This is a genomic window from Stenotrophomonas sp. STK17_22 (assembly GCF_051983905.1).
GTDB lineage: Bacteria > Pseudomonadota > Gammaproteobacteria > Xanthomonadales > Xanthomonadaceae > Stenotrophomonas > Stenotrophomonas maltophilia_A.
In genome coordinates this window covers 285,130-340,025 of the sequence record NZ_CP197010.1, presented here as the reverse complement: position 1 = coordinate 340,025, position 54,896 = coordinate 285,130, and the positions used below count along the sequence as shown (strand labels likewise).

57 protein-coding genes and 1 tRNA gene (2 of these 58 only partly in view) are annotated in these 54,896 nt (G+C 67.0%); 27 read left to right on the top strand and 31 right to left on the bottom strand.

Features of this window, described 5'->3' with window-relative positions; all coding sequences use genetic code 11:
* Positions 1-1,570 carry the 3' portion of a S9 family peptidase gene (locus tag ACSYS9_RS01510; protein WP_071229375.1) on the top strand. 833 nt of this gene lie to the left of the window's left edge, so only the last 1,570 of its 2,403 coding nucleotides appear in the window; its start codon lies off the left edge, out of view; the stop codon is at positions 1,568-1,570.
* 91 nt (positions 1,571-1,661) lie between these two features.
* Positions 1,662-2,021 (top strand): DUF1428 domain-containing protein, encoded by a 360-nt coding sequence (locus ACSYS9_RS01505; RefSeq protein WP_032130337.1) that lies wholly within the window; start codon positions 1,662-1,664, stop codon positions 2,019-2,021.
* A 15-nt stretch (positions 2,022-2,036) separates the two neighbouring features.
* On the opposite strand, the gene ACSYS9_RS01500 is transcribed toward ACSYS9_RS01505, so the two are convergent.
* Positions 2,037-2,732, bottom strand: a complete 696-nt coding sequence (locus ACSYS9_RS01500) for a hypothetical protein (RefSeq protein ID WP_071229376.1) — start codon at positions 2,730-2,732, stop codon at positions 2,037-2,039.
* 107 nt (positions 2,733-2,839) lie between these two features.
* On the bottom strand, positions 2,840-3,733 hold the full coding sequence (locus ACSYS9_RS01495) for a histone (protein WP_071229377.1): 894 nt from the start codon (positions 3,731-3,733) through the stop codon (positions 2,840-2,842).
* A 491-nt stretch (positions 3,734-4,224) separates the two neighbouring features.
* On the opposite strand from ACSYS9_RS01495, the gene ACSYS9_RS01490 reads away from it, so the two are divergent.
* The 9 genes from ACSYS9_RS01490 (at position 4,225) to ACSYS9_RS01450 (ending at position 12,139) form a co-directional block, all read left to right on the top strand.
* Positions 4,225-5,658, top strand: coding sequence for a Do family serine endopeptidase (locus ACSYS9_RS01490; RefSeq protein WP_049421476.1), 1,434 nt, complete (start codon positions 4,225-4,227; stop codon positions 5,656-5,658).
* A 101-nt stretch (positions 5,659-5,759) separates the two neighbouring features.
* Positions 5,760-6,125: a hypothetical protein gene (locus tag ACSYS9_RS01485; RefSeq protein WP_032128158.1), complete on the top strand. Its 366-nt coding sequence runs from the start codon at positions 5,760-5,762 to the stop codon at positions 6,123-6,125.
* Positions 6,126-6,133: 8 nt separating this feature from the next.
* Positions 6,134-6,604, top strand: coding sequence for a phage holin family protein (locus ACSYS9_RS01480; RefSeq protein WP_071229378.1), 471 nt, complete (start codon positions 6,134-6,136; stop codon positions 6,602-6,604).
* Positions 6,601-7,068, top strand: a complete 468-nt coding sequence (locus tag ACSYS9_RS01475) for a protein sip-5 (RefSeq protein ID WP_071229379.1) — start codon at positions 6,601-6,603, stop codon at positions 7,066-7,068. Before ACSYS9_RS01480 ends, ACSYS9_RS01475 begins: the two co-directional genes overlap by 4 nt.
* Before the next feature lie 67 nt (positions 7,069-7,135).
* Positions 7,136-8,245, top strand: coding sequence for an AI-2E family transporter (locus tag ACSYS9_RS01470; protein WP_071229380.1), 1,110 nt, complete (start codon positions 7,136-7,138; stop codon positions 8,243-8,245).
* A 31-nt stretch (positions 8,246-8,276) separates the two neighbouring features.
* On the top strand, positions 8,277-8,996 hold the full coding sequence (locus tag ACSYS9_RS01465) for an HAD family hydrolase (protein ID WP_032128162.1): 720 nt from the start codon (positions 8,277-8,279) through the stop codon (positions 8,994-8,996).
* Between the two features lie 3 nt (positions 8,997-8,999).
* A complete protein-coding gene (locus ACSYS9_RS01460; protein WP_049398105.1) occupies positions 9,000-10,367 on the top strand; it encodes a leucyl aminopeptidase family protein in 1,368 nt (455 codons plus the stop codon).
* Positions 10,368-10,502: 135 nt separating this feature from the next.
* On the top strand, positions 10,503-11,606 hold the full coding sequence (locus ACSYS9_RS01455) for a catalase family peroxidase (RefSeq protein WP_071229381.1): 1,104 nt from the start codon (positions 10,503-10,505) through the stop codon (positions 11,604-11,606).
* Positions 11,603-12,139 carry a cytochrome b gene (locus ACSYS9_RS01450; RefSeq protein ID WP_012509795.1) on the top strand — a complete coding sequence of 179 codons (537 nt, stop codon included), beginning with the start codon at positions 11,603-11,605 and terminating at the stop codon, positions 12,137-12,139. The genes ACSYS9_RS01455 and ACSYS9_RS01450 overlap by 4 nt, the downstream gene beginning before the upstream one ends.
* A 627-nt stretch (positions 12,140-12,766) precedes the next feature.
* Here the strand turns inward: ACSYS9_RS01450 and ACSYS9_RS01445 are convergent.
* Genes ACSYS9_RS01445 through ACSYS9_RS01430 form a run of 4 tightly spaced genes read right to left on the bottom strand, consistent with a single transcriptional unit; the run spans position 12,767 to position 16,256 of the window.
* Entirely contained in the window at positions 12,767-13,369 is a 603-nt protein-coding gene (locus tag ACSYS9_RS01445; RefSeq protein ID WP_071229382.1) for a response regulator transcription factor, read from the bottom strand.
* Positions 13,366-14,580 carry a sensor histidine kinase gene (locus ACSYS9_RS01440; protein ID WP_071229383.1) on the bottom strand — a complete coding sequence of 405 codons (1,215 nt, stop codon included), beginning with the start codon at positions 14,578-14,580 and terminating at the stop codon, positions 13,366-13,368. Before ACSYS9_RS01440 ends, ACSYS9_RS01445 begins: the two co-directional genes overlap by 4 nt.
* A 6-nt stretch (positions 14,581-14,586) precedes the next feature.
* The gene (locus tag ACSYS9_RS01435; RefSeq protein WP_071229384.1) at positions 14,587-15,363 is read right to left on the bottom strand and encodes an ABC transporter permease; all 777 of its coding nucleotides are present in this window, start codon (positions 15,361-15,363) and stop codon (positions 14,587-14,589) included.
* Positions 15,360-16,256, bottom strand: a complete 897-nt coding sequence (locus tag ACSYS9_RS01430) for an ABC transporter ATP-binding protein (protein WP_071229385.1) — start codon at positions 16,254-16,256, stop codon at positions 15,360-15,362. The genes ACSYS9_RS01435 and ACSYS9_RS01430 overlap by 4 nt, the downstream gene beginning before the upstream one ends.
* Before the next feature lie 202 nt (positions 16,257-16,458).
* On the opposite strand from ACSYS9_RS01430, the gene ACSYS9_RS01425 reads away from it, so the two are divergent.
* The 4 genes from ACSYS9_RS01425 (at position 16,459) to ACSYS9_RS01410 (ending at position 21,012) form a co-directional block, all read left to right on the top strand.
* Positions 16,459-17,712 (top strand): efflux RND transporter periplasmic adaptor subunit, encoded by a 1,254-nt coding sequence (locus ACSYS9_RS01425; protein ID WP_071229386.1) that lies wholly within the window; start codon positions 16,459-16,461, stop codon positions 17,710-17,712.
* Between the two features lie 102 nt (positions 17,713-17,814).
* The gene (locus ACSYS9_RS01420) at positions 17,815-18,504 is read left to right on the top strand and encodes an ABC transporter ATP-binding protein (protein WP_071229387.1); all 690 of its coding nucleotides are present in this window, start codon (positions 17,815-17,817) and stop codon (positions 18,502-18,504) included.
* A gap of 14 nt (positions 18,505-18,518) precedes the next feature.
* Positions 18,519-19,676, top strand: a complete 1,158-nt coding sequence (locus ACSYS9_RS01415; RefSeq protein ID WP_071229388.1) for an ABC transporter permease — start codon at positions 18,519-18,521, stop codon at positions 19,674-19,676.
* A gap of 13 nt (positions 19,677-19,689) precedes the next feature.
* Positions 19,690-21,012, top strand: coding sequence for an ABC transporter permease (locus ACSYS9_RS01410; protein ID WP_071229389.1), 1,323 nt, complete (start codon positions 19,690-19,692; stop codon positions 21,010-21,012).
* Positions 21,013-21,086: 74 nt separating this feature from the next.
* On the opposite strand, the gene ACSYS9_RS01405 is transcribed toward ACSYS9_RS01410, so the two are convergent.
* Entirely contained in the window at positions 21,087-21,386 is a 300-nt protein-coding gene (locus tag ACSYS9_RS01405; protein WP_071229390.1) for a YrhB domain-containing protein, read from the bottom strand.
* Between the two features lie 358 nt (positions 21,387-21,744).
* On the opposite strand from ACSYS9_RS01405, the gene ACSYS9_RS01400 reads away from it, so the two are divergent.
* Positions 21,745-24,570 carry a TonB-dependent receptor gene (locus tag ACSYS9_RS01400; RefSeq protein ID WP_071229391.1) on the top strand — a complete coding sequence of 942 codons (2,826 nt, stop codon included), beginning with the start codon at positions 21,745-21,747 and terminating at the stop codon, positions 24,568-24,570.
* 117 nt (positions 24,571-24,687) lie between these two features.
* Here the strand turns inward: ACSYS9_RS01400 and rarD are convergent, their stop codons facing one another.
* Both rarD and yedA read right to left on the bottom strand, forming a co-directional pair.
* Positions 24,688-25,584: an EamA family transporter RarD gene (gene rarD / locus ACSYS9_RS01395; RefSeq protein WP_032128173.1), complete on the bottom strand. Its 897-nt coding sequence runs from the start codon at positions 25,582-25,584 to the stop codon at positions 24,688-24,690.
* Entirely contained in the window at positions 25,581-26,486 is a 906-nt protein-coding gene (yedA, locus tag ACSYS9_RS01390; RefSeq protein ID WP_032128174.1) for a drug/metabolite exporter YedA, read from the bottom strand. The genes rarD and yedA overlap by 4 nt, the downstream gene beginning before the upstream one ends.
* Positions 26,487-26,709: 223 nt before the next feature.
* On the opposite strand from yedA, the gene ACSYS9_RS01385 reads away from it, so the two are divergent.
* Both ACSYS9_RS01385 and ACSYS9_RS01380 read left to right on the top strand, forming a co-directional pair.
* On the top strand, positions 26,710-28,044 hold the full coding sequence (locus ACSYS9_RS01385; RefSeq protein WP_071229392.1) for an MFS transporter: 1,335 nt from the start codon (positions 26,710-26,712) through the stop codon (positions 28,042-28,044).
* A 67-nt stretch (positions 28,045-28,111) separates the two neighbouring features.
* The gene (locus ACSYS9_RS01380) at positions 28,112-28,411 is read left to right on the top strand and encodes a hypothetical protein (RefSeq protein ID WP_071229393.1); all 300 of its coding nucleotides are present in this window, start codon (positions 28,112-28,114) and stop codon (positions 28,409-28,411) included.
* Positions 28,412-28,523: 112 nt separating this feature from the next.
* Here the strand turns inward: ACSYS9_RS01380 and ACSYS9_RS01375 are convergent, their stop codons facing one another.
* The 4 genes from ACSYS9_RS01375 to ACSYS9_RS01360 form a co-directional block, all read right to left on the bottom strand.
* Positions 28,524-30,176 carry a M28 family metallopeptidase gene (locus tag ACSYS9_RS01375; protein WP_071229394.1) on the bottom strand — a complete coding sequence of 551 codons (1,653 nt, stop codon included), beginning with the start codon at positions 30,174-30,176 and terminating at the stop codon, positions 28,524-28,526.
* A 105-nt stretch (positions 30,177-30,281) separates the two neighbouring features.
* Positions 30,282-31,214: an MBL fold metallo-hydrolase gene (locus tag ACSYS9_RS01370; RefSeq protein ID WP_071229395.1), complete on the bottom strand. Its 933-nt coding sequence runs from the start codon at positions 31,212-31,214 to the stop codon at positions 30,282-30,284.
* 156 nt (positions 31,215-31,370) lie between these two features.
* Positions 31,371-31,673 (bottom strand): hypothetical protein, encoded by a 303-nt coding sequence (locus ACSYS9_RS01365; RefSeq protein WP_065724234.1) that lies wholly within the window; start codon positions 31,671-31,673, stop codon positions 31,371-31,373.
* Positions 31,674-31,840: 167 nt separating this feature from the next.
* Positions 31,841-33,133 carry a tryptophan--tRNA ligase gene (locus ACSYS9_RS01360; RefSeq protein WP_071229396.1) on the bottom strand — a complete coding sequence of 431 codons (1,293 nt, stop codon included), beginning with the start codon at positions 33,131-33,133 and terminating at the stop codon, positions 31,841-31,843.
* 108 nt (positions 33,134-33,241) lie between these two features.
* On the opposite strand from ACSYS9_RS01360, the gene ACSYS9_RS01355 reads away from it, so the two are divergent.
* Positions 33,242-34,042 carry a hypothetical protein gene (locus tag ACSYS9_RS01355; RefSeq protein ID WP_071229397.1) on the top strand — a complete coding sequence of 267 codons (801 nt, stop codon included), beginning with the start codon at positions 33,242-33,244 and terminating at the stop codon, positions 34,040-34,042.
* 73 nt (positions 34,043-34,115) lie between these two features.
* Here ACSYS9_RS01355 and ACSYS9_RS01350 read toward each other — a convergent pair whose 3' ends face one another.
* From ACSYS9_RS01350 to rocF, 3 genes are all read right to left on the bottom strand, one after another.
* Entirely contained in the window at positions 34,116-34,337 is a 222-nt protein-coding gene (locus ACSYS9_RS01350; protein ID WP_004153772.1) for a CsbD family protein, read from the bottom strand.
* Between the two features lie 203 nt (positions 34,338-34,540).
* Positions 34,541-34,678: an entericidin A/B family lipoprotein gene (locus ACSYS9_RS01345; RefSeq protein WP_014035659.1), complete on the bottom strand. Its 138-nt coding sequence runs from the start codon at positions 34,676-34,678 to the stop codon at positions 34,541-34,543.
* A 162-nt stretch (positions 34,679-34,840) separates the two neighbouring features.
* Complete coding sequence (rocF, locus tag ACSYS9_RS01340) at positions 34,841-35,761, bottom strand: arginase (RefSeq protein ID WP_004153767.1); 921 nt, start codon at positions 35,759-35,761, stop codon at positions 34,841-34,843.
* A gap of 130 nt (positions 35,762-35,891) precedes the next feature.
* Here rocF and ACSYS9_RS01335 point away from each other — a divergent pair, with 130 nt between their 5' ends.
* Positions 35,892-36,239 (top strand): hypothetical protein, encoded by a 348-nt coding sequence (locus ACSYS9_RS01335; protein WP_071229398.1) that lies wholly within the window; start codon positions 35,892-35,894, stop codon positions 36,237-36,239.
* A gap of 24 nt (positions 36,240-36,263) precedes the next feature.
* On the opposite strand, the gene ACSYS9_RS01330 is transcribed toward ACSYS9_RS01335, so the two are convergent.
* Positions 36,264-37,034, bottom strand: coding sequence for a DUF3011 domain-containing protein (locus tag ACSYS9_RS01330; RefSeq protein WP_071229399.1), 771 nt, complete (start codon positions 37,032-37,034; stop codon positions 36,264-36,266).
* Between the two features lie 594 nt (positions 37,035-37,628).
* Here ACSYS9_RS01330 and ACSYS9_RS01325 point away from each other — a divergent pair.
* From ACSYS9_RS01325 to ACSYS9_RS01315, 3 genes are all read left to right on the top strand, one after another.
* On the top strand, positions 37,629-38,033 hold the full coding sequence (locus tag ACSYS9_RS01325; protein ID WP_071229400.1) for a hypothetical protein: 405 nt from the start codon (positions 37,629-37,631) through the stop codon (positions 38,031-38,033).
* Between the two features lie 228 nt (positions 38,034-38,261).
* A complete protein-coding gene (locus tag ACSYS9_RS01320; RefSeq protein ID WP_143048254.1) occupies positions 38,262-38,864 on the top strand; it encodes a hypothetical protein in 603 nt (200 codons plus the stop codon).
* A 54-nt stretch (positions 38,865-38,918) separates the two neighbouring features.
* Positions 38,919-39,704, top strand: coding sequence for a hypothetical protein (locus ACSYS9_RS01315; protein WP_143048255.1), 786 nt, complete (start codon positions 38,919-38,921; stop codon positions 39,702-39,704).
* Positions 39,705-39,815: 111 nt separating this feature from the next.
* Here ACSYS9_RS01315 and ACSYS9_RS01310 read toward each other — a convergent pair.
* The 4 genes from ACSYS9_RS01310 to birA form a co-directional block, all read right to left on the bottom strand.
* Positions 39,816-39,891, bottom strand: a tRNA-Thr gene (locus ACSYS9_RS01310).
* Between the two features lie 40 nt (positions 39,892-39,931).
* A complete protein-coding gene (locus ACSYS9_RS01305; RefSeq protein ID WP_071229401.1) occupies positions 39,932-40,777 on the bottom strand; it encodes an SPOR domain-containing protein in 846 nt (281 codons plus the stop codon).
* A 9-nt stretch (positions 40,778-40,786) separates the two neighbouring features.
* Positions 40,787-41,518, bottom strand: coding sequence for a type III pantothenate kinase (locus tag ACSYS9_RS01300; protein ID WP_071229402.1), 732 nt, complete (start codon positions 41,516-41,518; stop codon positions 40,787-40,789).
* Positions 41,515-42,483, bottom strand: a complete 969-nt coding sequence (birA, locus tag ACSYS9_RS01295; RefSeq protein WP_071229414.1) for a bifunctional biotin--[acetyl-CoA-carboxylase] ligase/biotin operon repressor BirA — start codon at positions 42,481-42,483, stop codon at positions 41,515-41,517. Before birA ends, ACSYS9_RS01300 begins: the two co-directional genes overlap by 4 nt.
* A 144-nt stretch (positions 42,484-42,627) precedes the next feature.
* Between birA and ACSYS9_RS01290 the strand changes: the two genes are divergently transcribed.
* Together ACSYS9_RS01290 and ACSYS9_RS01285 are read left to right on the top strand one after the other, a co-directional pair.
* Complete coding sequence (locus ACSYS9_RS01290; protein ID WP_010486993.1) at positions 42,628-42,906, top strand: hypothetical protein; 279 nt, start codon at positions 42,628-42,630, stop codon at positions 42,904-42,906.
* A gap of 8 nt (positions 42,907-42,914) precedes the next feature.
* Entirely contained in the window at positions 42,915-43,664 is a 750-nt protein-coding gene (locus ACSYS9_RS01285; RefSeq protein WP_071229403.1) for a zinc-dependent peptidase, read from the top strand.
* A gap of 127 nt (positions 43,665-43,791) precedes the next feature.
* Here the strand turns inward: ACSYS9_RS01285 and ACSYS9_RS01280 are convergent, their stop codons facing one another.
* The 6 genes from ACSYS9_RS01280 to ACSYS9_RS01255 form a co-directional block, all read right to left on the bottom strand.
* The gene (locus ACSYS9_RS01280) at positions 43,792-45,216 is read right to left on the bottom strand and encodes an ATP-binding protein (RefSeq protein ID WP_071229404.1); all 1,425 of its coding nucleotides are present in this window, start codon (positions 45,214-45,216) and stop codon (positions 43,792-43,794) included.
* A gap of 25 nt (positions 45,217-45,241) precedes the next feature.
* Positions 45,242-45,925 carry a response regulator transcription factor gene (locus tag ACSYS9_RS01275; protein WP_004136763.1) on the bottom strand — a complete coding sequence of 228 codons (684 nt, stop codon included), beginning with the start codon at positions 45,923-45,925 and terminating at the stop codon, positions 45,242-45,244.
* 73 nt (positions 45,926-45,998) lie between these two features.
* Positions 45,999-46,373: a hypothetical protein gene (locus ACSYS9_RS01270; protein WP_071229405.1), complete on the bottom strand. Its 375-nt coding sequence runs from the start codon at positions 46,371-46,373 to the stop codon at positions 45,999-46,001.
* 212 nt (positions 46,374-46,585) lie between these two features.
* A complete protein-coding gene (gene dusA, locus ACSYS9_RS01265; protein ID WP_071229406.1) occupies positions 46,586-47,617 on the bottom strand; it encodes a tRNA dihydrouridine(20/20a) synthase DusA in 1,032 nt (343 codons plus the stop codon).
* A 206-nt stretch (positions 47,618-47,823) separates the two neighbouring features.
* Complete coding sequence (locus ACSYS9_RS01260; protein WP_071229407.1) at positions 47,824-48,474, bottom strand: DUF6338 family protein; 651 nt, start codon at positions 48,472-48,474, stop codon at positions 47,824-47,826.
* 144 nt (positions 48,475-48,618) lie between these two features.
* Complete coding sequence (locus tag ACSYS9_RS01255; RefSeq protein ID WP_071229408.1) at positions 48,619-50,082, bottom strand: SulP family inorganic anion transporter; 1,464 nt, start codon at positions 50,080-50,082, stop codon at positions 48,619-48,621.
* Between the two features lie 242 nt (positions 50,083-50,324).
* On the opposite strand from ACSYS9_RS01255, the gene ACSYS9_RS01250 reads away from it, so the two are divergent.
* Both ACSYS9_RS01250 and ACSYS9_RS01245 read left to right on the top strand, forming a co-directional pair.
* The gene (locus ACSYS9_RS01250; protein ID WP_032128195.1) at positions 50,325-51,281 is read left to right on the top strand and encodes a cation diffusion facilitator family transporter; all 957 of its coding nucleotides are present in this window, start codon (positions 50,325-50,327) and stop codon (positions 51,279-51,281) included.
* Positions 51,282-51,392: 111 nt separating this feature from the next.
* The gene (locus tag ACSYS9_RS01245) at positions 51,393-51,818 is read left to right on the top strand and encodes an organic hydroperoxide resistance protein (RefSeq protein ID WP_071229409.1); all 426 of its coding nucleotides are present in this window, start codon (positions 51,393-51,395) and stop codon (positions 51,816-51,818) included.
* A gap of 143 nt (positions 51,819-51,961) precedes the next feature.
* Here the strand turns inward: ACSYS9_RS01245 and mmsB are convergent, their stop codons facing one another.
* The 4 genes in view from mmsB to ACSYS9_RS01225 are tightly spaced (each overlapping or abutting the next) and all read right to left on the bottom strand, a layout consistent with a single transcriptional unit that may run on beyond the window.
* On the bottom strand, positions 51,962-52,852 hold the full coding sequence (mmsB, locus tag ACSYS9_RS01240) for a 3-hydroxyisobutyrate dehydrogenase (RefSeq protein WP_071229410.1): 891 nt from the start codon (positions 52,850-52,852) through the stop codon (positions 51,962-51,964).
* Positions 52,849-54,024, bottom strand: a complete 1,176-nt coding sequence (locus ACSYS9_RS01235; protein WP_071229411.1) for an enoyl-CoA hydratase/isomerase family protein — start codon at positions 54,022-54,024, stop codon at positions 52,849-52,851. The genes mmsB and ACSYS9_RS01235 overlap by 4 nt, the downstream gene beginning before the upstream one ends.
* The gene (locus tag ACSYS9_RS01230) at positions 54,021-54,818 is read right to left on the bottom strand and encodes an enoyl-CoA hydratase (RefSeq protein ID WP_049421467.1); all 798 of its coding nucleotides are present in this window, start codon (positions 54,816-54,818) and stop codon (positions 54,021-54,023) included. The genes ACSYS9_RS01235 and ACSYS9_RS01230 overlap by 4 nt, the downstream gene beginning before the upstream one ends.
* On the bottom strand, positions 54,815-54,896 hold the 3' end of the coding sequence (locus ACSYS9_RS01225) for an acyl-CoA dehydrogenase family protein (protein ID WP_071229412.1). The gene runs 1,085 nt beyond the window's last position; only the last 82 of its 1,167 coding nucleotides appear in the window; its start codon lies off the right edge, out of view; the stop codon is at positions 54,815-54,817. The genes ACSYS9_RS01230 and ACSYS9_RS01225 overlap by 4 nt, the downstream gene beginning before the upstream one ends.

The following is a 54,896-nucleotide window of genomic DNA, read 5'->3' as shown; positions in this document are numbered from 1 at the left end:
CCGCAATGGCCAGCAGCATGACATCGCCTTGCCGGAAGGCTGGAACACCCTCAGCGAAGCCGGCGTACTCGGCTGGGACGGCGACCGGTTGTATGCCGTGATCGCGCACTTCGGCGCACCGCGCAGGCTGCGTCTGCTGGAGATCGATGCCAACAACGGTGCGTTGCGCACGGTTCTGGAAGAAGCCAGCGACACCCGCCTGCAGCTCAACGTGTATTCCTACAACCGGCCAGCGGTGGCCATCCTGCCCGGCCAGGACACGGCGGTGTGGTTCTCGCAGCGCGATGGCTGGGGCCATCTATACCGGGTCCGCCTGTCCGACGGCAAGGTGCTGCGCCAGCTCACCCGCGGCCAATGGGCGGTGCGCGACCTGCTGGGCGTGGACGCTGCGGGTGGCTGGGCATACTTCAGCGCCGGCGGCGTCGACGGTGGCGACCCCTACGTACGCGGCCTGTACCGTGTATCGCTGCAGGGGGGACCGGTCCAGCGCCTGGCCGCCGATGGCAACGACCATCTGGCCGATGCTGGCACCGGCGCGTTGTTCGGCGGGCGCGCCCCCCAGGCGCTGTCGCCTGGCGGTGGCTATCTGGTGGATACCGTTTCCCGTCTCGACCAGCCACCACGCACCGTGCTGCGGGCCAGCGATGACGGCCGTGAAGTGATGGTGCTGGAAACAGCCGATAACAGCGCGATCGTTGCTGCCGGCTGGCGCCCCCCACGGCGCGAGCGGCTGCTGGCCGCCGATGGGCGAACGCCGATCTTCGCCACCGTCTACCTGCCCCGCGACTATCGCGATGACGGCCGCTTTCCGGTGATCGACGCGATGTACGGTGGCTCCTTCGTCAGCAATGCGCCGGTGACCTACGCCGAGGCGGTGTCCGCCTTGAATCCGGTGTCACGCGCCAGCCTGACCGAACTGGGCTTCGTGGTGGTCAGCATCGACGCGCGCGGCACCGGTGGCCGCGACAAGGCGTTCCATGACAGCAGCTTCCTGCACGGGGCAGATGTGCAGCTGGATGACCATGTGGCTGCGCTGCGCCAGCTGGGCGAACGCTACCGGGGCATCGACCTGCAGCGGGTCGGCATCTACGGGCATTCGTTCGGTGGTTACAGTGCAGCGCGCGCCCTGCTGCGCTATCCGGCGTTCTACAAGGTGGGCGTGGCCTCGGCCGGCAGCCACAATTTCCAGGGCATGTACGGCGGTGCATTGCACGGCATGGACCGGCTGTTCGGTGGCGTGCTGCCGCCAACACCCCTGGCCGATGGCGTGCCGGCGCCCTTTGCCGGACTCGACAATGCAGCGTTGGCCGGCAACCTGCGTGGGCATCTGATGCTGGTCTATGGCGAACTGGACGAGAACGCGCCGCCGGCGCTGACCCTGCAACTGGCCGCCGCCCTGAACAAGGCCCAGCGCAGCTACGACCTGCTGTACCTGGCCCGGCAGGACCACGAACTGTTCCGCAACGACGCCACCTACACGCACCGCATGTGGGACTACTTCGTGCGCCACCTGGCCGGCCAGCAGCCACCGGAGACGGTGCTGGCGCCGCTGCCCGGTGGGCCGGGCTGAACAGGCGCACACAGGATGTCGATCCACGGCGCCCTGGTTCGTCGGGTACTTGAAGGCCGTGCATGCGGCACGGTCCATCCGGAGGCAGGCAATGAGCTACATCGATGGTTTCGTCCTGGCGGTGCCCACCGCCAACAAAGAGAAGTTCCTCGCCCATGCACGCACAGGGGATCCCGTTTTCATCGAGTACGGCGCGCTGCGCGTGGTCGAGTGCTGGGGTGACGACGTACCGCACGGCAAAACCACCGACTTCTTCGGCGCGGTGAAAGCCACGCCGGATGAGACGGTCGTGTTTTCCTGGATCGAATGGCCAGACAAGCCGACCCGCGACGCCGGCATGAAGAAGATGATGGAAGACCCGCGGTTTGATCCGGCGACGAATCCGATGCCGTTCGACGGCGCGCGGATGATCTACGGTGGGTTCGTGCCGCTCTACGAGCTGACGCGCTGAACCGGGCGGACGTGCTCAGCGCGCGTCCGTCTCATCGCTGGCGGAGGCATGGCCGGCGCCCAGTGCGGCGCCGGCGCCGAGGCCCATGCCGCCCATTCCGGCCCCCATTCCGCCACCGCCGCCGCCACCGCCACCACCCGCACGACCGCCCTTGGCATCGCCATCGTTGCGGCCCTTGCCACCGCCACTGGCAGCGGGCCGGGTCGGGCCCTGCGGTGGAATCTGCAGGTCGGTCGGGATGGGGGCCAGATCCAGCGCTTCGCGCACGAAGTCGCGCAGCGAGACCACCAGTTCGTGGAGGTGCACCGGCCGCCCCTGTGCCAGTTCGTTGGCCGCACGCGCGGCCAGCCGCACCTGCTCGTCGGTGCCCAGCAACAGGATGTCCGACAGTGCCGCTTCAACCGCATCGCGGATGCGGCGCGCGCGATCCGAGCGGGGTTCGGCGATGCCTTCGGCATTTTCGCGCTGGCGCAGGTCGCGGCGATGGCTGGGATCCACACCCAGTTCGCCAGTGAACGACCCGCCCAGGGTCTTGTAGGCCGCCATCAGCGTGCGCAGCCGTTCGTTGATCTGCCGGTTCTCGCGCTCGCGGCGCTGTTGCAGGGTCTGCATCACCAGCAGGCGGATGCCCACGCCCAGCAGGGTGATCAGGACCAGGCCGGCCAACGTGGACAGCACGCCCTGCCAGGAACTGAAGTCGATACCACGCATGCCCGGGGCTCCTGCAGGAAGAACCTGCATCTTGCCCCAGACCGTGCCCCAGAAACGCGAAAGGCCCCACCACCCGTTGGGTGGCAGGGCCTTCGGTCACGGCGCGATTACTTGCGCTTGGCGACCTTGCGCACGGCCTTCTTGGCCGGAGCCTTCTTGGCGGCGACCTTCTTCAGCGGCGCAGCCTTCTTGGCGACCGTCTTGCGGGTGGCGGCAACCTTCTTGCCCACCGCCTTCTTGGCAACGGCGGTCTTCTTGCCGACAACCTTCTTGGCAGCAGCGGTCTTCTTGCCGACGGCCTTCTTGGAGACAGCAGCCTTCTTGCCGACAACCTTCTTGGCGGCCGCGGTCTTCCTGGTGGCGACCTTCTTGGTAGCGGCAACCTTCTTGCCGACAACCTTCTTGGCAGCCACGGCCTTCTTGCCAGCGACCTTCTTGGCGGCGACGGTCTTCTTGGCCACGGCCTTCTTGGCGGTGGCGACCTTCTTGCCGACAACCTTCTTGGCGGCCGCGGTCTTCTTGGCAACGGTCTTCTTCGCGACGGCGGCCTTCTTGGTGGCAGCCTTCTTCACGGTAGCGACCTTCTTGCCAGCAGCCTTGGTGGCAGCCTTGGTGGTCTTCTTGGCAGCGGCGGCCTTCTTGGTCACGGCCTTGCCTGCAGCCGCCTTCTTCTTGGCCACTTCCTTCTTCAGGGCAGCGGCTTCGGCCTTGGCGTTCTTCTTGGCGGCTTCCAGCTTCTTCTTGGCGTTGGCAACAGTCTTGCCGACCGACTTGGCAGCCTTCTCGGCCTTCTTGGCAACGGTCTTCTCGACCTTCGCCACGGCCTTCTTGGCCTTGGCAACGCGGGTGCCGGCAGCCTTGGTGGCGCGCTTGACGGTCTTCTTGACCGACTTCACTGCGTCTTCGGCAGCGTGGGCGATGGTCTCGCCAACGTTGGTGGCGGTTTCTTTGACGTTCTCGACGGCGTCGGTCACGACCGACACACCATTACCGTTGCTCATGTTGCCCTCCTGCGGGCCTTAAGTATCAAAACGGGGCGATGCTATACCGACATTGACGATCGTGGAACGGGGCATGCGCCCGCAATCGCATCTGCTGCGACGGTAATGGTGTAGCCCAGCACCCTCTCGAGCACAGTGGGTTGACAGGAAACCCCTTTTTTTCAGTGCTGCGCCGCACGGTGCGGGTAGCGGCAGGTGCTGCCTGCGCGCACCTGCCAGAGTGCTGCGAAAGGCATGCGATATGGCGCATCGCGGCACCAGGATGCGCAGAACTGCGCAAGTATCGGCCTGTATCCACACGCGCTTCGGCAGACGTCGGCACATTGCGAAGCACGCCCGACGTTGTCGCCACCGCCCCACAGATGGCGACGCCGACCCGCGTTCCGGGCGCCCGGTTTTCATGGCGCATTTATCCAGATCGCGACACACTCATTCAGCTTGTTTTACCGTAGGGCCGAACCGCCCCCACCCACGCCAGCGAACCGACTCCCATGCGACCGCTTCCCACCCTGCTCACGCTCGCAATCGCCGCCGCCTTCGGTGGCTTCGTTGCCACCGGCATCAATGCCCACCTGGACAACCGCGCCGACGCCGCGCCGCTGCCTGCGGTACTGCCGACCACGGCGGCATTGCCGGCCTCGGTGGCCGGACAGGCGGTGCCGTCGCTGGCACCGATGCTGGAGAAGGCGATGCCGGCCGTGGTCAGCGTCAACACCAAGCAGGTGGTGCGCGTGCGCAACCCCTTCTTCAACGACCCGTTCTTCCGCCGCCTGTTCCCGGACATCCCGCAGGAACGCATCAACGAATCGCTGGGCTCGGGCGTGATCATCGACGCCAAGGAGGGCCTGGTGCTGACCAACCACCACGTCATCGACAACGCCGATGACGTGCAGGTGACACTGGCCGACGGGCGCACGGTCAAGGCCGAGTTCCTCGGTTCGGACCGCGATACCGACATCGCGCTGATCCGCATCCCGGCGCAGAACCTGACCGACATCAAGCTCGGCAACAGCGACCAGCTTCGGGTCGGTGACTTCGTGGTGGCCATCGGCAACCCGTTCGGCTTCAGCCAGACGGTCACCTCCGGCATCGTCTCGGCGGTGGGCCGCAGCGGCATCCGCGGGCTGGGCTACCAGAACTTCATCCAGACCGATGCGTCGATCAACCCGGGCAACTCCGGTGGCGCGCTGGTCGACCTGCAGGGCCAGCTGGTCGGCATCAATACCGCCAGCTTCAACCCGCAGGGCAGCATGGCCGGCAACATCGGCCTGGGCCTGGCGATCCCCTCCAACCTGGCGCGCAGCGTGGTCGACCAGCTGGTAAAGCACGGCGTAGTGGTGCGCGGCACGCTGGGCGTGGAGAGCCAGAACCTGACCGCGCAGATCGCGCAGGGGTTGGGCCTGGGCGAAACGCGGGGTGCGCTGATCACCCGCGTGCTGGCCGGTTCGGCCGCTGCGACCGCCGGCCTGAAGCCGGGCGACGTGGTGGTCTCGGCCAACGGCCAGCGCGTGGACAGCGCAGAAGCCCTGCACAACGTGGAAGGCCTGGCGGCGGTCGGCAGCACGCTGACGCTGGACGTGCGCCGCGAGGGCAAGCCGCTGCAGATCAAGGCAACCTTGAAGGAACAGGCGCGCGCGGTCACCGGCGAGAGCCTGGACCCGCGCCTGACCGGGGCCACCTTCGTCGACCTGCCCGAGTCGCTGCGCCAGTCCGGTGTCGGTGGCGTGCTGGTCAGCGAGGTCAAGCGCGGCAGCCGCGCGGCCACCAACGGCCTGCAGCAGGGCGACATCATCACCGATGCCACCGTGGGCGAATTCGCCGACCTGGCCAGCTGGCGCGCCAACTTCCAGCAGCGCCCGCCGACCCTGGTGATACGCGTGCTGCGCAACAATGGCCAGCAGCAGGGCCAGCTCGTGATGCGCTGATCGCCCTGCCGTAACACCCCCTATACCCCGGCAATGCTATTGCTGTCAGTCCAGGTCGGCACCGCCGACTCCCGTTCCCCCATCGCAACAGGAGTGATTCGATGAGCCCCACCAATACCGAGAACCTGAAGGAACACCTGGGTGAAGCCGGTTCCCATCTGAAGCAGGCCGCGTCGGCCGCCGGCGGTGCAATCAAGGGTGCAACCGGCGCAGCCGGCGACGAACTGCGCATCGGCAAGGCCAACGTCAAGGCTGAACTGTCCGACAGCGCGCTGTCCGGCCTGGCCGCCGCCGAGTTTGGTGGTGCAGCCGCCAAGGAACAGGTCGACGCGCTGATGGACAAGGGCAAGGACCTGATCGACAGCGCCGCTGAGCTGATCCGTGAACGTCCGCTGGCCTCGTTCGGTGTCGCCTTCGCTGCCGGCTGGATCATCGCCAAGCTGGCCCGCGGCAGTAGCGACAAGTAAGCCGCGGCGTGAGCGAAGACAACGCGCAAGCGCCTGATCCGGCGGCTACCCCGCCGCTGGATGAGAGCATCCGCCAGGTCGGCGCGGCCGGTCGTGCCGCTACCGATTCTGCCAAGCACACGCTGCGCTCGCTGCGCCGGTTGGCCTCGGCCGACTTCGCGCTGGCGCGTAGTGCATTCGGTCGCGCGCTGGCCTGGGCCGGCGTGGCGATCGTGTTCGGTGCCTCGGCCTGGCTGCTGATGGCCGCCACCCTCATCGCCCTGCTGCAGAGCTGGGGCCTGAGCTGGCTGCAGGCGCTGCTGATCACCTCGCTGCTGAGCCTGGCCGTCACCGGTTATGCGATCTGGCGGGTGTCCTACTTCTTCCACCACACCGGCATGCACGCTACCCGGCGCCAGCTGTCACGCCTGGGCCTGTTCGACGAACCCAGCGAAGACGATCCCGATGCCGAAGTGCAGCTGCCCGAGGGCAAGCCATGAAGTTCGGCGCGCTGCAACGGCGTGTGAAACGCTGCGAACAAGTGGTGACCGTGCGCCTGGGCGAAACCCAGGACCACTGGTCCACGCTCAGCGACGTCTGGCGAAAGGGCTGGTCGCCGCTGCGCATCGTGGTGGTCGGCCTGGCCGGTGGCTTCATCGCCGGCAAGCTGGAAGTGCCGGGCAAGGTCAACGGTGCCCGCTGGCTGCAAATGGTGGGTTCGGTCTCGAACCTGTTCGCCAGTGCACAGGCGGCGTTCGCCACGGCGATGGCGGCGCAGGCCGCAGCCACTGCCGACGACGCGGCTGAGGAAGCCGACGAAGCCAGCGAACAGGCACAGGCGGCGGCCTCCGCTGCCGAGCCACGGCCGGCACCGGCTCCACGTTCCGTGCCGGAGCCAGAACCGGAACCGGACCTGCGCGGACCGCGTCCGGCCGAAGCGGCTACCGAGCTGTCCGAACGTTGATCCATGGAATCCGCCGCGCCGATCGCGGCCGGCGGATAATGCGCTCCCCTTCCCGGTTGGTGCGTCGATGAGCGAGTCCCTCCTGTCCCCGTCACCGGCCGGCCCCGAACAGCCCGACGCCCCGTTGCCGCCACCGTCGCGTCCGCGCGGACCGATGTCGCTGGTGGTGCTGGCGACCCTGGCGGTGGGCTACACGCTGTGGGCGGCACAGGACATCATCCTGCCGGTGCTGCTGGCGATGTTCTTCGCACTGGTCGGCAATCCGATCCTGCGCCTGCTGCAGAAGCTGTGGATTCCGCGTGCGCTGGCCGCTCTGCTGATCCTCGGCGCGGGCCTGGGCGTGACCGGTTCGCTGGCGGTGCAGTTGATCGGCCCGGCAATGGAATGGGCACAGGAAGCACCGCAGCAGCTGCGCAAGATCGCCCGCCAGGTGCAGGACCTGACCAAGCCGGTGCAGCAGGCCAACCAGGCTGCGGAGAACTTCGCCCGTGTTGCCGGTGGCGACAGCAACCGCAAGGTGCAGGTGATCCGCGCCCAGCTCGATGACCCGTACCGCATGTTGACCCGTGCGCCGCGGCTGGCCGCCTCGGTGCTGGCGGTGGTGCTGCTGACCCTGTTCTTCATGATCTACGGGCAGAGCCTGCAACGCGCGGCGATCGCCCTGTTCCCGAACCGTCAGCAGCAGCGCTTCACCAGTGACATCCTGCGTTCGATCGAGCGCGAGGTGTCGCGCTATGTGCTGACCATCAGCGTGATCAACACCCTGGTCGGGCTGGTGTTCGCCGGCGTACTGATGCTGCTCGGCATCGGCCTGCAGGAAGCGTTGCTGTGGGGCACGGTGGCCGCACTGCTGAATTTCGCTCCGTATGTGGGTCCGTTGATCGGCGTGGCGCTGATGCTGCTGATGGGCTTCGTGGAATTCCGCGACCCGCTGCAGGCCCTGCTGCCAGCCGCCGCCTACCTGGGCCTGCACACCCTGGAAGGGCAGATGGTGACCCCGATCGTGCTGGGCCGTCGCATGAAACTGTCGCCACTGGTGCTGATCCTGGCGCTGATGGTGTTCGGCTGGGCCTGGGGCATGATCGGCCTGCTGCTGGCGGTGCCGCTGCTGGTCTGCATCAAGCTGGTGCTGGCGCGGCTGGACGGGATGCAGGGCTGGGCGCGTCTGCTGGAATGAAAGCCCGCGCGGGCAGGGGTAGAATGGCGGGGTGAATTTCCCCGTCCAAGCCATCACCCTCGACCTTGACGACACGCTGTGGCCGTTCGCTCCGATCGGCGCCCGCATCGACCTGGTCCTGCACGAGTGGATGCGTGAACACAGCCCCGCCACGGCCGAGATGTATCCGGTGGCGGCGATGCGCGAACTGCGCGAGCGCCTGTACCACGCCCATCCGCACCTCCATCACGACCTGAGCGCACTGCGCCGGCTGACCCTGCACGAAGCGCTGCACACCAGTGGTGCCAGCCTGGATCTGCTGGAGCCGGCGTATGACGTGTTCTTCGCCGCGCGCAACCAGGTCGAGTGCTACCCCGATGCGATCGACGCACTGGCGCGGATTGCCGCGCGGGTGCCGGTGGCGGCGCTGAGCAACGGCAATGCCGATCTGGAGCGGATCGGCCTGGCCCATCATTTCGCCTTCCAGCTGGGCGCGCGCGAACACGGCGCGGCCAAGCCGGAGGCGAGCATCTTCCACGCCGCCTGCGCCCGCCTGGGTGTTGCGCCGGCGCAGGTACTGCACGTCGGCGACCACGCCGAAATGGACGTGGCCGGGGCGATCGCCGCCGGCCTTCGCGGCTGCTGGATCAACCGCGAAGCAGCCACCTGGACCCATCCGCAGCTGCAGCCGGACCTGCAGTTCGACACCCTCACCGGCCTGGCCGACTGGTTGGATGCCAACCTCGACGCTGCCGCACCCCGGAGTACCTGACGCATGAGCGAGATCACTGGTTTCACTGCCGACACCGCCGCAGCACTGCCGCTGTACGTGCTGGACCGCGAGCAGTTCGCGTCCTGGAAGGACGGCCAGCCAGCCGCCACCCAGGCATGGCTGGCGTCGCAGGGCTTCACCGCCGGTGCCTTCACCACGGCGTTGCTGCCCGGCGCCGATGGCCTGGCCGGTGCGGTGATCGGCGTGGGTGATCGTGGCGATGCCTACAGCTACTCGCATGCCCCGCATGCCCTGCCGGAAGGCAGCGTGTGGCAGCTGGCCAGCGAACTGCCGGCCGCCGAACTGGCGCTGCTGCAGCTGGGCTGGGGCCTGGGCAGCTACCGCTTCGATCGCTACCGCAAGCGCCACCGTGCACCGGCACGCCTGGTGGCTGAGCCGACCGGCGAAGTGGCCGACCTGATCGCCGCCAGCCTGCGCGTGCGCGACTGGGTCAACACCCCGACCGAAGACATGGGTCCGCAGCAGCTGGAAGACGCCGCGCGCGCGCTGGCCGATGCGCACGGTGCGCAGGTCGAGGCGATCACCGGCGATGAACTGCTGAAGCAGAACTTCCCGGCCATCCATGCCGTCGGCCGCGCCTCGCACCGCGCACCGCGCCTGGTCGTGCTGCGCTGGGGCAAGGACACCGATCCGGCACTGGTGCTGGTCGGCAAGGGCGTGTGCTTCGATACCGGCGGCCTGGACATCAAACCGGCCGACGGCATGCGCAACATGAAGAAGGACATGGGCGGTGCCGCGCATGCACTGGCCCTGGCCGGCCTGGTGATGGCGCGCGGCCTGCCGGTGCGCCTGACCCTGCTGGTGCCGGCGGTGGAAAACGCGATCGGCCCCGATGCCTTCCGCCCGGGCGAAGTGATCGCCACCCGCAAGGGCCTGAGCGTGGAGATCGACAACACCGACGCCGAAGGCCGCGTGATCCTGTGCGATGCGCTGACCTTCGCCAGCGAGCAGAAACCGGACCTGGTGCTGGACTTCGCCACCCTTACCGGCGCTGCGCGCATCGCGCTGGGCCCGGACCTGCCGGCGCTCTTCAGCAACGACGACAGCGTGGCCCAGCAGTGGCTGCAGGCCGGCGACGCGACCCGCGACCCGGTCTGGCGCATGCCGCTGTGGCGCCCCTACCTGCGTTACCTGAGCAGCGGCATCGCCGACCTGGCCAACGCCGGTTCGCGCATGGCCGGCTCGGTCACCGCCGCGCTGTACCTGGAACGCTTCCTGGAAGACGGCCAGCGCTGGGCACATCTGGACGTGTATGCCTGGAACGACGGCGAACGCCCGGGCCGGCCGGCTGGCGGCGAAGCGCTGGCGCTGCGCTCGGCGTGGGCGATGCTGAAGCAGCGCTACAGCTGATCGGGTGGGTGCCGACCTTGGTCGGCACGCCGTCCCCGGCAAACTTGACGAAAAATTGAATACCGGGCCTGGAAGGGTTCTGCGAGGATGTGTGGGTCGACCACCCACACGCTCCGTGAAGGCAGGACTCCGACCATGTCGCTCTTCCGCTACACCCGCGCCGGCCAGACAGCGGGCGCGCCGCGCAAGCATTCCCCACTGCTCTGGATCGCACTGATCGCACTCATTCTGGGTGCGGTGGCGCTGGCCTTCGCCTGGTTGGCCGGCTGGATTGGCGGCCGCCTGACCGCGCAGCGCTTCACCGACACCATCGAGGCCACCGGCCCGGCCCATCCGGGCTTCCGCCGTGCGCACAGCAAGGGCGTGTGTGTAAGCGGTTGGTTCGAACCCAGTGCGCAGGCCCCCACCCTGTCCAGCGCCCGCGTGTTCTCGCAGCGCCGCGTGCCGGTGATGGGTCGCCTGTCGATCGGCGGCGGCGACCCGTACGGCGCCGACAACACCGCGCGCGTACGCAGCCTCGCGGTGCAGATGGTCAGCGATGATGGCCAGGAATGGCGCATGGCGATGAACAGCTTCCCGTTCTTCGCCGTGCCCAACGCCGAGGCGTTCTACGCGCAGACGCGCGCCTCCATCCCGGACCCGGCCACCGGCAAGCCCGACCCGCAGAAAATGGCCGCGGTGCTGGCGAAATACCCCAGTGCACAAGCGTTCCAGCAGTGGGCCAAGACCGCGCCGTGGACCAGCAGCTGGGCTGACACCACCTTCAACAGCGTCAACAGCTTCTGGTTCACCAACGCGCAGGGCCAGAAACGCGCGGTGCGCTGGCGCTGGCAGCCGCAGGCGCCGGTGGTCGAGATGGATGCGGAAACGCGCAAGAACGCCAGCGTCGATTTCCTCAGCCAGGAACTGCAGCAGCGCCTGGCCAGCGGCCCGGTGCGCTGGAACCTGGTCGTGACCACCGCCGAGCCCGGCGATGCCATCGATGATCCGTCGGTACCGTGGCCCGAATCGCGTGATCAGGTGGTGGCCGGCGTGCTCAGCCTGGACCGCCTGCAGTCGCAGGAAGAAGGCGCCTGCGGCCAGATCAACTTCGATCCGCTGATCCTGCCCAGTGGCGTGCGTGGCAGTGACGATCCGATCCTGGCCGCCCGCTCGGCGGTGTATTCGCAGTCCTTCAACCGCCGCGAACGCGAGCGCGCCACCGGCAACGTCGAGCAACCGAAGGAGGCCGCAAGATGAGCACCGGCAACGGCCACTTCAACCTGCTCGCGCGCGTGCTGCACTGGTCCATGGCACTGATGATCATCGCCATGCTGTTCATCGGCGTGACTATGGTCGCTTCGTTGCATCTGCGGCCGATGCTGATCGATCTGCATCGCCCGTTGGGCATCGCCATCGGCGTACTGGTGCTGCTGCGCCTGTACAACCGGCTGCGCCATCGCCCGCCACCGCTGCCGGCGGATCTGCCGGTATGGCAGGTGATGGCGGCCAAAGCCTCGCACTGGATGCTGTATGCACTGATGCTGGCAATGCCACTGATCGGCTGGGCGATGCTGTCGGCCGGCGGTTACCCGATCGTGCTGTGGGGCGGCCTGCACCTGCCGCCGATCGTGCCGCATACCCCGGCGCTGTATGCCGCGTTGCGCAATGCGCACAGCCTGCTGGCGTATGTGTTGTTCGCCACGGTGCTGATGCATGTGGGTGCGGCGCTGTTCCACCTGTGGGTGCGGCGTGATGGGGTGTTCCAGGCGATGGCGCGCGGGAAGGATTGAAAGGGTTCGCCGGGTGTTCCCGGCGGATCGTTTCCGCGACCGCGGAGGGTGTCGCTTTTCTTTTCACGCGAAAAGAAAAGTAACCAAAAGAAACGCGCCGCCAGAGCGCGAGCCGGTGCTGCGCACCGGTGCCCTGTGCTTCTCGGTGAATCAGGGGACGGCGCCGAACTCGCTGCGCTCAAACACCGGCGCCTCTTCGCCCCTGATTCCCCTGCGATGCTCGGCTCGCTCAAGGCGGACCCAAGGTCAAATGCCACAGCTGCACCCAGTAGATCCACGCCATGCGTGGATGCTCTAGCTGTTGATCTTGCCCTTCAAGTCCGCCTTGAGCGAGCCGAGCACCGCAGGTCCGGCGAGGGCGAAGAGGTGCGGGTGTCTGAGCGCAGCGAGTTCCCGCACCGTCCCTCGACGGACCGAGGAGCGCAGGGCACCGGCGTGCGAAGCGCGCCGGCTCGCGGCCGGCGGAGCGTTTCTTTGGTTCCTTTCTTGATGGCGCACATCCATGTGCGCCACCCTGCGGGCCGGCTACGCCGTTCCACGCTGCTCCTGCAGCGTGGTGCACGAGCAAAGAAAGTGACACCCACCCGCGGTCGCGGAAACGATATCATTGGGAACAGCAGGCCGCCCCTACAACCACCCCTTCTGCCGCGCCAGCCGATACGCCTCGATCCGATTGGCCACGCCCAGCTTGCCGATGCACTCGGACAGGTAGTTGCGCACCGTACCGTGCGACAACCCCAGCTGCTCGGCGATCTCACTGGCGGTGCGGCCCTCGCCCGCCAGCCGCAGCACGCGGCGTTCGCGGTCGGTCAGCGGGTCGGCCTGCGACCACGCATCCAGTGCCAGCTGCGGGTCGATCGCGCGGATGCCCTGCTTCACCTTGCGCAGGGTATCGGCCAGGTTCTCGGCCGGTGCGTCCTTCAGCAGGTAGCCCAGCACGCCCGCCTCCAGCGCACGGCGCAGGAAGCCGGCACGGGCGAAGGTGGTCACGATCACCACCTTGATCGGCAGCTCCTGGCGGGCGATGCGCTGCGCCAGTTCCAGACCGGACAAGCCGGGCATCTCGATGTCGGTCACGAGGATGTCCGGCTGCAGCTGCTGCAACATCCGCCAGGCGGCCTCGCCATCGGCAGCACTGCCCAGCACTTCGATGTCCGGCTCCAGGCCCAGCAGCGCCGACAGTGCGCCGCGCACCATGGCCTGGTCTTCGGCCAGCAGGATGCGGATCATGCGGCACCGTCCTGCGCCAACGACGTGGGCGACAGCGGCGTGGTCGCGGCCATCAACGGCACGCGTACCGTCAGCACGGTGCCCGCCCCGCGCGGCGACTGCAGCGTCAACTGGCCACCCAGTGCTGCGGCCCGCTCACGCATGCCACTCAACCCATTGCCCTCGGCCTGCACGCCGCCACGGCCGTCATCGCGTATCTGCATCGCCAACTGTCGTTCCTCAAGCATGAAATCCACCTGCACCCGGGTCGCCTGCGCATGGCGCACGATGTTGGTCGCCGCCTCGCGCAGCACCAACGCCAGCCCGCGCTCCACCTCCACCGGCATCGCAGGTGGCGTCGTGTACTGCAGATGCACCTGCTGGCATTCCAGCAGCAGGCGCGCCGATGCCAGCTCGCCAGCAAGGTCGCTGGCGCGGATGCCGGTCACTGCACTGCGCACCTGTGCCAGCGCTTCGCGTGCAATGTCCTCGGCCTCGCCGATCTCCTGCCGTGCACGCGCGTCATCGCGATCGTAGAGCTTGCGTGCCAGCTCCAGCTTCAGCGTGATCAGCGACAGCGTGTGCCCCAGCAGGTCGTGCAGGTCGCGGCCGATACGCTCGCGCTCGGCGGTGGTGGCCAGTCGCCGCACCTCGTCCTGGGACAGCTGCAGGGCAACGTCGCGCTGCTGGCTCAGGGCCTCCACGTTCACCACCAGCCCGACGATGAACGACACCGCCGGCATCCACACCATGGCCTGCCACGGATAGCCGAAGTACAGCGCGGTGCCGCAGAACAGCAGGTTCAGCGCGGTCAGCTGCAGCAGGTACGCCCACCAGCTGCTGCGCCCGCTCATGCGGATCATCACGCAGCCGAACACGAAGTAGCTCAGTCCCGAGGGGTACCAGGGCAGCAGTACCAGGGCCAGCACGATCATGCCCAGCGCATAGCGCCACCCATGGTGCCGTGGCGACAGCATCACCCTGGCATAGAGCAGCAGGAACAACGGATAGCTGAGCAGGGTCAGCAGCAGCCAGCGCAGCGTGAAGCCATTGCCCAGCACCGGGGTGAGGAAGATCCATACCGACCACAGCAGGTGGATCGCTCCGCTCCAGGGCGACTTGCCACGTCGCAGCAGTTCGGCCACGGCCGAATCCGGCGCAGGGCGCAGCAGGGACGCAAGCCAGCTCGACGACACGAGAGAATCCAGGCGGGGACGATCGCTGCCGATCATGCCAGTTCAGCCGATCCGGCGCAGGCGGCGGCGCGCCAGCAGCAGCGCGACCACGGTGACCGCCAGCAGCACCAGCAGGTGGCCGGCCACGCTGCCCACTGCCGGCAGCCCGACCACCGGCAGCGCCAGCTGCGCCAGATGCCAGGTCGGCCACAGTGGGGCCATCGTCGAGAACAGCGTGGGCAGCGCCGACAGCGGCAGCCACAGGCCCGACAGCAGGGCCAGCGGCAGGTAGACCAGGTTGACCATCGCCGGTGCCGCGCTGGCACTGACATGGCTGCCGATCAGCAGGCCAATCGCCCCCAGCGGCAGCGCCGCCAGGCCCGCCACCGCCAGCAGCTGCACCATCTGCAACGCCTGCAGCTGCACGCCACCGAGCACGCGCGCGACGCCGATCAGCAGCAACGCCACCAGCAGCGCGAACATCACCGCCATCGCCAGCCGTGCCAGCAGCGGTGCCGCCGCCGGCATCGGCAGCGCGCGCTTGAGAGTCAGCAGGCCGCCTTCACGATCCAGCGCCAACTGCACGCCGAAGCCGAACAGGGCCGGGGCCATCGCGCCGAACACGCAGTAGGTGGCCAACAGGTACAACGGCGCATGACCGCGCCCCAGCAGCACGCCGAACAGCAGATAGAACAGCACCGGGAACAGCAGCGAGGGCACCGCGAACGCCGGCGTGCGCCAGGCCCGGCGCAGTTCGGCCTGCAGCTCGGCGCGGTAGGGGCGCAGTACGCGGCGCCATGAGGCTGCTGGCGCGCTGGCGGTACGGATCAGGGTGTTCATGCGGCCTCCCGGGTCAGATCGAGGAAGGCGTCGGCCAGCGCCGCGCCCTGTACTTCCAGTTCGCGCAGCTGCGCATCGGCGGCCAGCAGGCGCGCCACCACAGGCTCGGCCGGGCTCGCCAGCAGCTGCAGGTGCTCGGCGTCGCGCTGCACCTCCTGCACGCCCGGCCACTGCTGCACGTCCGCAATGGGCAACCCGCTGCGGCAGCGGATGCGGCGCGGCCGATCGGCCAGGCGCAGCTCGCTCAGCGGCGCGTCGGCCAGCACCCGGCCCTGCTCCAGCACCACCACCTGCAGCGCCAGCGCTTCGGCTTCCTCCAGGTAATGGGTGGTCAGCAGCACACCACAGCCTTCGGCCACCAGCTGCCGGATCGCCTGCCACATCGCCTGCCGCGCCTGGATGTCCAGGCCGGTGGTGGGCTCGTCCAGGAACAGCACTCGCGGGCGGCCACACAGCGCGATGGCGAACTGCACGGCGCGCTGCTGGCCACCTGACAGCTGGCCGTAGCGGCGGCGCGCGAGCGCCTGCAGGCCAGCACGCTGCAGCACCTCCTGCAACGGCATCGGGTCGGGATAGCAGGCGCTGGCCTGCGCCACCAGTTCGTCCACCTGCAGCATCGGCGGCAGGCTGGTGCTCTGCAGCATCACGCCCAGGCCGATACGGCTGGCGCGCTGCTGCGGGTCAGCGCCAAGCAGCTCGACCTGTCCGGCGTCGGCGCGGCGCAGGCCCAACAACACGCTGATCGCGGTACTCTTGCCGGCACCGTTGCGGCCCAGCAGCGCCAGCACTTGGCCAGCGCGTACCTGCAGGTCGATGCCATGCAGGGCGGTACGGTCGCGGTAACGCACCTGTACCTGCTGCAGGCGGGCCAGCGACGGGGCGATCGGATCCATGGGCGGTACCGGTAGCGGGGACGTTGCCATCCTGTGCCGCCGTGGTCACATTTCGCAGTTGCCGCCGTCAGTGTCATCGGGTGACAGCTGTCACTGCCGTCATCGCTGTGCCTGCCTTCATGCTGTGCCGCACGCTCCACCGCCGGAACCGCCGCCGTCCGCTCTTCCGGCCACACCCGCCCGAACGTCTGTGATGGAACGAATGAACGCTTCTGCCGAGCTGTTGAAGGAACTCCGTATCGACCGCAAGTCCCCGCCGCCCGCCTCCGGAGGGAGTGGCAGTGGTGGTGGCCGCCGCTGGCTGTGGATCGCGATCATCGTGGTCGTGCTGCTGGTCGCCGCCGTCGTCGCCTTCCTGTTCGGGCGTGCGCCGGTGGTGGAGGTGGAAACCGCACCCGCCGTGGCCATCCAGCAGGGCAGCGCCAGCAGTTCGGTGCTCGATGCCAGCGGCTACGTGGTCGCCCGGCGCATGGCCACGGTCTCGGCCAAGATCACCGGCAAGGTGCGCGAGGTGATGATCGAGGAAGGCATGCGCGTGGAGCAGGGCCAGATCATGGCCACGCTGGACCCGATCGATGCCGACGCGCAGCGTAGCCTGTATGCCTCGCAGCTGCAGGCCGCACGCAGCCAGGTGGCCGGTCTGGAGGCACAGCAGAAGCAGGCCGCCGCCGAAGCCAGCCGCCTGCAGGCACTGGTCGGCCAGCAGCTGGTGTCGCGCTCGCAGTACGACCAGGCGGTGGCCCAGCGCGACAGCCTGCGGGCACAGCTGGACACCGCACAGCGCAACGTCAAGGTGGCCAACGACCAGCTGGCCATCGCCGACCTGGGCGTGGACAACAACATCGTGCGCGCGCCGTTCTCCGGCGTGGTCACCGCCAAGGCTGCGCAGCCCGGCGAAATCGTTTCGCCGCTGTCGGCCGGCGGCGGCTTCACCCGCACCGGCATCGGCACCATCGTCGACATGGACTCGCTGGAGATCGAAGTCGAGGTCGGCGAAGCCTTCATCGGCCGCGTGCAGCCGAAGATGCCGGTGGAAGCCACGCTCAATGCCTACCCGGAATGGAAGATTCCCGGCGAGGTCATCGCCATCATCCCCACCGCCGACCGCGGCAAGGCCACGGTGAAGGTGCGCGTGGCGCTGAAGGTGAAGGACCCGCGCATCGTGCCGGAGATGGGCGTGCGGGTCAGCTTCCTGGAGCAGGCGCAGCCGCAGGCGGCCGCCAAGCCGCAGGGCGTGCGCGTGCCGGCGGGCGCCGTGGTGCAGCGCGAGAGCGTCTCGGTGGCCTTCGTGCTGGGTGATGAGAACCGCGTACAGCAGCGCACGGTCGAGGCCGGCCAGGCGATGGGCAAAGACCGCCAGATCCTCAAGGGCGTGAGCGCGGGTGAATCGGTGGTGGTCAACCCGCCGGACACCCTGCGCGACGGCGCCAAGGTGCAACAGAAACAAGCGCAGTAACGGCCTGGCGCCTGCGGGCGCCGCCGGCAACACCGCTCGACGCATGCCTGCGGCCACCGCCGTGGTGCTTCCCCGTTTCCCGCCTTCCGTGGAGAACCACCCATGTCGACCCTGGTTTCATTGCGCAACATCACCAAGACCTACCAGCGCGGCCCCGAAAAGGTGCAGGTGCTGCACGGCATCGACCTGGACATCGCCAGCGGCGACTTCGTCGCACTGATGGGTCCGTCCGGCTCAGGCAAGACCACCCTGCTCAACCTGATCGGCGGCCTGGACAACCCCAGCGGCGGCGAGATCAGCATCGAAGGCGAGCGCATCGACCAGATGAGCGGCGGCCAGCTGTCGACCTGGCGCAGCCACCACGTCGGCTTCGTGTTCCAGTTCTACAACCTGATGCCGATGCTGACCGCGCAGAAGAACGTGGAGCTGCCGCTGCTGCTGACCCATCTCAATGCCGCGCAGCGCCGCCGCAATGCCGAGATCGCGCTGACCCTGGTCGGCCTGGCCGACCGCCGCAACCACCGACCGAATGAGCTGTCCGGCGGCCAGCAGCAGCGCGTGGCGATCGCGCGGGCGATCGTCTCCGACCCGACCTTCCTGATCTGCGACGAGCCCACCGGCGACCTCGACCGCCAGTCCGCCGAGGAGATCCTCGGCCTGCTGCAGCAGCTCAACCGCGAGCATGGCAAGACCATCATCATGGTCACCCATGACCCGAAGGCCGCCGAGTACGCCACGCACACGGTGCACCTGGACAAGGGCGAGCTGGCCGACGCGCCGCTGGCCCACTGACGGAGGCCACGGCGATGAAATACTTCTCGTTGGTGTGGGCGCAGCTGTTCCGCAGCCGCACCCGTACATTGCTGACCCTGCTTTCGGTGGTGGCCGCCTTTCTGCTGTTCGGCATGCTCGATTCGGTCCGCGTGGCGTTCAATTCCGGCGGCAGCGTGGAGGGCGCCAATCGGCTGGTGGTGGCCTCACGACTGTCGATCACCCAATCGCTGCCGATCCGCCTGGAAGCGCAGGTGCGGCAGGTGGCCGGCGTGCGCGACGTGGCCTACGGCATGTGGTTCGGCGGCATCTACCAGGACCCGAAGAACTTCTTCCCGAACTTCTCGGTGTCACCCAACTACTTCGACGTCTACCGTGAACTGCAGATCGATCCGGCGCAGCTGGAAGACTGGAAGCAGACCCGCACCGGCGCCATCGTCGGCGAAACGCTGGCCAAGCAGTTCGGCTGGAAGATCGGCGACACCATCCCGCTGCAGGCAACCATCTTCCCGCGTGGCGGCAGCAATGACTGGCCGTTGGAACTGAAGGGCATCTTCCGCTCGAAGGACCGCACACAAGCGGGCAACGAAGAACGCCAGTTGATGATGAACTGGAAGTACTTCGATGAATCCAACGACTACATCAAGAACCAGGTGAGCTACTACACGATCACCCTGGACAACCCTGACCAGTCCTCGCGGGTGGCGCAGGCCATCGATGCGATTTCTGCCAACTCCGACCACGAGACCAAGACACAGACCGAATCGGCGTTCCAGCAGGCCTTCGTCAAGCAGTTCGCGGACATCGGCATGATCGTTACGTCGATCATGGGTGCGGTGTTCTTCACCCTGCTGCTGTTGACCGGCAACACCATGGCGCAGGCGGTGCGCGAGCGCGTGCCCGAACTGGCCACGCTGAAGACGCTGGGCTTCAAGGATGGCACCGTGCTGTCGCTGGTGATGATCGAGTCGGTGCTGCTGGTGGGCCTTGGCGGCCTGCTCGGCATGGTGCTGGCCTCGCTGGTGCTGCCGGTGGTGGCCGCGAACTTCGGCGGCGTGCTGCCCGCGCATGTGCCGTGGAATACTTGGCTGCTGGGCGTCGCCCTGGTGCTGCTGATCGGCACCATTGTCGGCCTGCTGCCCGCGCTGCGTGCCAAGCGCCTGAAGATCGTCGACGCACTGGCCGGCCGCTGAGGAGAACGCAGACATGTTCAAGAGCAAACTCAAGAAGTGGCTGGGCAACGGCGTGACGGTGCTGCTGCTGGTGATCGGCCTGGTGCTGTGGATCAGCCTGCCGTGGATCGGCGTGCTGGCCGTGGCCGTGCTGGTGGCACTGTGGCTGCTGCTGACCCGCGGTGGGCGACTTGCACTGGCCGCCACCCGCATCGGCGTGGCCAGCCTGCCGCAGCGCTGGGGCGCGTCCTCGGTGATCGTGGTCGGCATCGCTGGCGTGGTCGGCGTGCTGGTGGCGATGCTGGCGATGGGCGAAGGCTTCCAGGCCACGCTCAACAACACCGGCGATGACACCACCGCCATCGTGCTGCGCGGCGGCTCGCAGGCCGAAATCAACTCGGTCATCACCCGCGAACAGGTGCCGACGCTGTCCACCCTGCCCGGCATCAGCCGCGATGCCGAAGGCCGGCCGCTGCTGTCACCGGAGCTGTCGCAGGTGGTCAACCTGGTATCGAAGTCTGATGGCACCGACGTCAACGCGCAGTTCCGCGGCGTCGGCCCGCAGGCGTGGGCGTTGCATGACAAGGTCAAGATCGTCGAAGGCCGCACGTTCGCCACCGGCCTGCGCGAGATCGTGGTCGGCCAGGGCGCCAAGGGCCAGTTCCGCGATCTGGACGTTGGCAAGACGCTGACGCTGGGCAACCAGACCTGGACCGTGGTGGGTGTGTTCGCCACCGGCGATGCGCATGATTCGGAACTGTGGACCGACGCCGATACGCTGGCCACCACCTACCAGCGCAGTGCGTGGCAGTCGATCAGCGTGCGCACCGATGGCAAGGCCGGCTTCGAGCAGTTCAAGGCCGCCGTCGCCGCCGACCCGCGCCTGAAACTGGACGTGGAAACCACCCGCGTCTACTACAGCAAGCAGGGCGGCGGGCTGACCAAGCTGATCGACATCCTCGGCAAGGTGATCGGCACCATCATGGCGGTCGGTGCGGTGTTCGGCGCGCTCAACACCATGTACGCGGCGGTCGCCACGCGTGCGCGCGAGATCGCCACCATGCGCGCGATCGGCTTCCGCGGCCTGCCGGTGGTGACGGCGGTAATGCTGGAGACGATGCTGCTGGCACTGCTCGGCGGCCTGCTGGGGTGTGCGGTGGCATGGCTGCTGTTCAATGGCTACAGCGTGTCCACCATCGGCAGCAACTTCAGCGCAGTGGTGTTCAAGTTCCATGTGTCGCCGGAACTGCTGTGGACCGGCCTGAAATGGGCGCTGGGCATCGGCCTGGTCGGCGGCCTGTTCCCGGCGCTGCGCGCGGCGCGTTTGCCGATCACCACGGCGTTGCGCGAAACCTGAGCATCACGCAGCGACAGACTGCGCATCCTGCAGAGGGACGGAGCGAAAGCTCCGTCCCTTTTTCGTTGCCGAACTCAGAAATCCGCCGCCGCGGCATCAGACGGCAGGGCGCGCAGTGCCAGATGCTGACGCAGGGCTTCTTCAGGCGCATATGCCGTGCCCAGCGCGTGCTGCTCGCCCGTCTGCCTGTCGAAGAAGATCGGCCCATTGCCGGCCAGCGCGTCTGAGATCTCGCCGGATTGCAGGTAGCGCAACGACTGGAAGCAGAACAGCCAGCCTTCGACCACCTCATGCTCGTTCGTGATGACAACCGGTTCTTCGTCGTCGACAAGTGCAGCCTCCACGCGACGGCGTGCCTCTTCAAGATGAATCACTCCTTCATCTCCTTCGTTCGGTGACAACGAGACGAGCATTCCATGCAGGTGGGCGCGTCGCAACTGAAGAGCGCCTGGGCATGGTTGTGCACTGCGACGTGTTGTCGCAACCGCTCAAGCATGCCGGGTTTGTGCCGCTATCGATGCCTCTGCCCATCGCAAACGCAGCGCGCGTGACGCAGCGCACAGCGCATCTGTGGATTGTTGGTTGCGATTCATTTTCGCGCACTTCTATCGGCGTCGAGACAAACAGTTACGAATGGAAACATTCTAGAATCGCGCCCCCCACGTTGGTTTGCAGCACCCCACGCGCCCATAGAACGGGCGCATGTTTTTCCTGAAACACGAGATTTCACGGATGTCCCTGAAAACCACTCCGCTGCGCAACGCGATCGTCATCGCGCTGGCCGCCAGCTGCACCACCCCCGCCTTCGCACAGAGCACCGGCGACGCCACCACCACTCTCGACCGCATCGAAATCACCGGCTCGCGCATCCGCCAGGCCAGTGTCGAGACCGCACAGCCGGTGATCGCGCTCAACCGCGCCGAGATCGAGAAGAAGGGCTACGTCAACGTCGCCGACATCCTGCAGGACATTCCCGCCGCAGGTTCGCCGAGCATGGGCCGCGCGTCTTCGCTGACCTCCTCGCGCGACTTCGGCGGCATGTACGTCAGCCTGCGCAACCTCGGCCCGGAACGCAGCCTGGTGCTGATCGACGGCCGCCGCATGGGCGTCAGCGCCGGAGGCTACTCCGACCTGGCCTCGATTCCGTCGGCCATCGTCGAGCGCGTGGAAGTGCTGACCGATGGCGCGTCCGCGCTGTACGGCTCGGACGCCATCGCCGGCGTGGTCAACATCATCACCCGCAAGAACTTCGACGGTGGCCAAGCCAGCGTCTATGTCGGCCAGTACGGCCAGGGTGACGGCCAGAAGCGCTCCTACAGCGCCACCTTCGGCAAGACCTTCGACCGCGGCTGGTTCACCGTGGGTGCTGAGCGCACCAAGGAAGACGAAGTGCTGGGCAAGGATCGCGAGTTCAGCCGCTATCCCAACGGCCCGCGCCACCCGACCGACAACCTGAACGGCAACACCCCGTGGGGCTACGTCACCGTCGGTGGCAAGAACCTGACCGTGGGCCCGGGCGGCGATCCGAGCCAGAAGGGCAACTTCCACGCGCCGGATCCGGCCGATGGTGCCAACAGCAAGACCAACATGAGCCTGCTGACCGGCCTGGAGCGCACCTCGGTGTTCGCCAACGGCGGCTTCTCGATCACCGACGACCTGCGCATCGTCGCCGACGCGCTGTACAGCAAGCGCGAATCGACCAAGCAGCTGGCCGGCTACCCGTACTCGGTCAGCGCCGCCCAGGCGCGCAACGGCAGCCGTGCCGCCCTGTCCAAGGACAGCACGTTCAACCTGTGGGGCCAGGATGTGCTGTTCGCGCACCGCTCCGAGGAGCTGCCGCGCGGCACCGAGAACAATCTGGAGACCAAGCGCGCCAGCATCGGCCTGGAAGGCAGCTTCGAAACCGGTTCGCGGTACTGGGACTGGAACGTCAGCTACATGTACAACCGCAATGAAGGCGAGCGCATCGGTACCGGCAGCATGTACCAGCCGCACGTCAACCAGGCCGTCGGCCCGTCCTTCATGGATGGCAACGTGGCCCGCTGCGGCTCACCGGGTGCGGTGATCGCCGGCTGCGTGCCGTGGAACCCGGCTGCGCCGATGGGTTATACCGGCCCTGGCTCGCTGAGCAACCAGGACGTACAGGACTACCTGTTCGCCCGCTTCGTCGACAAGATGAAGAGCACCACCAAGGTGGCCAGCGCCAACATCTCCGGTTCGCTGTTCACCCTGCCGGCCGGCGACATCATGGGCGCGATGGGCTTCGAGCACCGCAGCGAAGAAGCCAGCTACACCCCGGACATGCGGGTGCAGAAGGGTGAGATTACCGGCACCACCGGCCAGCCGACCCGTGGCGACTACTCGCTCAACGAGGTCTACCTGGAGCTGCAGGTGCCACTGCTGGCCGATCTGCCGTTCGCGCGCGAACTGTCGCTGGACGTGGCCGGTCGCTACTCGGATTACAACAACTTCGGCTCGACCACCAACAGCAAGTTCGGCCTGAAGTGGAAGCCGATCGACAGCCTGCTGGTACGCGCCACCTACGGCACCGGCTTCCGTGCACCGACCGTGGATGACCTGTACGGTGGCACCGTCAGTACCCGCGATTCGTTCACCGATCCGTGCGATACCTCGTTCGGTACCGCGGCCACCAGCCCGACCGTTGCTGCCCGTTGCCAGGCGCTGAAGGTGCCGGCCAACTTCCGCCAGCTCAACAGCGATGGCACCGTTGCCACCAAGCCGGGCCAGCAGTCGACCGTCGACTTCAACTCGGGTTCCAACGCGGCGCTGAAGCCGGAAACCGCCAAGACCTGGACCGTGGGCCTGGTGTACAGCCCGGACTTCGTGGCCGGCCTGGATGTCAGCCTCGACTGGTGGAAGATCCGCATCAACAACGCCATCGTCTCCGAGACCACCAACAGCATTCTCGAGCAGTGCTATGTGCAGGGTTCGGACGCCGCCTGTGGCCGCTTCACCCGTGGCAGCAACGGCCAGGTCAACAGCCTGGACCGCTCGCTGGTCAATGCCGGTTTCCGCGAAACCGCCGGCTATGACATCAACGTGCGTTACCGCCTGCCGGAAACCACGTTCGGCCAGTTCGCCGTCAACTGGAACACCACCTACACCGACTACCTGAAGCAGCGCAACGACAACGCCGCGACCACGCCGGTGGAGCAGCGCACCAGCTGGGGCGGCGACTTCCGCGTCCGCTCGACCTTCAACCTGGATTGGCAGTACGGCGACCTCGGCATCGGCTGGACCGCGCGCTACTACTCCAGCATGAAGGAGAAGTGCTCGTACATGGACGAGTGCAACCTGCCGGGCTTCAGTTCGTCGTACACCAGTGCATCGCCGACCAACAAGGTGGGCTCCAACACCTTCCACGACCTGCAGGTGCGCTACAGCCTGCCGTGGGACGGCACCGTGTCGCTGGGCGTGAACAACGTCTTCGACCACCAGGGTCCGATCATGTACAGCCAGCCGAACAGCAGCTTCACCTACTACGGTGGCTTCGACATCGGCCGCTTCATGTACATGAAGTACCAGCAGCGCTTCTAAGCCTGCAACCGCGTTCCCGTCACAGCCAACTCTCTCCTGGCTGTGGATGGAAGCAGAGCGGCGCCCCTCGGGGCGCCGCTCTTTTTGTGCACACGTGTCAGCCGAGCGGACGCGGCGCTAGCGCTTGGCGCGCATCGTGCGGATGTTGTCGCCGACGAACAGCACCAGGCCGGCCCAGATCGCGGCAAAGCCGATCGCCTTGGCGGTGTCGAACGCTTCGTGGAAGAAGAACACACCCAGCAGCAGCTGCAGGCTCGGCGCGATGTACTGCAGGATGCCGACCAGCGACAGCGGAATGCGCTTCACGCCGTAGGCGAAGCCGATCAGCGGCACGGCGGTGACTGCGCCGCCGAAGATCAGCAGCAGGTCGTTGCGCCAGCCCCAGCCATGGAAGAACGCGCCGCCATGGCCGTTCTCGGCCCAGATCGCGAAGGCCAGCGCCGGCAGGAACAGGTACATGCTTTCCACGCCCAGGCCGGCCACCGGGTCGACCGAAACCAGCTTGCGCAACAGGCCATACAGGCCGAACGAACAGGCCAGGCCCAGCGCGATCCACGGCGGTGTACCGGCGTCGATGGTCAGCCAGGCCACGCCCACCGCCGCCATTGCCACCGCCACCCACTGCAGGCGGCGCAGGCGTTCCTTCAGCACCAGCACGCCCAGCAGCACGTTCACCAGCGGGTTGATGAAGTAGCCCAGGCTGGTCTCGATGACATGGCCGGCGTTGACCGCCCAGATGTACAGGCCCCAGTTGAAGGCGATGGTCAGGCTCGACACCAGCAGGATCGGCAGCGCACGCGGCTGCGCGGCGATCTTCTGCCACCAGCCCAGGCGCGAGCTGATCAGCAGCCAGCCCAGCACCAGCACGGTGCTCCAGATGATGCGGTGGGCGATGATCTGGAACGAGGGCACCTCGTTGAGCAGGTGCCAGTACACCGGCACCAGGCCCCAGATCACGAAGGTGGACGCGGTGACCAGCAGGCCCCGGCGTTGTTCTTTCTCATCCATGCTCATTTCTTTCTCGTCCTTGCCATCGTCAGCACCACCACACCCAGAAGAATCACCACCATCGCCAACAGGTCGCGCCAGCCGAAACGCTCACCGTTGAGCAGTGCGCCCAGCAGCACCGCGATCACCGGATTGACGTACGCGTAGCTGCCCGCCAGCGCGGGGCGCACGTTCTGCAGCAGCCACACGTAGGCGGTGAACGCGACGATGGAGCCGAACACGCACAGGTAGGCCATCGCCAGCAGGCCACCGGTATCGGGCAGCGTGGTCGGGCGCTCGCCTACCGCCAGGCCGATCAGCACCAGCAGCACGCCGCCGCAGAGCATCTGCCCGGCAGCGGTCATGAACGGGCCCGGCAGGTCCAGCCCACGCGCCCACACCGAACCGAAGGCCCAGCCGATCGGCGCGATCAGCAGCAGCACCAGCCCGGTCGGCGAGGCCGTCAGGCTGCTGCCGGCGTTGAGCCAGACCACGCCCAGGAAGCCGATGGCGATGCCCAGCCATTCGCCACGGCTGGCGTGCTGGCCGCGCAGCGCCGAGAACAGCGCCATCCACAGCGGCACCGAGGCCACTGCGGTGGCGGCCAGGCCCGAGGACACCTCACGCTCGGCCAGCACCACCATGCCGTTGCCCAGCACCAGCATGGTCACGCCCATGATGACCAGGTTGCGCCACTGCCGCAGGGTCGGGTTCGGCATCTTCCAGAACAGGCGCAAGGCCAGGAACATCAGGCCACCGGCAATGATGAAGCGGCTGCCGGAGACCATCGTCAGCGGTAGCGCGCCGCCGTGCAGGGCCTTGGCGATGCCCAGGTAGGTCGAGCCCCAGACCACGTAGACCAGCAGCAGAGCCAGCGCGACAAGGCCACCCCGGGGGGCAGCCGCAGACGAAGAGGGGGGAGCCGACATGACACACCAGGGAGCCGGGGGAAGGCGGATTCTAGGACGTTTTGAGTATGGTCCGGGACCCCATACGGTGGCACGCTGTCATCCATCCATGCACCCTGCTCTGGTCTGCTACCCCGTGTTGACGGCCGATGCAGTACCAAGAGGGCTGCCCGGCCGCGCCGCCCCAAGGCCGTGCGCCGTTTTCCCTGCGCACGGACGCGCCGCATCGAGGATTCCCACCCAGATGAGCACCACGTCCCAACCTGCCGTACCCGCGAACGACCGCGCTGCCCTGCGCAGGTCGATCTCCAACACCCTCAAAGGCTCCGCCGGCAACCTGGTGGAGTGGTATGACGTCTACGTGTACTCGGTGTTCGCCGTGTACTTCGAATCGCAGTTCTTCTCGCCGGACGACAAGAACTCCACGATGTACGTGTGGGCGATCTTCGCCGCCACGTTCCTGATGCGCCCGATCGGTGCCTGGTTCTTCGGCCGCTTCGCCGACCGCCATGGCCGCCGCCTGGCACTGACCGTCTCGGTCACGCTGATGGCGCTGTGCTCGTTCCTGATCGCCATCACCCCCACCGCCGCCAGCATCGGCATCTGGGCCGCAGTCATCCTGCTGTTCGCGCGCCTGCTGCAGGGCTTTGCCACCGGCGGCGAGTACGGCGCCAGCGCCACCTACATGTCCGAGGCCGCCATTCCCGGCCGTCGCGGCTTCCTGTCCTCCTTCCACTACGTCACCCTGGTCGGCGGCCACGTGCTGGCCCAGCTGACCCTGCTGCTGATGCTGACCTTCTGGGGCAAGCCGGAGATCTCCGAGTGGGGCTGGCGCATCGCCTTCGGCATCGGCGGCATCGCCGCGGTGGTGGTGTTCTGGCTGCGCCGTGGCATGGACGAGTCGCTGTCGGAGTCGTCCATCGAGGCCGCGCGCGAGGGCAAGGCAAAGAAGTCCGGTTCGATGTACGAGTTGTTCGTGCACCAGTGGCGGCCGCTGCTGCTCTGCTTCCTGATCACCGCTGGCGGCACCGTGGCCTTCTACACCTACTCGGTGAACGGCCCGAAGATGATCCAGAGCGCCTTCGCCGGCAACGATCCGATGACCGGCACGCTGATCAACCTGGGCGTGCTGGCGTTCCTGATGGTGCTGCAGCCGGTCGGCGGCTGGCTGTCGGACATCATCGGCCGCAAGACCCTGCTGGTGTTCTTCGGCGTCGGCGGCGTGCTGTACAGCTGGTACCTGATCACCCAGCTGCCGCACCAGCATGACGCCACCCTGGCCTTCCTGACCCTGGCGCTGGCGTTCGTCATCCTCACCGGCTACACCTCGATCAACGCGGTGGTGAAGGCCGAGCTGTTCCCCACCCACGTGCGTGCACTGGGCGTGGGCCTGGGCTATGCGCTGGCCAACTCGCTGTTCGGCGGCACCGCCCCGCTGCTGTACCAGGGCGCGCTGAAGACCGGCCACGTCGACTGGTTCGCCATCTACGTGACCGCGACGATCGCGGTATCGTTGGTGGTCTATGTGTTCTTCCTTACCAACAAGGGCCCGAACTGGCTCGACGGCACCCGCAAGTAAGCGCGTTGCCCTGATCGCGGCCACCGGTGCACTGCCGGTGGCCGCTGCGTCTCCCGCCACGCCATTGATGTGGATCGCGGCGACGCTGGCCGCAGCCACGGCATTGGCCTGGCTGCTGCGCCGCCCCAACGCGCAGGCCGCGTGGCCGCGCATCGGATTCGGGATTGCCCTGCTGGTGTTCTGCGCCGCGCTGGCGCTGCAGCTGGCGGTGGACCTGGGCAGCGGCCACAGCTCGCTGCAACTGCGCCTGCATCGCGGCATCAATGCAGGGTCGCCGGTTGGACTGCGCACGATGGTGGCGTGCTATCTGGCAGCGCTCGCCGCCAGTGGCTGGGGCGCGTGGAAGCTGCTGCGCCGGCGCAGGTAGTGCCGGCCGCTGGCCGGCAACGCCACCTCTTTCGGTAGTGCCGGCCGCTGGCCGGCAACCTCATGAACCTCCGGAAAGAGCAGGGAGTTGCCGGCCAGCGGCCGGCACTACCTCAACGGCGGGCCGCTTCGCTCTTGTCGCGCGCGCCGCGGAACTCCGATTCCTTTTCCCACGTCGGCCAGCGGCGGCTGTTGGCCAGCTCGGCGCCCAGGTCGTAGACCAGCAGGGTGTCGGCGGCATGGCCGCTCGGGTCCCAGCTCGGGGTCCACGCATCGCAGGCCTGGTGGTAGCAGTCGGCGAAGTACTTCTCGCGCAGCGCGCGGCCGGCTTCAACGCCGCCGTCCAGCTTGTCCAGGCCCGGGCCGATGGTGATCGCCGGCACGCCCAGGCGGGCGAAGGCGAAGTGGTCGGCACGGTAGAAGAAGCCGGCTTCCAGATTCGGGTCCGGGCTGTAGCTGCGGCCGCGGGCCTTGGCCACGCGTTCCAGGTCACCTTCCAGCGAGACCCGGCCCTTGCCCCACGACGCGATGTCACGGGTCGCACCATCCGGGCTGAACATCTCGATGTTCAGTACTGCGGCGGTCTTGTCCAGTGGCGCCAGCGGGTGCGCGGCGTAGTAGCTGGCACCCAGCAGGCCCTTCTCTTCGGCGGTGAGAGCCACGAAGTACAGCGTGCGCTGCGGCTGCGGGCCGGCGGCGAACACCCGGCCCAGTTCCAGCACGGTGGCCACACCGGTGGCGTTGTCGATCGCACCGCGGCGGATGCGGTCACCCTTGGCGTCGGCCTGGCCGATACCAAAGGCATCCCAGTGCGCCGAGAAGATCACCGCCTCGTCGGCATGCTCGCCACCGGGCAGCTTGGCCACCACGTTGCGGGTCACCACCTGCTCGCGCTTGAGCGCGAAATCAACGCTCAGCTTCGCGTTGTCCAGCGCCACCGGACGGAAGTCGGCGCGCATCGACTTGCGCTTCTCGGCATCGAAGTCGAGGCCGGCGTCGGCGAAGATCGCCTCGGCCAGTTCGCGCTGCATCCAGCCACGCAGCGGGGTGTGCTGGGCCATCGCCTCGGCCTGGCCGCGCTCGATGTCGAACAGCGGCGAAGTGCCCGAGCTCTTCACCGTGGCCCAGCCATAGGCGGCCGGTGCGGTCTCGTGCACGATCAACACGCCCTCGGCGCCACGGCGCGCGGCTTCCTCGAACTTGTAGGTCCAGCGGCCGTAGTAGGTCACCGCCTTGCCGTCGAACGCGCCCGGCGCATCGGCTTCGAAATCGGCGTCGTTGATCAGCACGACGGCGATCTTGCCGTGCAGGTCCACGTCCTTGTAGTCGTTCCACTGGCGTTCCGGCGCGTCGATGCCGTAGCCGACGAACACCAGCGGCGCATCCTTGATCTGCACGCGCTTACGCGGCTGCAGGCTCTGCAGGGTCACGTCCACGCCGTTGGCCAGCGCGCGCTTGCCCTGCTTCAGCGACAGGCTGGCCTTGGCCGCGCCCTCCAGCTGTGCGCGCACCAGCGGCACCGGCTGCACCCAGCTGCCATCCACGCCACCCGGCTGCAGGCCGTAGCTGCGGAACTGCTCGATCAGGTACTGCACCGTGCGCTCTTCGCCCTCGGTGGCCGGCGCGCGGCCCTCGAATTCATCCGATGCCAGCACATGCACGTGGCGCGATAGTGCCTGCGGATCGATACCGCCGCCGGGCAGGTCGTTGGCCGCATGGGCCAGGCCACCGACAAACAGGCAGGACGACAGCAGCAACACGCGCATCGGATTCACGGCAGTACCACGGCTAGCTTGGAAGTCACCAGAGTGTAACGTGGTCGTGACATCACGGCGCAGCCTGGGTCCACGTCATCCACGCATGACGTGGATCTACCTGCTGATGCGGTCCAGCCAGCAGGCCAGGCCCTGCGCGTTGAGTTCGATGTCCATCGCCAGCACCGCAGTCACCGCCGCATCGTCCAGCGCACAGCCATGCAGCTGTGCACGTTCCAGGTACAGCGCCTGCAGTGCGGCCAGCAGGCAGCGGTGGCGGTCCGGTCGGCCATCGCACTGGCGGCCGATGGCGGCCATCGCATCGATCTGCTCGAACAGGTCATCGGCCAGTTTCTCCACCTGTTCCACACGACCGTAGTGGGTCAGGTACATCGCCTGCGGCGCGTAATCGAGCATGCGCCGGATCGAGGCCTTCATCGCCTCCGGATCGAACTGCACCGGCGATGAGGTGGGGAAGATGAAAGCACCCTGCGCACTATCCAGCTCGCGGTAGGAGATGCCGAACGTATCGCCGGTGAACCAGCTGCGGCTGCGCGCATCCCACACGCAGTAGTGGTGCAGCGCGTGGCCCGGGGTATGTAGCAGCACCAGCTCGCGGCCGGCCAGATCGATGCGGTGGCCGTCTTCGGCCGCCACCACACGGTGCTCCGGAATCGCCTCGATGCGACCATAGCTGCGCGCGATCTCTTCGGCGCCATACACCGCCGTGGCACCCGCGATCAGGCGGGTCGGATCGATCATGTGCGGCGCACCGCGCGGGTGCAGCACCGCCTTCGCATTCGGCAACTGCTGCATCAGCAGGCCTGCACCGCCTGCATGATCCAGATGCACGTGGGTGAGCAGCAGCCAGTCCACCGCCTCCACGCCCAGGCCGGCATCCGCCAGCGCCTGCAGCATCGCCGGCACCGACAGGCCGGTGCCGCAGTCGACGAACGCAGCACGGCCGTTTTCAACGATCAGATACGCCGCGTCGAAATCCGGGCGCTGGAAACCGGTATCGATGGTGTGGATGCTGGGGTCGGCGGTCATCGGCACGCACCTGGCAGGATCGGGAACAGACCCCCATGGTAGGCGCGCAGGCGGCCCGGGTTCGATGCGGCTTTGGTCGGGTAGTGCCGGCCGCTGGCCGGCAACCTCGGGATAGCCAGGAGAATGCATGTGCCGGCCAGCGGCCGGCACTACCGATCAGCCGGAGCGCAATGCGAACCGCGGCCGCAGCAACAGGGCCAACACCAGCACCGCCAGGAACGCGCCGTAGGCGTACAGCACCGCCAGCACCTGCGGCCAGATCGGGCCCGCGCCCGGCTGCACCACGCCAATGCGGTAGCCCCACAGCATCGACACGATGCTCAGCGCGAATGCGAGCACCAGGGTGGTGCTGTCGAACAGGCGCCGCCGCGCGGTGCGCGGCTGGCGCGGGAACAGCCAGTACAGGCTGCCCAGCAGCAGGAACCAGGGCAGGAACAGCAGCAGCGACAACCAGGCCATCGCAGACTCCATGTCATCGCGCCGGAGGCGCGCGGACATCATGCCATGACCTTCGTTCACGGGTAGTGCCGGCCGCTGGCCGGCATTCCCTATGCAAGTGCCGTGGTAGTGCCGGCCGCTGGCCGGCGTTTTCCATGGAGTTGCCGGCCAGCGGCCGGCACTACCCCTTACGCTTCGCGCAGCATGGCCAGGGCAGCCAGCACGGCGTCCACCTCGGCGTCCAGCTTGAACAGCTCGCTCTGCAACTGGTCACCCTGCTCGGCCTGCTTGATCACGGCAATCAACTGCCCCGCATCGCGCGGCGAATCGAAACCTTCGCTCTGGATCAGCAGGGTGCCGTCACCAGCGGTCAGCTTGAAGTAGAAGCGGCCATCCTTCTCGCGGTACTGCTTGAACAGCGGCGGTGCCACGCGGGCCACGCCGGCATCCTCGCTGGCGATATCACCCGCGCTGGACAGATCACGCAGGCCGACCGCATGGCGCAGCTCGTCCAGCAGCGGTGCCGCCAGCTGCTCGCGCAGCTGCTGGCCACGGCGCTTGAGCAGCGCCTCGATCTTCTCCGGCTCGGCCATCAGCGCGTTGTAGCGCTCGCGCAGCGGCGAGAGCTCGCTGTCGATGCGCTCGAACAGCTGCTGCTTGGCATCGCCCCAGCTGATGCCGGCAGCGAACGCGTTGGCGAATTCCGCGGTCTGTTCCGGGGTGGCGAACGCCTGGTACATCTGGAACAGCGCCGAGCCCTCGGTGTCCTTCGGCTCGCCGGGTGCGCGCGAGTCGGTCAGGATCGAGAACACCAGCTTCTTCAGCTCTTCGCGCGGCACGAACAGCGGAATGGTGTTGTGGTAGCTCTTGCTCATCTTGCGGCCATCCAGGCCCGCCAGCGTCGCCACCTGCTCGTCGATCACCACGTCCGGCAGCGGGAAGTACTCCTTGCCGTACACATGGTTGAAGCGCTGGGCGAAGTCGCGCGCCATCTCGATATGCTGGATCTGGTCGCGGCCCACCGGCACCTGGTTGGCCTTGAAGATCAGGATGTCGGCGGCCATCAGCACCGGGTACATGAACAGGCCGGCGCTGACGCCTGCGTCCTCGTCCACGCCTTCCTCGCGGTTCTTGTCCACGGCCGCCTTGTAGGCGTGCGCGCGGTTGAGGATGCCCTTGCTGGCGATGGCGGTCAGGAACCACATCAGCTCGGTGGTCTCGCGGATGTCGCTCTGGCGGTAGAACCACACGTGTTCCGGGTCCAGGCCGCAGGCCAGCCAGCTGGCCGCGATCTCCAGGGTCGCGCGCTGGGTGCGCTGCGGGTCCTGCGACTTGATCAGGCTGTGCAGGTCGGCCAGGAAGAAGAAGCTCTCGATCCCCGGCGCGCGGCTGGCCGCGATGGCCGGACGGATGGCGCCAACGTAGTTGCCCAGGTGGGGCGTGCCGGAGGGGGTGATGCCGGTAAGGACTCGGGTCGTCATGACTGCGTGGGGTAACCTTCGATGAACGGGGCCAGTTTACCTTGCACGCCACCAACCCCGTCAGGGCCTGCGGCGCGTTCATTCACGCAACCCCGCTGGAGACGCCCGATGAAACGCCTGCTGCCCCTGCTGCTGATCCTGCCCTTGGCCGGCTTCCGCCCGGCCCCGATGCCGCCGCCGGTGTACGACGGCGGCCCCGTGCGCATGGCCCTGGTCGACCGCGACCGCGGCACCGAACTGCGCAGCTACCCCGCCGAGGGCCAGCGCTGGGTGGCCGGCGAGCGCGGCCACCGCTACGCCGTGCGCCTGTACAACGACAGCCCGCGCCGGGTGCTGGTGGTGCTGTCGGTAGACGGCGTCAACGCCATCTCCGGCGAAGATGCCGATCCTTCGCAGACCGGCTACGTGCTCAATCCCGGCCAGCGCGCCGACATCACCGGCTGGCGCAAGAGCCAGGACGAAGTGGCGCAGTTCGTGTTCAGCAGCCCCAGCGGCAGTTATGCCAGCCGCACCGGCCGCCCGGACAACATCGGCGTGGTGGGCGTAGCGGTGTTCGAGGAAGCGCGCCGCTGGCGTCCGGATCCGATCCTGCGCCGTGGCCTGCCGCTGCCAGCCCCGGCGGCGGAAGCATCGGCCGATGCCAGCGCCAGCAGCAGCCGCATCGAGGGCTACGCCAGCAAGTCGCAGGCGCCAGCGCTGGGCACCGGCCACGGTGCACGCGAGCAGTCTTCGGTGCGCGATACCGACTTCGAACGCGCCAGCCGCAGCCCCGCACAGGTACTGCAGCTGCGTTACGACAGCGCCCGCAACCTGCGCGCACGCGGCATCCTGGTGGATTCGCCGTCGCGCCTGCCGCGCGAACCACAGGCCTTCCCGAACCGCTACGTGCCGGACCCGCCGGCGCGCTGATCGTCCCGCCCAGACAACACAACGCCCGCAACCTTACGGTGCGGGCGTCGTGCTGTGGGGGAAGCCGAAGTGCTTACTTGTAGTCCGGGTAGTCCTTGCTCACGGCGTCCTGGAACTCGCGCACTTCCTTCTCCGCGCGGTCCTTGGCCCAGCCATAACGTTCCTGCAGGCGGCCGGCCAGGTATTCGGCATTGCCTTCGGCCACATCGAAGTCGTCGTTGGTCAGATCGCCCCACTTGGCCTGGGCCTTGCCCTTCAGCTGCGACCACTTGCCGGAAATGATGTCTTTGTTCATTGCTGGGAGTCCTTGGTTGCAACGGCGTTCTTACCGTGGCTCCAGCTTGGCGTGGCGCCCGTTGAATACCGGTCAACCGGCAATGAAATACATGCTCACCTGCTTGAATGGTTCACTCCGCTTCGACAGCCATGCGGCAAACAGCGCGCACAAAAAAGGCCGGGAAGATTCCCGGCCTTTCCGCTTTCCAATCCGCGCCGGGCTCACTTGCCCTTGGCGGCGTCCTCAACCTTTTCACCGGCCTTCTGCACGTCCTTGCCGGCACCGGCAACGGTGTTGCAACCGGCCAGCAGGGCCACCGAGAACATCGACAACAGCATCAGGGCAACTACGCGCTTCATGGGCTTCTCCTTGGGTTCGCCGCTACACCGCTTCATTCGCGGATGGGGTTCTATCGCTCGGCGGGAGAAGGCCAACGCCCACCGCCGCCGCGTGAAGTGCAATCTGGCGGCTGCGGCGTGGAGCGGGTGTGAACGGATCGACGATCCGTTCAGGCCCGGCGCTCAGTCGCGCATCAGCGTGGACTTGCCGAACAGGCTTTCGACCAGGTCCACGGCCAGTTCGGCGGTGGCATTCTGCTTGTCCAGCAAGGGGTTGAGCTCGACGATGTCCAACGACCCCATGCGTCCGGTGTCGGCAATCATTTCCATCACCAGCTGCGCCTCGCGGTAGTTCACTCCACCCGGCACGGTGGTGCCCACGCCCGGCGCGATGCTCGGGTCGAGGAAGTCCACATCGAAGCTGACATGCAGGTGGGTGTTCTCGTCGATGCCGGCCAGCGCCGCTTCCACCGCGCGCTTCATGCCGTTCTCATCGATGTAGCGCATGTCGTAGACATCCACCTTGTGGGTCTTGATCAGGCGCTTCTCTTCCGGGTCCACCGAACGGATGCCGATCTGGTGCATCTGCGCCGGGGTGATCGCCGGCGACGTGCCGCCCAGGCGGGTCAGCGCGTCCGGACCGAGGCCGCACAGGCAGGCCACCGGCATGCCATGGATGTTGCCCGACGGGGTCACATCGCTGGTGTTGAAATCCGAATGGGCATCCAGCCACAGCACGCGCAGGGTCTTGCCCTGTTCGCGGCACCAGCGCGCCACGGCGGTGATCGAACCGATGCCCAGGCAATGGTCGCCGCCGAGCATGATCGGCATGCGGCCAGCCTGCAGTTCGGCGTAGCTGGCTTCCATCAGTGCATGGTTCCACGCCACCACTTCATCCAGGTGGCGGTAACCCTCGACCGGGGCGGTCCACGGGTTGCGCGGGCCATCCAGGTTGCCCAGGTCGCGCACGTCCACGCCGCGCGCCTCCAGCGCCTCCGGCAGGCCCGCCACGCGCAGCGCTTCCGGGCCAAGCCGGGCACCACGATGGCCCGCACCCACGTCGGTGGGAACGCCAATCAGGGATACGGAGATGGGATGGGCCATGGGTGCCTCCTGCGGGGGAAAAAGAAGCACAGTCTAGCCAGAGGGATGTGACACCACTCGCGGCGGTGCAGCAGGACATTGGCATGGCATGATGCCGCGCGGACCCAGCCGCCCCTCATGGAAGATTGCGATGTCGCCCTTCATCAATACCGCGTGGCCACGCTTTTTCACCGTGGCGCTGCCCATCGCCGTTTTCGCAGTTTTTTTGAGCAACTCGATCGATGCGTCGCCGAATGGCTGGCTGATGCAGGCGACGCTGCTGGTGGTGCCGTTCTCCATCCTGGTGTTCCTTGGGCTTGGCTGGCAGCGTCTGCGCAAGGCACACGCCGAATATCCGATCCTGAAAAGCGAGCCGCAGCGGATGCTGGCAGCGTTGATCGGCAACGTGAAGGTGGCGGCGCTGTGGTTTGGCCTGACGTTCGCCAGCATGTTCGCCCTGATGCTGGCATGGGTGTTGCTGCGAACATCAGGCGGCTGACGGAGGTCCCAGCCTGCGACGAACTCAACCGCCGCGGCGGCGAACCGGCGTCACGCTCTGCACCTGGCCGTTGTTGCGCATCATGCACAGGAAGCGGCCATCGGGATAATCGATGATGAGTTCCTGGTAATCGCTGCCCACCGGCATCTGGGTCACCAGCGTGCCCTGCGCACCCTTGCGCATATTGCAGGAGCCCAGCGCGGTATCGCCCGCTGGCGCGCTGTTGGCCGCCTTGGACACATTGCGGAACACCGCACGGCAGCCACCATTCACCCACACCGAATGCCGCGACGGGCCCCAGTTCTGGCCTTGTTCGCAGCGGGTGTGGCTGAGCTGGCGCACGATTTCCACGTTGCCACGGGTATCCATGTCGCACGACACCTGCTGCTGGCCAGTGGATTCGCAGGTGACTTCGCGCGGCAGCGCCGCGTCGTTGTCGTCATCGTGGCGACGGTGGTCACGATGTCCAGACGGTGCGGGCGTTCCGCTGGCACTGACCTGGCAGATGCCATTGGCGCCGCCTCGGCCGGTGTAGCTGATCTGCGGCGTGCCGTCCTCGTTGCTGCTGATCGACAGCGTGATGCCACTGTTGGCATCGCGTGCTTCGAAGTAGCGGTCGTTGAAGCGCTTCAGCGTGGCCTCGCGGCCCTGCACGTAGACCGGCCCGCCATCGTCGGCGTGCACATCGATGCCGCCTGGGCAGCGGGCGTTGAAGAACGGCACGGCGGCCATGGCCGGGGTAACGAAAGCGGTGGACAACAGTGCGACGGTAAGCGACAGGGCATGGCGACGCATGTGCGGATCCCGAAGGGGCCCAGGATGGGCGTGTGGCGGCAGTATGCGGTGCAGCGCTGCGGGCTGTCCGTGAGGAATATCAATTTCCGGGTAGCGCGCGTGGGGATTCATGTCTGGTAGGGTGTTCTGGAAGCCCTGCCGGGGAAGTTAAGCCAGCTTTATTTCCTGGGCCATGAAAGGCCGTGCGACCGCAATGACGCACCAGGATTCATCGTTGGTTGCAGCCCCGCGCGAAATGTCGCTTCTGGCATTGCGATGCTCGAAACGGGCCAAACGCGATAATTCATTTTTCCTTTCAGATCACCCGATGCCATCGAAACAAACGACTGGCAGGCGGTGATTTCACGTGCGCATGATGAATCGCCACCTGCAAGGGTGGCCGGGACTTCCAAGCCCGTGTTGTCAACGATGTATACGCTTGCCAGCCGGCGTCGTCCTCCCAAGTACGGCGCCGGCTGGCAATCCGTTAGCCGATCGACGGCGGGCGGTGCGTGGGGGCCTCGTGCCCGCCGATTCGTTGACCCGGTCTTGGAAGCCACGCATCGCCCGCCACCCTATCGTGGCGGCACCTCTGTTCCTGACGAGGATGCCCGCATGTCCAACGCCCATCACCCCTACCTGACCGCAACCCTGGGCGAGGCTGCCCTGCGCCTGCCGCCGGAACTGGCGCAGCCGTTGGAAGCGGCCTTCGCCGCTGCGAACGAAGCGCCCGCGCCGATCAATCTTCCCGGCTGCCTGCAGCGCATCCGCGCCGGTGATGCCGCCGACGGACAGCCGTGGACGGGGCCCGCCAGCACACCCGGCCCGGCCGTGGCCGCCGCACGCCGGGACCGCGCTGCGGTTGGCCTGGTGTCGCTGCTGGAGCTGTATCACGCCGCTGAGCGCGTGCGCGTGGATGGGGAAGAGAAAGACGATATCGGCGATGGTGCGCGCGAGGGGCTGATATTGGCCTGCCGTGGTTTGGCGGAGTATGTGGCGTTGCAGGTGGGTGGGAGGTAGCTGGCGAGAGCTTCTGCACAAACGCCCGGATTCTACTTCGCTGTGGAATGCTTCCTTGCACTCGCACACGCGCGCCTCATTTCCGAGAGTGATACTCGACGACACCGACGGATACTCAATTCCAAGACCGAAGTCACATCTACCTCTGTCGATCTCATTTCAACTGCTCCGCGTGGTTTCGAAACCACGGTGGACCACGCATCCTTCTAGACCAAGGAGAGATCTAGCATGAGAATGAATTCCAAGAGCATACTGGCCGCCTCCACTATCGCATTGGGAAGCGCACTTCTGTTCACAGGTTGCACCCTGAAGAGTGTTCGAGCTTATGGCGAGTGCAGTGGAAAACAAGCAGGTGGCGGAGAGTGCAAGGCGGGTATGGAAGTTATCTGGGAAGGGGACGGTGGTGGGAAGAGGAGCATCTACAACTCCCTGCTCTCGTCTCTCAGCGTACTCCCAGATGCCGCCACGTTTGAGCTGGATACATCCGGATCAACCATACCGTATCCTGCCACGGGCAATGCGGTACTCCGGGTAAAGAACGTCGCTACCGGTGCAATCAGCGCGTCCCAAACGTTTTCATGGGTCAGGACAGGCACCGTGATCCGAGTTGCGGATCCTAACGCGGTGAATGCCTGGATATACGCAAATGTGGGTAATGGCGATGCCTTGAGCTACGACCTGCTCCCCTTCCATTCGGCATACGGAAATGGCCCGCAGGTTATCGCTGGGCAAGCCAAACAGGAAGGCATTACCAAGGCGAGCTACTACCTGGAGTTCGAAGGACGGGATTGCGTCAACCACCCGTCGCCGCACTTGTGCATGGAGATGTAGTAAACAACAGGAGATGCGGGTGCACCTTGAGCACCCGCACCTTTGGGAGAAGCGATGAAAGGAGTCGTACTCGCCGCATTCGCCGCCTCCATCCTGGCAGGCTGCGCCACAACGATTGGATTTCCACAAGGCATCCCTCCGGATGGCTATACCGAGCTGGTGTCCACGCCTCTCGGGCCATTCCGCTACTTCCGGTCTCTCTCCATTGTTCCAGGGCACAAGGACCTGCCCGCTCTGGAATCGTTTCACTGCACCAACACCCAGCACGGAATACTGCTCTTGATGGCTGCAGGATCACAGATTGACGTTGCCGATACCTGTACGCGCATTGATGCAGCAGCGAAGTTCTCCGAATCATGGATAGAAGCAAAGGCGAACAGATACCGGATTCTTCTCGCGCCAACGGATACCGCCGCGACGATACAGTCGCGTGCTTTGGGATCGTTCTCGGGTGGGAAGACATTGGCACTTGCGGCTTCGATACATGACGACCGCGGACGGACAGTTGCAAACCTTGTCGATCTGGTCGCACACGAGACATTCCATGCGCTGGGTCATGCCACAAGGCACCCTCAGGCGCTTGATGAACGCATCGCCTACTACGCCGGGCTCTGCGCACAGCTTCAGGTAAATGGCGTTGTTCGAGAGGATTCGCTGCCTGGAGCCGCCATCGGCACGGACGACGCTGCAGTGCAGCTGTCTTCGCAAGCAGCCTATCGTGTCCGTCTCGAGACCTATCCCCTTCTCGTCGATGGCCGCATTCGAATGAATGAACAGTCTGGCGAACGTATGCTCCAGCGTTGCAACCAACTCAGAAGGGGTCTTACGAGGTCGCGTTGAACACGCCTGCAGACCCACATTCTTTCCAGAACGGCAACGCACAAAAAAACCCGCCATTGCAGCGGGTTGATTGTTCCCCGTAGACATGTGCGGATGCCAAGGGATCGAAGATGGTGCCGCTTATCCGAATCGAACGGATGACCTACTGTTTACAAGACAGTTGCTCTACCAACTGAGCTAAAGCGGCATGGGTGGTGCACCGGCGGCAGCGCCGCGGTCCGGGGATTCTAGCGCAACCGCGTGCATTCCAGCGACCGGCTCTGTGCCGCCCCGCTGCGCTGCTGGGCCTGGGCCGGCTGCGTGCCCGCCGCCAGCTGCCCTTCCAGCCACCATTGGCCGGCGTCGCCGCTGGCGACCAGGCGCGGCTGGAAGCCGGCGGCCTGCACCGCCGCCATGCGCCGTTCGGCGCCTTCGCGGTTGCGGTACTGGCCCAGCGCCACGGCGTTGGCTTCCTCGCCCTGGCTGATGATGTAGTAGTCGCTCAGGCCGGCGGCGACGATGCGCTTCACCGTGGCCTGCGCTTCGTCGCGGTTGGCCGCGGCCGGCAGCATCACCCGGTAACGGGCACTGCCGCTGGCAGCGGGCTGTTCGCGCAGGCGCACCTGGCTGAGCAGCGTGCCGGCCTTGCCCTGCGCGCTGCTCGCGGCGGCGCGGTCGGCGAACGGGCCCAGCGCGACGCAGCGCGGCGGCTCGGCGGCCTCGGGCGGGGTTACGGGCTTTTCCGCTGCCGGAACGGGTACAGGCGGTGTTACCGGCTTGGCAGCGGCAGCAACCGGCGCAGCCTCAGCCACCTGCGGCTTGGCGATCTCCGGCTTTGCCGGCGCGGGTGCAGGCGTCGCAGCCACTGCGGTCTTCGCGGCCGGTTCGCGCTCCATCAGCGGTGCGGTCGGGGCGGCGGCGGTGGCCTCGGCTGCGGCATTGGCATCCGCGCCACCGGGCACCCAGCGCAGCTCGGCGACGCCAGCCGGTTGCGGCGCAGGCGCAGGCTTCTGCGGCGCATCGCGCAGCAGCCACCAGCAGGCGACGCCGAGATTGAGAATGGCCAGTACGACGATCAGGGCACGGGTCAGCATGCGCGGATACTAGCGCGCGGGCTGGTGCACCGCCCAGCGGGCGAGGCCATCCAGCACCAGCGAGGGGTGGTAATCGGCAGCGGGCAGCAACGGCATCAGCGCCGCTGCGCCGCCACCGTGCACCAGCAGCGACGGTGCCACGCCCAGCAGCGTGTGCGCGTGCTGTGCGCTGCGTTCAATCAGCGCCACCGCAGCGCCATCGCAGCCGGAAGCCAGCGCGTCGGCGGTGTCGTTGGCGAACTCGCTGTAGTCGCCGCCGGTCGCCGGCAGCTGCACGGCACGCGCGTGCAGTGCTTCGCGCATGGTGGTAGGCGATGCGGAAATGCGGCCACCGTGGTGCTGGCCATCGGCGTCGAGCAGGTCAATCGTCAGTGCGGTGCCCACGCCGACCACCAGCACCGGGCGCTGCGCCTTGGCCGCAGCCAGCAGGGCCAGGAAGCGGTCGACACCGAACTTTTCCGGCTTGGCATAGGCAATGCACACGCCCGCGCATTCGGCGCTGGTGCGCACCACATGCACGTGTTCGAAGCGGCGCTGCAGCTGGTCCAGCATGGCGCTGGTCAGCGACGGTGCGGCCACGCTGGCCACGAACGCGGTGGTGCCGCTGGGCAGGCTGTGCGGCGGCTGTCCGGCCATGCCTTCGGCGCCGTGCGCCCAGGCCTGTACGTCGCCGGCGCGGTCACCCTGCAACGGCGCGAACTTGAAGCGCGAGTTGCCGAGGTCGAACAACCAATCGCTCATGCCGCCCTCACGCTGACTTCGCCGGCGTGCAGCAGGCGTTCCTGGCCATCGATGCGCACGCGCAGCGCGCCGTCGTCAGCCAGGCCAAGTGCGGTGCCGTGCTGCCACTGCCCGTCCAGTTCCACGCGCACTTCGCGGCCGGCCAGCATGTCGAACGCGGCGTAGCGCGGCAGGAACGGGGCCAGTCCTTCGCGATCGAATTCTTCCAGCGCCGGCAGCAGGCGCGTCAGGACCGCGGCGACCACTACGTTGCGGTCCACCGGCTTGCCGGCCAGCGTGTCCAGGTCCACCCACGGCTGGGTGATCTGTTCGGCGAACGACGGCGGCATGTGCGTGTTGATGCCGATGCCGATCACCGCGCGTGCCGGGCCGGCGTATTCGCCACCGCCTTCTGCGAGCAGGCCGACCAGTTTGCGCTTGCCATCGACGATCAGGTCATTCGGCCACTTCAGCTGCGCCTGGGTGTAGCCCAGGTCGTGCAGCGCTTCGGCCACGGCGATGCCGGCCACCAGGCTCAGCCCGGCCAAGCGACCGAGGCCACCGGAAAACAGCCGCAGCACCGACAGGTAGATATGCGCGGCCAGCGGCGACGCCCACGTACGGCCGCGACGGCCGCGGCCGCCGGTCTGGCGCTCGGCCAGCAGGACGCTCACCCCGCGCTGGGGCGCGCTGCAACGCAGCAATTCGGCATTGGTCGAGTCCACTGTCCACGCCACCTGCAGGTCGTCCAGCAGGGCCTGGACGTCGGCAGGCAAGCCGGCGCGGATCGCATCCGGGTCCAGCAAGTCGACCGGGCGGGTCACGCCATAGCCTTCGCCAGCACGGCCCTCGATGTCCACACCGGCGGCCCTAAGTCCTTGAATACGCTTCCAAATGGCCGCCCGGGTCTGACCCAGCTCACGGGCCAGGGCGTCGCCGGACAGGCGACCGGCAGCGAGTTTGGCCAGCAATTGGCGATCGTCCACGGCAGCTTCCACGAAGTCAGGAAGGAATTATGCGGGAAAGCCGCCAGCGACGCCCGCCACGCGGGGTTTCGCGGGGGCTTCCAACGGGGCGCCGGGTTCGGGCTAGAATCGGGAACTCACCCTCCCTTAACGTGGATGTCGTCAATGCGCCGTTATGCCCATTGCCTGATCCTGCTGACGATGCCCTTCGCGGCGTCTGCGACGGCAGCGCTGGACGACAGCCGTGGGGCGTGCGTGTCCTCCAATGGTGATGCCGCCTCACAGCGCGCGCCCACCGCCAGCGCATCGGCCGCCAGCACCAAGGCGGCACCGGTACGCCCGGCGGCCAGCACCACCACCGGTGGCGGTGGCAGCGACGACGACATGCTGCCGCGCATCCGCGCGCCGAAGTGGCATAGCTACCTGCCGGGAATGTTCCGCTGATCAAGTCGTTGCTGCAGTGGCTGCGGCCTGCGCCGCGGCCGATCGACGATGCACTTTGGGATGACGCCTGCCGCCGCGCGGCGTGGCTGCACGGACTGGACGACGAACGCCGCACGCGCCTGCGTGTGCTGACCACGCGCTTCCTGCATGAGAAGACCATTACCCCGATTGGTGACCTGCAATTGCAGGCCGGCGATGGTGTGCTGCTGGCCGCGCTGTGCTGCCTGCCGCTGCTGGAATTCGGCGAGGTAGGACTGGAAGGCTGGTCGCAGCTGATCGTCTACCCGGATGCGTTCCGCGTGCACCGCAGCCACATGGATGCGGCCGGCGTGCTGCACGAGTGGGATGACGAACTGATTGGCGAATCGTGGGACAGCGGTCCGTTGATCCTGTCCTGGGCCGATGTGCAGGCCGACCTGGCGGCGCCGCACGAGGGCTACTGCGTGGCGGTGCACGAGATGGTGCACAAGCTGGATGCACTGGATGGTGCGATGGACGGCACGCCGCCGCTGCCGCGCGCATGGCAGCGCGAGTGGGCGGCCACGTTCCAGCGCGCCTACGACGCCTTCTGTGCCCAGGTCGATGCGGGCGAAGAAACGCTGATCGATCCGTATGCGGCCGAGGCACCGGAAGAATTCTTCGCGGTGACCAGCGAGTACCACTTCTCCGCGCCGGATCTGCTGCAGCAGGCGTTGCCGGACGTCGCTGCGCAGCTGCGGCGGTTCTATGGCGAGCCGCCGGCGATCGAAACACGGTAGTGCCGGCCGCTGGCCGGCACCTTGGCAATGCCACCGAAGTTCATGAGGTTGCCGGCCAGCGGCCGGCACTACCGGAACACCACGCGTTGTTGCGCCAGGCGATGCCAGGCGGACGGGAGCGCACGGATTACGGCCCCGGCGGCAGGCGCACTTCGAAGCGGGCGCCGCCCAGCTCCTCAGAGCGGCCCACAGCCAGTTCACCGCGATAATCCTTGATCAGGTCCTGCACGATCGACAGGCCGATGCCGTGGCCCTGCACGCGCTCGTCGCCACGCACGCCACGCTGCAGCACCTTGCCGATGTCGTCCGGGGCGATGCCGGGGCCATCGTCGTCCACCGCAAGCAGCAGGCCCGCGCGGCGCGCGTTCGGTGCCGGCAGCGGCTGTGCGGTCAGCAGCACGCGGCGGTTGGCCCACTTGAAGGCATTCTCCAGCAGGTTGCCCAGCAGTTCCTGCAGGTCACCCGGTTCGCCGTGGAAGCGCGCAGCCGGGTCGATATCGAATTCGCACAGCACGCCCTTCGAGGCATAGACCTTTTCCAGGCCACGCACGATTTCCTCGGCGTTGGATTCGATCGGCAGCGGCGCGGAGAACAGCTTGTGGCCCGACGACGCAGCACGTGCCAGCTGGTAGGAGACCAGGTTGTTCATGCGCTGCAGCTGCACGTCCAGCTCCTCGCGCAGCGCGCCATCGCCCGCGCCGCTGTCCATCTGCGTGCGCAGCACTGCGATCGGTGTCTTCAGGCTGTGCGCCAGATCGGCCAAGGTATTGCGCTGACGCTCGAGGTTCTCGCGCTCGCTTTCAATGAAGGCGTTGATGCTGTCGGTCAGCGGTTCCAGCTCGCGCGGGTGGCGCTCGCTCATGCGCTCGGTTTCGCCGCGCTGCACCTTGGTCAGCTCGGTAATCACGCGACGCAGGGGCCGCAGGCTCCACTGCAGGATGACGGTCTGCAGCAGCAGCAGGATCAGGCCGATGCCACCGAGGTAGAACCAGACCCGGCTGCGGAACACCCGCAGCTGTGCACCCAGCGCGCGCGAGTCTTCCATCACGTAGATGGTGTACGGGAATTCGGTGGCGGGGTCGGCGTCGGCATCCCACACCAGGCCCAGGCCATAGCGGTACACCGAGCCTTGGCTGCCGTCGATCTGGATCATCGGCAGCGGGCCTTCGAACACTTCCTGGCGAGGTGCCAGCAGGCCGCCGCCGACGGTGGGCAGCATCGGGCCTTCGGCGGACATCGAATTGCCCTTGCCGTGCGGCATCACCACCTGCAGGTACAGGCCGCTGCCGGGCACGTCGAAGCGCGAATCTGGCGGCTGCTCGCGGATGTACAGCGAGCGGTCGCGGGTGAAGTCGATGCCGGCCGCATAGGCGGTGGCGTAGTTCTTCAGGCGCTCACGCAGGTTCGCCTTCGCCGTATCGGCGAAGGCGGCGTCGAGCGCGTAACCGGCCAGCGCCAGGAACGCGACCAGACCCACGGACGCGGCGAACATCTGGCGCGCCTGCAGTGAGCGCGGCCGCCAGCGTCGGAAGAACCACAGACGGCCGGACATCGTGTTATCGCCAGGGTGAGCCGGCTCAGCCCTCGTTGCGCGGGATCGCGAAACGGTAGCCGCGACCGCGCACGGTCTCGATCGGCTTCAGTTCGCCATCCGGGTCCAGCTTCTTGCGCAGGCGGCCGATGAACACTTCCAGCACGTTCGAGTCGCGGTCGAAGTCCTGCTGGTAGATGTGCTCGGTGAGGTCGGCCTTGGAGACCAGTTCACCGGCATGCATCATCAGGTACTCCAGCACCTTGTACTCGTAGCTGGTGAGGTCGACATTGCTGCCAGCCACGCTGACGGTCTGGGCAGCCAGGTCCAGGGCAACCGGGCCGCATTCCAGGGTCGGCTTGCTCCAGCCAGCGGCGCGGCGCAGCAGCGCGTTGACGCGGGCCAGCAGTTCTTCGACGTGGAACGGCTTGACCAGGTAGTCGTCGGCGCCCTGCTTCAGGCCCTCGACCTTGTCCTGCCAGCTCGAACGCGCGGTCAGGATCAGCACCGGGAACTTCTTGCCTTCGTCACGCAGGGCCTTGATCAGCTCCATGCCCGACATCTTGGGCAGGCCGAGGTCGATGATGCCGACATCGAACGGGACTTCGCGCCCCATGTAGAGGCCTTCCTCGCCGTCCTGCGCAGCATCGACGGCAAAGCCTTCGCGCTTGAGCCGGGCTGCCAGGGTCTCACGCAGCGGGGCTTCGTCTTCGACCAGAAGGATACGCATGAACTCTCCCTAGTGTCCTGGGTATGGCCCGGAGGCCTGTGGGGTACGGGTTGATAGCGACAACTATCCCTGTTCAGGGGTTATCGCCGCGTAGTGATGACATATCCGACCGCGGCGTGCGCGGCTGTGAACGCGACGGCGCGGGGTCGTCCATGTAGCGGACCCGGCCCCGATCGTCCATGTACTTCACCCGGTTGATATCACGACCATCGAACGGCACGCGCTCGGCGCCGAGGATGTGGCCGCCGGTGGTGCGCTGCACGCGGCGCACGGCATCGGACAGCGAACGCTCGTCGCCACGGTTGCCGCGGTCGCCCCGCTCCATCATCTCCGCCCGCCCCTGGTCGCCGCGCGGCGGCTGTTGCGCCAGCGCCGAAGACAGCGGCACAGCCGACAGGACCACGCAGGTGGCCAGGGCAATGCGGCGATGGAAGGGAGCGGAAGACATCGATGCGATCCTAGCCGAGCACGGCGATTCGTTCAAAAGTCGTAAATCCGGCGCCGGGTTCGAAACCCAGCGTTTTACAAATCTTTTGCAAATTCTTGGTTTACAGCGGTGAATCCGGTCTGAACTTTTCCGGCCCTGCGCCCGAGTCGTTCAGCTAAGTGAACATTCGGGACGAATCGCCGTCCCTTGTCAAGTCAGGAATGTGACTGCGGTCACGCTGCGGCGCGATCAGCTTCGCGGTCGGTGACCGCCAAGGCCTGTTCGATCAGGCTCCAGCCGGCGCCGGGGCGGTGTGCGCCCTCGCTCAGCACCTGGCGGAATGCGCGCCCACCGGGTTGGCCGTGGAACAGGCCGAGCAGGTGGCGGGTGATGTGCTTCAGCGCCAGGCCTTCGCCCAGCTGCGCCTCGATGTAGGGGCGCATCGCGCGCAGCAGGTCGCCACGGGCCTGCAGCGGGGCGCCGGTGTGCAGCGCCTCCAGCTGATGCAGCAGGTAGGGGTCGTGGTAGGCCGCGCGGCCCAGCATCACGCCATCGACGTGCGCGGCCTGCGCCTGCACCGCCTCGATGCTGGCCAGGCCGCCGTTGATCACCACCGGCAGTGCCGGGCGCTCCTGCTTCAGGCGGTAGGCCCAGTCGTATTTGAGCGGGGGAACCTCGCGGTTCTCCTTCGGCGACAGGCCCTTCAGCCACGCGTTGCGCGCGTGCACCACCACCATCGCCGCACCGGCGGCGACCTGGCGGTCGACGAAGCTGGCAAACACGTCGTAGTCGTTGTCCTCGTCCACGCCCAGGCGGCACTTCACCGTCACCGGGATATCAACCGCATCGACCATGGCCGCAACGCATTCGGCCACCAGCGCCGGCTCGCGCATCAGGCAGGCGCCAAAACGCCCGGCCTGCACGCGGTCGGACGGGCAGCCGCAGTTGAGGTTGACCTCGTCATAGCCCCACTCGGCGGCGATGCGCGCGGCCTGCGCCAGCAGCACCGGATCACTGCCACCCAGCTGCAGCGCCAGCGGCTGCTCGCTGCGGTCGAAGCCGAGCAGGCGCTCGCGGTCGCCGTGGATGACCGCGTTGGCGTGCACCATTTCCGTGTACAGGCGCGCGCCCGGCGCCAGCACGCGATGGAACACGCGGCAATGGCGGTCCGTCCAGTCCATCATCGGGGCAACGGACAGGCGCAGGGAATCGGCGTAACGGGCGGTGGCGGACGTCATCGGGGCATTGATCGTGGAGACTGGCATTGCCAGTGAGATCAATAGTTTACACCGGGCGGCTGAATGCGCCCGGTCAGCCGCGCTGCGAGCGCCGGTTGGGCCCGGCTCCGGCTGGCGGCCGGGGCGGGCTGGGCGGTGGCGGCGGACGCTTCCTGCCCTCGGGGAGCTTGGGGTTCGCGTTCTCCATGGATACGACCAACTGGTCCAGTGGTGGGTTGGAACCCTTCCTCAACTTAGCCATCGTCTGTCTCCTGGAGAATCTCGACCCACTGCACATCCACTGCGTGAATCAGTATGCCATCGAGCTGCGGAAGCTCGACCACGGCGGGGCTGGCCACGGGATCCGCTGCTGGATCGGCACCTTCATCGGGTGGATCCGCATCCACCAGCCAGGCCGGCATCTGCATGTAGAACTGTCCCGCAGCGGGGCTGATCGGCCACTCCTTGGGGTAGCCGGTCAATCGACGGCCATCCTTCAATTGCAGCACCACGAAGGCAGGACGCGTACCCAGCACGCAGTACCACTCGCTCGGGTGGGACGTACGCGTGGTGAAGCCTGCGCGGCGGAGAACCCCATGGAAGAAGTCCTTGTTCGCAGCGAGGGCCAATCCTGCCCCCAGCAGTGCGGCGAGGACAAAACCCCATAGCAGGCTGCTGGACTCGGTCCATGTACCCAGCACAAAGCAGCGACCAGCCAGCAGGAGCATCAGTTCGGTGAACTTCACCAGCACCTGGACGGCGAAGGTGAACACCAGCGCTTCCACGGTCCTTTCGAACTGCGGTGGCTTGGGGTGTGAAGTCAGCCCGTAGAACACCCAGGCTGCCAGGAAGCCCGGCAGCAGAAAGGTCAGCAGCGTGGTGGCGTTGTTGAAGAGCGAATCCATTCCGGCAGAAGTACTCCGTCGTGAGGATCACAACGGAGCACGATCGCGGCGATTCTTCCACCTTGGGTGGGGTTCACAGGCTGAAGATGCAGCAACCGCAACAGCGGCCATGGCGTTGCAGTTGCTCCACGAGAGCCGATAGCGTCAATGCGCGCTGCCAGCAGCGCCTTTGCCACCCACCTGCTCAATGAGGGTCTGGCTGGCCGCATTGAGCCCCACCACCGTCACCTCCGCACCGTGCGCGGCCAGCTTTTCCTGCGCCCGCTCCAGCGCGGCCACGGCAGTCAGATCCCACAGGTGGGCATCGCGCAGATCGATCTGCACCTTCGGTGCCACGTGATGGTAGTCAAAGGCTGCGCCAAGCTGGCCGGCTGAGGCAAAGAACACCTGCCCGCGCACGCGATAGACCTGCATGTCATCGGCATCGTCGCGCTGCACGTCCAGCATGCGGCCAACCTTGCGCGCGAAGAACAGGGCCGACAGCAGCACGCCGCTGAGCACGCCCTTGGCCAGATCGTGGGTAGCCACGGTGACCACCACGGTCACCAGCATCACCGCAGAGGAACTGCGCGGATGCGTGCGCAGGTCGCGCAGCGAGCGCCAGCTGAAGGTGCCGATGCTGACCATGATCATCACCGCCACCAGCGCCGCCATTGGGATCTGCCGTACCAGATCGCTGCCGTACACCACCAGCACCAGCAGGAACACGCCAGCCACCAGGCAGGACAGGCGGCCGCGGCCACCGGAGGTCACGTTGATCACCGACTGGCCGATCATCGCGCAACCGGCCATGCCACCGAGGAAGCCGGTGACCGTGTTCGCCACGCCCTGGCCGACACATTCGCGGTTGCGCTCGCTGGGCGTCTCGGTGATGTCCTCGACGATCTGCAGGGTCATCATCGATTCGAGCAGGCCGACCACGGCCAGCGTGGCCGACACCGGCAGCAGGATGCGCAGCGTTTCCCAGGTGAGCGGCACATCGGGAATGAGGAAATGCGGCAGGCTGTCAGGCAACTGGCCCATGTCACCGACGCTGCGTACGTCAACGCCGAAGCCGATCACCACGGCGGTCAGCACCACAATGGCCACCAGCGGTGATGGCACGGCGTGGGTAATGCGTGGCAGCAGGTAGATGATCGCCAGCGCGGCGGCGCACAGCACATAGACCGTAGGCCCGCGACCGATTAGCTCGGGCATCTGTGCCAGGAAGATCAGGATCGCCAGCGCGTTGACGAAGCCGGTGATGACCGAGCGCGAGACGAAGCGCATCAACGAGCCGAGCTTGAACACGCCGGCCAGCACCTGCAGCAGGCCGGCCAGGATGCTGGCAGCGAACAGGTACTGCAGGCCGTGGTCCTTGACCAGATCGACCATCACCAGCGCCATTGCACCGGTGGCGGCGGAGATCATGCCAGGGCGGCCGCCAGCGATGGCAGTGATGACGGCAATCGAGAACGCGGCATACAGGCCGACCTTGGGGTCGACGCCGGCGATGAGCGAGAACGCGATGGCCTCGGGAATCAGGGCCAGGGCGACGACGATGCCGGACAGCAGGTCGCCACGGATGTTGCCGAGCCATTGCTGGCGCAGGGGGTAGGACGTTTGCATGGGAAAGCTCCGCGCGCAGGCGGGCGTAGCCGCATGGCGCTGCAGTGGAAAGACACGGGTTCCTGAGCCGGGCGGGCCGGCTGCCGATGTGCGGCAAGGGTCAGGGTGGCGTGATCACTGCAGGCGGACGTCGGTACGTGGGAGGCGCGCAGTCTACGGGAAGCGGCCCTACGGGGGTAGAGCGGTTGGCCGGCGAAGGCAGCGAAAGGCAGCGGAGCCTGGCTCCGCTCTACAATTGAACCATGGCCGCCAACCGCCCGCAGTTCTTCGACCCCGCCACCGAACAGGGCGTGCTGCGCCTGTCGATCGCCGCCTCGCTGCTGCTGGCCGCCGCCGCAGTGGTGTTCGGCCTGCTGGCCAATTCCTCGCTGATCATCTTCGACGGCATCTACGGCCTGATCGACGTGGTGATGACCTGGCTGTCGCTGCTGGTGGCGCGGCTGATCGCGCTGTCCACACAGACCGATGCGCTGCAATCGCGTCTCAACCAGCGCTTCACCATGGGCTTCTGGCACCTGGAGCCGATCGTGCTGGGGGTGAGCGGCACACTGATGATCGGTGCGGCGCTGTATGCGCTGGTCAATGCGGTGGACGCGTTGATGTCCGGGGGCCGCCACATCGCCCTCGGCCCGGCCATTGCCTTCGCCGGGCTGTCGATCGTGGGCGAAGGCGCGCTGGCCTGGTTCATCCTGCGCGCCAACCGCCGCATCGGCTCGGAGTTCATCGCATTGGACGCGAAGAACTGGGTGATCGCGGCCAGCATGTCGGCCTGCTACCTGCTGGCTTTCCTCGGCGGCGTACTGGTGCAGGGCACGTCGCTGGCGTGGGTCGGGCCGTACATCGACCCGGCCATCCTCGCCTTCGTCTGCGTGCTGGTGATGATCGCCCCGCTCGGCACAGTGAGGCGGGCGCTGGCCGGCATCCTGCTGGTCACCCCGCCGGAACTGCAAGCCCATGTGGATGCAGTGGCACGCGGGATCGTGGCCAAGCACGGCTTCGTCGAGCACCGCAGCTACGTGGCCCAGGTGGGGCGTGGCGAGCAGATCGAGCTGTTCTTCGTGGTACCGGAAAACGACCCGCCGCGGCCCCTGGTGGAATGGGACCAGCTGCGCGACGAGATCGGCGATGCACTGGGCGAAGCCTCGCCGGACCGCTGGCTGACCATCATGTTCACCACCGACCGCGAATGGACGATCTAGGCTGACAGGACGATCAATCAAGTTTTTCGTACGCATTGCAACCCAACGTACGCGGAAACCGGGCAAAGTAGGCTCCATCGCAACACCCACCCACCGACCAGGAGCATCCCGATGTCCATCGAAAAGGTTCTGTACACCGCCCAGGCCACCTCCACCGGCGGCCGTGAAGGCCGTTCCGTCTCCTCCGACAACGTGCTGGATATCCAGCTGTCGACCCCGCGCGAGCTGGGCGGCGCTGGCGGCCCGGGCACCAACCCGGAACAGCTGTTCGCGGCCGGCTACTCGGCTTGCTTCCTGGGCGCGCTGAAGTTCGTGGCCGGCCAGGCCAAGGTCGCGCTGCCGGCCGACACCACCGTGACCGGCAAGGTCGGCATCGGCCAGATCCCGACCGGTTTCGGCATCGAAGCCGAGCTGACCATCAGCGCTCCTGCCGTGCCGCGCGAGCAGCTGGAAGAACTGGTGCAGAAGGCACACATCGTGTGCCCGTACTCCAACGCCACCCGCGGCAACATCGACGTGACGCTGATCGTTGCCTGATGCGGTGATGCCGGCCAGCGGCCGGCACTACCACTGCAGAAAAAAATGGGCGGATGCCGGTCGAAACCGAACATCCGCCCATCCCACCTTCGTTGTCCCGCACGGGGGCATGAGGTTGCCGGCCAGCGGCCGGCACTACCAGGTCACTTCTCGCTCGTGATGAGCTGCACGACGCTGGAGAAATCCAGCTTGCCGCGGCCAGCCTGGTGGTTCATCGAGTACAGGTTGCGGGCCACTTCGCCCAGCGGAATCGAAGCGCCGACACTCATCGCCGCTTCCACCGCCAGGCCCATGTCCTTCAGCATCAGATCGCTGCCGAAGCCGCCGCTGTAGCCGCGCGAGGCCGGGGCGTTTTCCAGCACGCCCGGCCACGGATTGCACACTTCGGTGGCCCAGCTGCGGCCGGTGCTGACGGCCATCATCTGCGACAGCACCTTCGGATCCAGCCCGTGCGCCACGCCGAGGGCGATGGCTTCGCCGGTGACCGCCATGATCACGCCCAGCGCCATGTTGTTGCACAGCTTGGCCACTTGGCCGGCACCACTGGCGCCCACATGGAAGATGTTCTTGCCCATCGCCTGCAGCACCGGGCGGGCGCGCTCCAGCGCATCCTCCTCGCCACCGACGATGAAGGTCAGGGTGCCGGCCTGGGCACCGGCGGTACCGCCGGATACCGGCGCGTCGATCATCTGCAGGCCACGTGCGGCAGCGGCTTCGGAGACCTTGCGGGCGCTGGCCGGGGCGATCGTGCTGCAGTCGATGACCAGCGCACGGGCCGGGATCGCGGCGAGGATGCCGTCGTCGCCCAGGTACACGCCTTCGACGTGGCGGCTGGCCGGCAGCATCGAGATCACCACCTCGGCATCGGCCAGGGTTTCGCGCGCCGATGCGGCCGCGCTGGCGCCAGCATCGACGGCGGCCTGCACCGCGGCCGGGACCAGATCGAACACGCGCACGGTATGGCCGTTCTTGACCAGATTGGCGGCCATCGGGCCACCCATGTTGCCCAACCCGATGAATGCAATGCGGCTCATGCAAGGCTCCTTTCAACAAGGGGAGTGCCCAGGTCGGCCAGCGGATGCGCGGCATCGGCCCAGGGGGAAGCGAAGAAGGTGTCGGCCCACGCGCCGGTGGCCTCGGCCAGGGTGGCCGGGTTCCACTGCGGATTGCGGTCCTTGTCGATCAGCAGCGCGCGGATGCCTTCAGCGAAATCACCGTGGGCGGCGCAATGCAGGGCGACGATGTACTCCAGGCGGTAGATCGCGGCCAGGTCCTGGCCGGCACTGCGGCGCTGCAGCTCGTACGACAACCGTGCCGAACCGGGTGCACCGGCGGCGAGGGTCTTCTGTGCGGCCTGCAACCAGGCATCGTCGGTCTGCAGACCGGCGATGCGCGCAATGATGGCCTGCAGGTCATCGCCTTCGCACAACGCATCAACCTGCGCCGCATTGGCCAGCAGCGGGCCGGTGGCAGCATCGCTGGCATGCGACTGCAGCAGATGGCTGAGCCGTTCGTGGTTGTGTGCGGCATCGCTGGACCACGCGACCTGCAGCAGCGCATCGAACACTGCGCTGCGGCGTTCTTCGGCCACGTGCACGTCGGCCAGGCCGGCGTAGATGGCGTCGCCCGGATTGAGCAGCGCGCCGGTCAGCGCCAGGAACAGGCCGCCCTTGCCGGGTACACGCGGCAGCAGCCAGCTGCCCCCCACATCCGGGAACAGACCGACGGTGATTTCCGGGAAGGCCAGCTTGGAGCGCTCGCTGACCACGCGGTGGCTGGCACCGGACATCAGGCCGATGCCACCGCCCATCACGATGCCATGGCCCCAGCACAGGATCGGCTTGGCATAGTTGTGGATGAGGTAATCGACGCGGTATTCGACGTCGAAGAACTCGGCTGCGTAATCGTTCTCGCGGATGTCGCTGCGGCCGGCCTCGCGGAAGGCGACCATGCTCTTGTACAGGCTGTGCAGGTCGCCGCCGGCGCAGAACGCCTTTTCGCCGGCGCCCTGCAGCACCACCATGGCGATGCCATCGTCGTCGGCCCAGGCATTCAACTGCTTCAGCAGCAGGTGTGCCATCGGCAGCGAGAAACCGTTGAGCGTACGCGGCGCATTGAGCGTGGCGATGCCGATGCGCGTGCCGTTGCCAGCCACGCGCTCTTCGAACAGCACCGGTGCGTCGTCGGCAGCGGTGTCGGTGCTCATGCGTTCTTCCACTGCGCGGCGCGCTTTTCCAGGAAGGCGGTCACGCCCTCGACCTGGTCGGCGGTGTCGAACAGATCGACGAAGGCTTCGCGTTCGGCCACCAGCGCCGAAGCGTGGGTGCCGGTGCGGGTGGCCTGCACCAGGGTCTTGCAGGCGGCGATGCTGGTCGGGCTCTGCTTGCCGGCCTTCTTCGCCCATTCCAGCGCCAGCGCCTTGGCTTCGCCCTTGCCGACCTTTTCTTCGGCCAGGCCAATGCGCAGTGCGGTGTCGGCGTTGATGCGCTCGCCCAGCAGGATCATGCGCTTGGCCCAGCCCTCGCCGACCAGGCGCGGCAGGTTCTGGGTGCCACCGGCGCACGGCAGCAGGCCGACGGTGGCCTCCGGCAGCGCGACCTGGGCGTGGTCTTCGATGATGCGCAGGTCACAGGCCAGCGCGCATTCCAGGCCACCGCCCATGGCGTAGCCGTTGATCGCGGCGATCGACACGCCACGGAAACCGGACAGCGCTTCGAAGGCTTCACCGAAGCGGCGCGCGGCTTCACGTGCAGCGGCCTTGTCGCCGGAGGCGAACTGGTTGAGATCGGCACCGGCGGAGAAGAACTTCTCGCCGCCACCGGTGATCACCAGCGCGTAGATGTCGCGGTCTGCGTTGAGCGCGCCGACCAGATCACGCAGCGCCGACAGGCTGTGCACGGTCCAGGTATGCGCCGGCGGGTTGTTCAGGGTGACCACGGCGGTGTGGCCATCCACCTCCACCTTCAGGCCCACGTGCTCCTGGGTACGCCAATCCTTCATCGCAGTTCCTCTTCGGTGTTGAGCAGGTGACGGGCAACGATCACCCGCATGATCTCGTTGGTGCCTTCCAGGATCTGG

Coding starts and splice junctions, on each gene's coding strand:
- ACSYS9_RS01505 (WP_032130337.1), top strand. CDS start 1,662: ATGAGCTACATCGATGGTTTCGTCCTGGCGGTGCCCACCGCCAACAAA.
- ACSYS9_RS01500 (WP_071229376.1), bottom strand. CDS start 2,732: ATGCGTGGTATCGACTTCAGTTCCTGGCAGGGCGTGCTGTCCACGTTG.
- ACSYS9_RS01495 (WP_071229377.1), bottom strand. CDS start 3,733: ATGAGCAACGGTAATGGTGTGTCGGTCGTGACCGACGCCGTCGAGAAC.
- ACSYS9_RS01490 (WP_049421476.1), top strand. CDS start 4,225: ATGCGACCGCTTCCCACCCTGCTCACGCTCGCAATCGCCGCCGCCTTC.
- ACSYS9_RS01485 (WP_032128158.1), top strand. CDS start 5,760: ATGAGCCCCACCAATACCGAGAACCTGAAGGAACACCTGGGTGAAGCC.
- ACSYS9_RS01475 (WP_071229379.1), top strand. CDS start 6,601: ATGAAGTTCGGCGCGCTGCAACGGCGTGTGAAACGCTGCGAACAAGTG.
- ACSYS9_RS01470 (WP_071229380.1), top strand. CDS start 7,136: ATGAGCGAGTCCCTCCTGTCCCCGTCACCGGCCGGCCCCGAACAGCCC.
- ACSYS9_RS01460 (WP_049398105.1), top strand. CDS start 9,000: ATGAGCGAGATCACTGGTTTCACTGCCGACACCGCCGCAGCACTGCCG.
- ACSYS9_RS01455 (WP_071229381.1), top strand. CDS start 10,503: ATGTCGCTCTTCCGCTACACCCGCGCCGGCCAGACAGCGGGCGCGCCG.
- ACSYS9_RS01450 (WP_012509795.1), top strand. CDS start 11,603: ATGAGCACCGGCAACGGCCACTTCAACCTGCTCGCGCGCGTGCTGCAC.
- ACSYS9_RS01445 (WP_071229382.1), bottom strand. CDS start 13,369: ATGATCCGCATCCTGCTGGCCGAAGACCAGGCCATGGTGCGCGGCGCA.
- ACSYS9_RS01440 (WP_071229383.1), bottom strand. CDS start 14,580: ATGATCGGCAGCGATCGTCCCCGCCTGGATTCTCTCGTGTCGTCGAGC.
- ACSYS9_RS01435 (WP_071229384.1), bottom strand. CDS start 15,363: ATGAACACCCTGATCCGTACCGCCAGCGCGCCAGCAGCCTCATGGCGC.
- ACSYS9_RS01430 (WP_071229385.1), bottom strand. CDS start 16,256: ATGGATCCGATCGCCCCGTCGCTGGCCCGCCTGCAGCAGGTACAGGTG.
- ACSYS9_RS01425 (WP_071229386.1), top strand. CDS start 16,459: ATGAACGCTTCTGCCGAGCTGTTGAAGGAACTCCGTATCGACCGCAAG.
- ACSYS9_RS01420 (WP_071229387.1), top strand. CDS start 17,815: ATGTCGACCCTGGTTTCATTGCGCAACATCACCAAGACCTACCAGCGC.
- ACSYS9_RS01415 (WP_071229388.1), top strand. CDS start 18,519: ATGAAATACTTCTCGTTGGTGTGGGCGCAGCTGTTCCGCAGCCGCACC.
- ACSYS9_RS01410 (WP_071229389.1), top strand. CDS start 19,690: ATGTTCAAGAGCAAACTCAAGAAGTGGCTGGGCAACGGCGTGACGGTG.
- ACSYS9_RS01400 (WP_071229391.1), top strand. CDS start 21,745: ATGTCCCTGAAAACCACTCCGCTGCGCAACGCGATCGTCATCGCGCTG.
- rarD (WP_032128173.1), bottom strand. CDS start 25,584: ATGAGCATGGATGAGAAAGAACAACGCCGGGGCCTGCTGGTCACCGCG.
- yedA (WP_032128174.1), bottom strand. CDS start 26,486: ATGTCGGCTCCCCCCTCTTCGTCTGCGGCTGCCCCCCGGGGTGGCCTT.
- ACSYS9_RS01385 (WP_071229392.1), top strand. CDS start 26,710: ATGAGCACCACGTCCCAACCTGCCGTACCCGCGAACGACCGCGCTGCC.
- ACSYS9_RS01380 (WP_071229393.1), top strand. CDS start 28,112: ATGTGGATCGCGGCGACGCTGGCCGCAGCCACGGCATTGGCCTGGCTG.
- ACSYS9_RS01375 (WP_071229394.1), bottom strand. CDS start 30,176: ATGCGCGTGTTGCTGCTGTCGTCCTGCCTGTTTGTCGGTGGCCTGGCC.
- ACSYS9_RS01370 (WP_071229395.1), bottom strand. CDS start 31,214: ATGACCGCCGACCCCAGCATCCACACCATCGATACCGGTTTCCAGCGC.
- ACSYS9_RS01365 (WP_065724234.1), bottom strand. CDS start 31,673: ATGGCCTGGTTGTCGCTGCTGCTGTTCCTGCCCTGGTTCCTGCTGCTG.
- ACSYS9_RS01360 (WP_071229396.1), bottom strand. CDS start 33,133: ATGACGACCCGAGTCCTTACCGGCATCACCCCCTCCGGCACGCCCCAC.
- ACSYS9_RS01355 (WP_071229397.1), top strand. CDS start 33,242: ATGAAACGCCTGCTGCCCCTGCTGCTGATCCTGCCCTTGGCCGGCTTC.
- ACSYS9_RS01350 (WP_004153772.1), bottom strand. CDS start 34,337: ATGAACAAAGACATCATTTCCGGCAAGTGGTCGCAGCTGAAGGGCAAG.
- ACSYS9_RS01345 (WP_014035659.1), bottom strand. CDS start 34,678: ATGAAGCGCGTAGTTGCCCTGATGCTGTTGTCGATGTTCTCGGTGGCC.
- rocF (WP_004153767.1), bottom strand. CDS start 35,761: ATGGCCCATCCCATCTCCGTATCCCTGATTGGCGTTCCCACCGACGTG.
- ACSYS9_RS01335 (WP_071229398.1), top strand. CDS start 35,892: ATGTCGCCCTTCATCAATACCGCGTGGCCACGCTTTTTCACCGTGGCG.
- ACSYS9_RS01330 (WP_071229399.1), bottom strand. CDS start 37,034: ATGCGTCGCCATGCCCTGTCGCTTACCGTCGCACTGTTGTCCACCGCT.
- ACSYS9_RS01325 (WP_071229400.1), top strand. CDS start 37,629: ATGTCCAACGCCCATCACCCCTACCTGACCGCAACCCTGGGCGAGGCT.
- ACSYS9_RS01320 (WP_143048254.1), top strand. CDS start 38,262: ATGAGAATGAATTCCAAGAGCATACTGGCCGCCTCCACTATCGCATTG.
- ACSYS9_RS01315 (WP_143048255.1), top strand. CDS start 38,919: ATGAAAGGAGTCGTACTCGCCGCATTCGCCGCCTCCATCCTGGCAGGC.
- ACSYS9_RS01305 (WP_071229401.1), bottom strand. CDS start 40,777: ATGCTGACCCGTGCCCTGATCGTCGTACTGGCCATTCTCAATCTCGGC.
- ACSYS9_RS01300 (WP_071229402.1), bottom strand. CDS start 41,518: ATGAGCGATTGGTTGTTCGACCTCGGCAACTCGCGCTTCAAGTTCGCG.
- ACSYS9_RS01290 (WP_010486993.1), top strand. CDS start 42,628: ATGCGCCGTTATGCCCATTGCCTGATCCTGCTGACGATGCCCTTCGCG.
- ACSYS9_RS01280 (WP_071229404.1), bottom strand. CDS start 45,216: ATGTCCGGCCGTCTGTGGTTCTTCCGACGCTGGCGGCCGCGCTCACTG.
- ACSYS9_RS01275 (WP_004136763.1), bottom strand. CDS start 45,925: ATGCGTATCCTTCTGGTCGAAGACGAAGCCCCGCTGCGTGAGACCCTG.
- ACSYS9_RS01270 (WP_071229405.1), bottom strand. CDS start 46,373: ATGTCTTCCGCTCCCTTCCATCGCCGCATTGCCCTGGCCACCTGCGTG.
- dusA (WP_071229406.1), bottom strand. CDS start 47,617: ATGCCAGTCTCCACGATCAATGCCCCGATGACGTCCGCCACCGCCCGT.
- ACSYS9_RS01260 (WP_071229407.1), bottom strand. CDS start 48,474: ATGGATTCGCTCTTCAACAACGCCACCACGCTGCTGACCTTTCTGCTG.
- ACSYS9_RS01255 (WP_071229408.1), bottom strand. CDS start 50,082: ATGCAAACGTCCTACCCCCTGCGCCAGCAATGGCTCGGCAACATCCGT.
- ACSYS9_RS01250 (WP_032128195.1), top strand. CDS start 50,325: ATGGCCGCCAACCGCCCGCAGTTCTTCGACCCCGCCACCGAACAGGGC.
- ACSYS9_RS01245 (WP_071229409.1), top strand. CDS start 51,393: ATGTCCATCGAAAAGGTTCTGTACACCGCCCAGGCCACCTCCACCGGC.
- mmsB (WP_071229410.1), bottom strand. CDS start 52,852: ATGAGCCGCATTGCATTCATCGGGTTGGGCAACATGGGTGGCCCGATG.
- ACSYS9_RS01235 (WP_071229411.1), bottom strand. CDS start 54,024: ATGAGCACCGACACCGCTGCCGACGACGCACCGGTGCTGTTCGAAGAG.
- ACSYS9_RS01230 (WP_049421467.1), bottom strand. CDS start 54,818: ATGAAGGATTGGCGTACCCAGGAGCACGTGGGCCTGAAGGTGGAGGTG.